This window comes from Oceanicella actignis (assembly GCF_008124525.1).
GTDB classification, from domain to species: domain Bacteria; phylum Pseudomonadota; class Alphaproteobacteria; order Rhodobacterales; family Rhodobacteraceae; genus Oceanicella; species Oceanicella actignis.
The window spans coordinates 53,944-108,901 of sequence record NZ_VNHJ01000008.1 but is presented as its reverse complement, the minus strand read 5'-3'; the positions used below and the strand labels follow the sequence as shown (position 1 = coordinate 108,901).

Annotated in this window: 53 protein-coding genes and 1 riboswitch (2 of these 54 running past the window's edge); of the genes, 36 read left to right on the top strand and 17 right to left on the bottom strand. The window is 71.6% G+C overall.

The window, feature by feature from the left end; all coding sequences use genetic code 11:
• A protein-coding gene (paaZ, locus tag LY05_RS11895; protein ID WP_148923304.1) for a phenylacetic acid degradation bifunctional protein PaaZ crosses the window boundary here: on the bottom strand, positions 1 to 1,827 show its 5' portion. It extends 201 nt beyond the left edge of the window; 1,827 of the gene's 2,028 nt are visible here — the first part of the coding sequence; the start codon lies at positions 1,825 to 1,827; its stop codon lies off the left edge, out of view.
• Positions 1,828 to 1,955: 128 nt separating this feature from the next.
• On the opposite strand from paaZ, the gene paaG reads away from it, so the two are divergent.
• The 6 genes from paaG (at position 1,956) to LY05_RS11865 (ending at position 7,182) form a co-directional block, all read left to right on the top strand.
• A complete protein-coding gene (paaG, locus tag LY05_RS11890; RefSeq protein ID WP_072747732.1) occupies positions 1,956 to 2,750 on the top strand; it encodes a 2-(1,2-epoxy-1,2-dihydrophenyl)acetyl-CoA isomerase PaaG in 795 nt (264 codons plus the stop codon).
• Positions 2,747 to 3,178, top strand: coding sequence for a hydroxyphenylacetyl-CoA thioesterase PaaI (gene paaI, locus LY05_RS11885; protein ID WP_072747731.1), 432 nt, complete (start codon positions 2,747 to 2,749; stop codon positions 3,176 to 3,178). Before paaG ends, paaI begins: the two co-directional genes overlap by 4 nt.
• Positions 3,178 to 4,380, top strand: a complete 1,203-nt coding sequence (pcaF, locus tag LY05_RS11880) for a 3-oxoadipyl-CoA thiolase (protein ID WP_148923303.1) — start codon at positions 3,178 to 3,180, stop codon at positions 4,378 to 4,380. Before paaI ends, pcaF begins: the two co-directional genes overlap by 1 nt.
• Before the next feature lie 69 nt (positions 4,381 to 4,449).
• A complete protein-coding gene (paaK, locus tag LY05_RS11875; RefSeq protein WP_072747729.1) occupies positions 4,450 to 5,760 on the top strand; it encodes a phenylacetate--CoA ligase PaaK in 1,311 nt (436 codons plus the stop codon).
• 3 nt (positions 5,761 to 5,763) lie between these two features.
• Positions 5,764 to 6,363, top strand: a complete 600-nt coding sequence (locus LY05_RS11870) for a TetR/AcrR family transcriptional regulator (RefSeq protein ID WP_148923302.1) — start codon at positions 5,764 to 5,766, stop codon at positions 6,361 to 6,363.
• 156 nt (positions 6,364 to 6,519) lie between these two features.
• Positions 6,520 to 7,182, top strand: a complete 663-nt coding sequence (locus tag LY05_RS11865) for an OmpW/AlkL family protein (RefSeq protein WP_211356326.1) — start codon at positions 6,520 to 6,522, stop codon at positions 7,180 to 7,182.
• A gap of 172 nt (positions 7,183 to 7,354) precedes the next feature.
• On the opposite strand, the gene LY05_RS11860 is transcribed toward LY05_RS11865, so the two are convergent.
• A complete protein-coding gene (locus LY05_RS11860; protein WP_148923301.1) occupies positions 7,355 to 8,314 on the bottom strand; it encodes a 2-hydroxyacid dehydrogenase in 960 nt (319 codons plus the stop codon).
• 7 nt (positions 8,315 to 8,321) lie between these two features.
• Positions 8,322 to 8,777, bottom strand: a complete 456-nt coding sequence (locus LY05_RS11855; RefSeq protein WP_148923300.1) for a GatB/YqeY domain-containing protein — start codon at positions 8,775 to 8,777, stop codon at positions 8,322 to 8,324.
• Positions 8,778 to 8,928: 151 nt separating this feature from the next.
• On the opposite strand from LY05_RS11855, the gene carA reads away from it, so the two are divergent.
• Genes carA through LY05_RS11840 form a run of 3 tightly spaced genes read left to right on the top strand, consistent with a single transcriptional unit; the run spans position 8,929 to position 13,099 of the window.
• On the top strand, positions 8,929 to 10,101 hold the full coding sequence (carA, locus tag LY05_RS11850) for a glutamine-hydrolyzing carbamoyl-phosphate synthase small subunit (protein ID WP_148923299.1): 1,173 nt from the start codon (positions 8,929 to 8,931) through the stop codon (positions 10,099 to 10,101).
• A gap of 60 nt (positions 10,102 to 10,161) precedes the next feature.
• Positions 10,162 to 12,048, top strand: a complete 1,887-nt coding sequence (locus LY05_RS15560) for a glycosyltransferase (protein ID WP_072747724.1) — start codon at positions 10,162 to 10,164, stop codon at positions 12,046 to 12,048.
• Between the two features lie 52 nt (positions 12,049 to 12,100).
• On the top strand, positions 12,101 to 13,099 hold the full coding sequence (locus LY05_RS11840; protein ID WP_170258990.1) for an MBL fold metallo-hydrolase: 999 nt from the start codon (positions 12,101 to 12,103) through the stop codon (positions 13,097 to 13,099).
• A 42-nt stretch (positions 13,100 to 13,141) separates the two neighbouring features.
• Here the strand turns inward: LY05_RS11840 and LY05_RS11835 are convergent, their stop codons facing one another.
• On the bottom strand, positions 13,142 to 14,596 hold the full coding sequence (locus tag LY05_RS11835; RefSeq protein ID WP_083581406.1) for an NAD-dependent succinate-semialdehyde dehydrogenase: 1,455 nt from the start codon (positions 14,594 to 14,596) through the stop codon (positions 13,142 to 13,144).
• A 133-nt stretch (positions 14,597 to 14,729) separates the two neighbouring features.
• Positions 14,730 to 15,365: a hypothetical protein gene (locus tag LY05_RS11830; RefSeq protein ID WP_148923297.1), complete on the bottom strand. Its 636-nt coding sequence runs from the start codon at positions 15,363 to 15,365 to the stop codon at positions 14,730 to 14,732.
• A 201-nt stretch (positions 15,366 to 15,566) separates the two neighbouring features.
• Here LY05_RS11830 and LY05_RS11825 point away from each other — a divergent pair, with 201 nt between their 5' ends.
• Complete coding sequence (locus LY05_RS11825) at positions 15,567 to 16,271, top strand: CoA transferase subunit A (protein WP_072747812.1); 705 nt, start codon at positions 15,567 to 15,569, stop codon at positions 16,269 to 16,271.
• 2 nt (positions 16,272 to 16,273) lie between these two features.
• On the top strand, positions 16,274 to 16,903 hold the full coding sequence (locus LY05_RS11820; RefSeq protein ID WP_072747721.1) for a CoA transferase subunit B: 630 nt from the start codon (positions 16,274 to 16,276) through the stop codon (positions 16,901 to 16,903).
• Between the two features lie 36 nt (positions 16,904 to 16,939).
• Here LY05_RS11820 and LY05_RS11810 read toward each other — a convergent pair whose 3' ends face one another.
• A complete protein-coding gene (locus LY05_RS11810; protein WP_170258989.1) occupies positions 16,940 to 17,689 on the bottom strand; it encodes a lytic transglycosylase domain-containing protein in 750 nt (249 codons plus the stop codon).
• Between the two features lie 174 nt (positions 17,690 to 17,863).
• On the opposite strand from LY05_RS11810, the gene LY05_RS11805 reads away from it, so the two are divergent.
• The 12 genes from LY05_RS11805 (at position 17,864) to LY05_RS11750 (ending at position 28,558) form a co-directional block, all read left to right on the top strand.
• Positions 17,864 to 18,076, top strand: coding sequence for a hypothetical protein (locus tag LY05_RS11805; protein ID WP_148923295.1), 213 nt, complete (start codon positions 17,864 to 17,866; stop codon positions 18,074 to 18,076).
• 202 nt (positions 18,077 to 18,278) lie between these two features.
• On the top strand, positions 18,279 to 18,473 hold the full coding sequence (locus tag LY05_RS11800) for a hypothetical protein (RefSeq protein ID WP_072747718.1): 195 nt from the start codon (positions 18,279 to 18,281) through the stop codon (positions 18,471 to 18,473).
• Between the two features lie 110 nt (positions 18,474 to 18,583).
• The gene (gene cpaB / locus LY05_RS11795) at positions 18,584 to 19,417 is read left to right on the top strand and encodes a Flp pilus assembly protein CpaB (protein ID WP_148923294.1); all 834 of its coding nucleotides are present in this window, start codon (positions 18,584 to 18,586) and stop codon (positions 19,415 to 19,417) included.
• A 176-nt stretch (positions 19,418 to 19,593) separates the two neighbouring features.
• Positions 19,594 to 21,015 carry a type II and III secretion system protein family protein gene (locus LY05_RS11790; protein WP_072747716.1) on the top strand — a complete coding sequence of 474 codons (1,422 nt, stop codon included), beginning with the start codon at positions 19,594 to 19,596 and terminating at the stop codon, positions 21,013 to 21,015.
• Between the two features lie 5 nt (positions 21,016 to 21,020).
• On the top strand, positions 21,021 to 21,659 hold the full coding sequence (locus LY05_RS11785) for an OmpA family protein (protein ID WP_148923293.1): 639 nt from the start codon (positions 21,021 to 21,023) through the stop codon (positions 21,657 to 21,659).
• Between the two features lie 124 nt (positions 21,660 to 21,783).
• Positions 21,784 to 23,004 (top strand): CpaE/TadZ family protein, encoded by a 1,221-nt coding sequence (locus tag LY05_RS11780; protein WP_148923292.1) that lies wholly within the window; start codon positions 21,784 to 21,786, stop codon positions 23,002 to 23,004.
• Between the two features lie 9 nt (positions 23,005 to 23,013).
• Positions 23,014 to 24,423, top strand: coding sequence for a TadA family conjugal transfer-associated ATPase (locus tag LY05_RS11775; RefSeq protein WP_072747713.1), 1,410 nt, complete (start codon positions 23,014 to 23,016; stop codon positions 24,421 to 24,423).
• An 18-nt stretch (positions 24,424 to 24,441) separates the two neighbouring features.
• Positions 24,442 to 25,404, top strand: a complete 963-nt coding sequence (locus LY05_RS11770; RefSeq protein ID WP_072747712.1) for a type II secretion system F family protein — start codon at positions 24,442 to 24,444, stop codon at positions 25,402 to 25,404.
• A 10-nt stretch (positions 25,405 to 25,414) separates the two neighbouring features.
• Positions 25,415 to 26,530, top strand: coding sequence for a type II secretion system F family protein (locus LY05_RS11765; RefSeq protein ID WP_148923291.1), 1,116 nt, complete (start codon positions 25,415 to 25,417; stop codon positions 26,528 to 26,530).
• The gene (locus LY05_RS11760; protein ID WP_072747711.1) at positions 26,527 to 27,102 is read left to right on the top strand and encodes a tetratricopeptide repeat protein; all 576 of its coding nucleotides are present in this window, start codon (positions 26,527 to 26,529) and stop codon (positions 27,100 to 27,102) included. The genes LY05_RS11765 and LY05_RS11760 overlap by 4 nt, the downstream gene beginning before the upstream one ends.
• Positions 27,099 to 27,950: a tetratricopeptide repeat protein gene (locus tag LY05_RS11755; RefSeq protein ID WP_072747710.1), complete on the top strand. Its 852-nt coding sequence runs from the start codon at positions 27,099 to 27,101 to the stop codon at positions 27,948 to 27,950. The genes LY05_RS11760 and LY05_RS11755 overlap by 4 nt, the downstream gene beginning before the upstream one ends.
• A gap of 83 nt (positions 27,951 to 28,033) precedes the next feature.
• The gene (locus tag LY05_RS11750) at positions 28,034 to 28,558 is read left to right on the top strand and encodes a prepilin peptidase (protein WP_148923290.1); all 525 of its coding nucleotides are present in this window, start codon (positions 28,034 to 28,036) and stop codon (positions 28,556 to 28,558) included.
• Between the two features lie 3 nt (positions 28,559 to 28,561).
• Here the strand turns inward: LY05_RS11750 and LY05_RS11745 are convergent, their stop codons facing one another.
• Entirely contained in the window at positions 28,562 to 30,265 is a 1,704-nt protein-coding gene (locus tag LY05_RS11745; RefSeq protein ID WP_148923289.1) for a hypothetical protein, read from the bottom strand.
• A gap of 181 nt (positions 30,266 to 30,446) precedes the next feature.
• Between LY05_RS11745 and LY05_RS11740 the strand changes: the two genes are divergently transcribed.
• Entirely contained in the window at positions 30,447 to 31,751 is a 1,305-nt protein-coding gene (locus tag LY05_RS11740) for an ATP-binding protein (RefSeq protein ID WP_072747707.1), read from the top strand.
• A gap of 9 nt (positions 31,752 to 31,760) precedes the next feature.
• On the opposite strand, the gene LY05_RS11735 is transcribed toward LY05_RS11740, so the two are convergent.
• The 3 genes from LY05_RS11735 to LY05_RS11725 all read right to left on the bottom strand — a co-directional run bounded on the left by LY05_RS11735 (position 31,761) and on the right by LY05_RS11725 (position 35,321).
• Positions 31,761 to 32,969: a serine hydrolase domain-containing protein gene (locus LY05_RS11735; protein ID WP_148923288.1), complete on the bottom strand. Its 1,209-nt coding sequence runs from the start codon at positions 32,967 to 32,969 to the stop codon at positions 31,761 to 31,763.
• Positions 32,970 to 32,995: 26 nt separating this feature from the next.
• Entirely contained in the window at positions 32,996 to 33,775 is a 780-nt protein-coding gene (locus LY05_RS11730; RefSeq protein ID WP_148923287.1) for an alpha/beta fold hydrolase, read from the bottom strand.
• Between the two features lie 64 nt (positions 33,776 to 33,839).
• On the bottom strand, positions 33,840 to 35,321 hold the full coding sequence (locus tag LY05_RS11725) for a GH12 family glycosyl hydrolase domain-containing protein (protein ID WP_170258988.1): 1,482 nt from the start codon (positions 35,319 to 35,321) through the stop codon (positions 33,840 to 33,842).
• Between the two features lie 120 nt (positions 35,322 to 35,441).
• On the opposite strand from LY05_RS11725, the gene cobA reads away from it, so the two are divergent.
• Together cobA and LY05_RS11715 are read left to right on the top strand one after the other, a co-directional pair.
• Complete coding sequence (cobA, locus tag LY05_RS11720) at positions 35,442 to 36,290, top strand: uroporphyrinogen-III C-methyltransferase (RefSeq protein WP_072747703.1); 849 nt, start codon at positions 35,442 to 35,444, stop codon at positions 36,288 to 36,290.
• 58 nt (positions 36,291 to 36,348) lie between these two features.
• A riboswitch (FMN riboswitch) is annotated at positions 36,349 to 36,495 on the top strand.
• A 67-nt stretch (positions 36,496 to 36,562) separates the two neighbouring features.
• On the top strand, positions 36,563 to 37,069 hold the full coding sequence (locus LY05_RS11715) for a 6,7-dimethyl-8-ribityllumazine synthase (protein WP_148923285.1): 507 nt from the start codon (positions 36,563 to 36,565) through the stop codon (positions 37,067 to 37,069).
• Between the two features lie 250 nt (positions 37,070 to 37,319).
• Here LY05_RS11715 and purH read toward each other — a convergent pair whose 3' ends face one another.
• From purH to htpX, 4 genes are all read right to left on the bottom strand, one after another.
• Positions 37,320 to 38,927, bottom strand: a complete 1,608-nt coding sequence (purH, locus tag LY05_RS11710) for a bifunctional phosphoribosylaminoimidazolecarboxamide formyltransferase/IMP cyclohydrolase (RefSeq protein ID WP_148923284.1) — start codon at positions 38,925 to 38,927, stop codon at positions 37,320 to 37,322.
• A gap of 81 nt (positions 38,928 to 39,008) precedes the next feature.
• The gene (locus tag LY05_RS11705; protein ID WP_170258987.1) at positions 39,009 to 40,685 is read right to left on the bottom strand and encodes a heparinase II/III family protein; all 1,677 of its coding nucleotides are present in this window, start codon (positions 40,683 to 40,685) and stop codon (positions 39,009 to 39,011) included.
• A 100-nt stretch (positions 40,686 to 40,785) separates the two neighbouring features.
• Positions 40,786 to 42,288: an RsmB/NOP family class I SAM-dependent RNA methyltransferase gene (locus LY05_RS11700; RefSeq protein WP_249041941.1), complete on the bottom strand. Its 1,503-nt coding sequence runs from the start codon at positions 42,286 to 42,288 to the stop codon at positions 40,786 to 40,788.
• On the bottom strand, positions 42,285 to 43,280 hold the full coding sequence (gene htpX, locus LY05_RS11695; RefSeq protein WP_072747698.1) for a zinc metalloprotease HtpX: 996 nt from the start codon (positions 43,278 to 43,280) through the stop codon (positions 42,285 to 42,287). Before htpX ends, LY05_RS11700 begins: the two co-directional genes overlap by 4 nt.
• 98 nt (positions 43,281 to 43,378) lie before the next feature.
• On the opposite strand from htpX, the gene LY05_RS11690 reads away from it, so the two are divergent.
• Positions 43,379 to 43,570, top strand: a complete 192-nt coding sequence (locus tag LY05_RS11690) for a DUF1674 domain-containing protein (RefSeq protein WP_072747697.1) — start codon at positions 43,379 to 43,381, stop codon at positions 43,568 to 43,570.
• Between the two features lie 19 nt (positions 43,571 to 43,589).
• Here the strand turns inward: LY05_RS11690 and LY05_RS11685 are convergent, their stop codons facing one another.
• Positions 43,590 to 43,967, bottom strand: coding sequence for an ArsR/SmtB family transcription factor (locus LY05_RS11685; RefSeq protein ID WP_148923282.1), 378 nt, complete (start codon positions 43,965 to 43,967; stop codon positions 43,590 to 43,592).
• A 155-nt stretch (positions 43,968 to 44,122) separates the two neighbouring features.
• Positions 44,123 to 45,505, bottom strand: coding sequence for an oxygen-independent coproporphyrinogen III oxidase (gene hemN, locus LY05_RS11680; protein WP_148923281.1), 1,383 nt, complete (start codon positions 45,503 to 45,505; stop codon positions 44,123 to 44,125).
• 121 nt (positions 45,506 to 45,626) lie between these two features.
• Here hemN and fnrL point away from each other — a divergent pair, with 121 nt between their 5' ends.
• The 9 genes from fnrL (at position 45,627) to ccoS (ending at position 54,672) form a co-directional block, all read left to right on the top strand.
• On the top strand, positions 45,627 to 46,376 hold the full coding sequence (gene fnrL, locus LY05_RS11675) for a transcriptional regulator FnrL (protein ID WP_072747694.1): 750 nt from the start codon (positions 45,627 to 45,629) through the stop codon (positions 46,374 to 46,376).
• A 171-nt stretch (positions 46,377 to 46,547) separates the two neighbouring features.
• Complete coding sequence (gene ccoN, locus LY05_RS11670; protein ID WP_370426850.1) at positions 46,548 to 48,089, top strand: cytochrome-c oxidase, cbb3-type subunit I; 1,542 nt, start codon at positions 46,548 to 46,550, stop codon at positions 48,087 to 48,089.
• Between the two features lie 12 nt (positions 48,090 to 48,101).
• On the top strand, positions 48,102 to 48,830 hold the full coding sequence (ccoO, locus tag LY05_RS11665) for a cytochrome-c oxidase, cbb3-type subunit II (RefSeq protein WP_148923280.1): 729 nt from the start codon (positions 48,102 to 48,104) through the stop codon (positions 48,828 to 48,830).
• 10 nt (positions 48,831 to 48,840) lie between these two features.
• Complete coding sequence (locus tag LY05_RS11660; RefSeq protein ID WP_072747691.1) at positions 48,841 to 49,044, top strand: CcoQ/FixQ family Cbb3-type cytochrome c oxidase assembly chaperone; 204 nt, start codon at positions 48,841 to 48,843, stop codon at positions 49,042 to 49,044.
• A 1-nt stretch (position 49,045) separates the two neighbouring features.
• The gene (gene ccoP, locus LY05_RS11655) at positions 49,046 to 49,921 is read left to right on the top strand and encodes a cytochrome-c oxidase, cbb3-type subunit III (RefSeq protein WP_072747690.1); all 876 of its coding nucleotides are present in this window, start codon (positions 49,046 to 49,048) and stop codon (positions 49,919 to 49,921) included.
• Between the two features lie 407 nt (positions 49,922 to 50,328).
• A complete protein-coding gene (gene ccoG, locus LY05_RS11650) occupies positions 50,329 to 51,798 on the top strand; it encodes a cytochrome c oxidase accessory protein CcoG (RefSeq protein WP_148923279.1) in 1,470 nt (489 codons plus the stop codon).
• Positions 51,795 to 52,292: a FixH family protein gene (locus LY05_RS11645; protein WP_148923278.1), complete on the top strand. Its 498-nt coding sequence runs from the start codon at positions 51,795 to 51,797 to the stop codon at positions 52,290 to 52,292. Before ccoG ends, LY05_RS11645 begins: the two co-directional genes overlap by 4 nt.
• Positions 52,289 to 54,520 carry a heavy metal translocating P-type ATPase gene (locus tag LY05_RS11640; protein ID WP_148923277.1) on the top strand — a complete coding sequence of 744 codons (2,232 nt, stop codon included), beginning with the start codon at positions 52,289 to 52,291 and terminating at the stop codon, positions 54,518 to 54,520. Before LY05_RS11645 ends, LY05_RS11640 begins: the two co-directional genes overlap by 4 nt.
• Positions 54,517 to 54,672, top strand: coding sequence for a cbb3-type cytochrome oxidase assembly protein CcoS (gene ccoS / locus LY05_RS11635; protein WP_072747687.1), 156 nt, complete (start codon positions 54,517 to 54,519; stop codon positions 54,670 to 54,672). The genes LY05_RS11640 and ccoS overlap by 4 nt, the downstream gene beginning before the upstream one ends.
• A gap of 13 nt (positions 54,673 to 54,685) precedes the next feature.
• On the opposite strand, the gene LY05_RS11630 is transcribed toward ccoS, so the two are convergent.
• Positions 54,686 to 54,958 carry the final stretch of a CAP domain-containing protein gene (locus tag LY05_RS11630; RefSeq protein WP_148923276.1) on the bottom strand. 1,179 nt of this gene lie beyond the right edge of the window, so only the last 273 of its 1,452 coding nucleotides appear in the window; the start codon falls outside the window, past its right edge — the gene reads right to left on this strand; it ends in the stop codon at positions 54,686 to 54,688.

The window sequence follows — 54,958 nt, the reverse complement described above, 5'->3', positions numbered from 1 at the left end:
CGGTCCGGGGTCGGGCTGCACGAACAGGCCGGCGGCGAAGCTCAGCAGCAGATAGCCATGCGCCACGCGGCCGGGGAAGAAGGGGTTCGCGCGGGCGGCCTCCTCGTCCATGTGGGCGTAGAAGGTGTCGCCGGTGAAGTGGGCGAAGCGCTCGATGTCCTCGAGCGTGATGGTGCGCGCGGGGGTGTGGATGGTCTCGCCGATGCGCAGCTCGCCGAAGCGGCGGGCGAAGGGATGGACGCCGGCGTCGATCTCGGGCGCGCCGCGCACCCACTCGCCGCCGATGGCGGTCAGCATGCGCGGCGAGCCCTGCACCGCGGTGCGCTGCATGTAGTGCATGACGCCGCGCACGCCGCCCAGCTCTTCGCCGCCGCCGGCGCGGCCCGGGCCGCCATGGACCATGTGCGGCAGCGGCGAGCCGTGGCCCGTGCCCTCCTTGCCGATGCCGCGGTCGGCGAAGTAGAGCCGCCCGTGCCACGCGGCCGAGGCCAGCGCCAGGTCGCGCGCAAAGTCGGGATCGTCGGTGAAGACCGACGCGACCAGCGAGCCGCCCCCCCGGTTGGCCAGCGCCGCCGCATGCGCCGCGTCGCGATAGGGCATGAGGGTCGAGACCGGGCCGAAGGCCTCGATTTCATGCGGCGCGCGCGCGCCGTCGGGATCGTCGCAGCGCAGCAGCATGGGCGGCAGGAAGGCGCCCTTGTCGGGGTCGGCGCCCAGAAGCTGGAAGTTCTCGGGATCGCCGAAGATGCGCCGCGCCTCGGCGCCGATGCGCCCGACCGCTTCGAGCACGTCGGCCTTCTGCGCCGCCGAGGCCAGCGCGCCCATGCGCGTCTCGGGCAGCGCGGGATGGCCCACGCGCACCTCGGCCAGCCGCGCGCTCAGCGCCTCGGCCAGCGCGTCCAGATGCGCGGCCGGGGCCAGGATGCGGCGGATGGCGGTGCATTTCTGCCCGGCCTTGACGGTGATCTCCTTGACCGCCTCGCGCACGAACATGTCGAATTCGGGCGTGCCGGGCGCCGCGTCCGGCCCCAGGATCGAGGCGTTGAGGCTGTCCTGCTCGGCCACGAAGCGGGTCGCGTTGTCCAGGATCGCCGGCGCCGCGCGCAGCTTGCGCGCCGTGGCCGCCGAGCCGGTGAAGCTGACCACGTCCTGCGGCCCGACATGCGACAGCAGATCGCCCACGCCGCCGGCGATGAACTGCACGGCGCCTTCGGGCAGGATGCCGCTTTCGACGATCATGCGGAAGGCGGCCTCGGCCAGCCATGCGCCCTGCGTGGCGGGCTTGACGATGGCCGGAACGCCCGCCAGCAGCGTCGGCGCCAGTTTTTCGAGCATGCCCCAGACGGGGAAGTTGAAGGCGTTGATGTGCACAGCCGCGCCTTGCAGCGGGGTGCAGACATGCCGGCCCATGAACGCGCCCGAGCGCGACAGCTGCTCGGTCGGGCCGTCGAGGAAGACATGCGCGTCGGGCATCTCGCGCCGGCCCTTCGAGGCGTAGACGAACAGCGTGCCGATGCCGCCGTCGATGTCGATCAGCGAATCGGCGCGCGTGGCGCCCGTCAGCAGGCTGAGCTCGTAAAGCGGCTCGCGCCGCTCGTGCAGGTGCTGCGCCAGCGCCTTGAGCATGCGCGCGCGTTCGTGAAAGGTCATCTTGCGCAGGGCGGGGCCCCCGACCCGGCGCGCATGTTCGAGCATGGCGGCGAAGTCGAGGCCCTCGGAGCCGGCCTCGGCCACGACCTCGCCGGTGACGGGGGTGCGGATGGGGCGCGCCCCGGCCGGCGCGACCCAGGCGCCCAGGGCGTAGCTGCGCAGCTGCATGACGGACATCTTTTCCTCCCTCGGCCGATGGCGGCGGCGCGGCGCGCCGTCCGGTCGCCAACACTATTGACCGGCCGGTCGGTCTATGCAACGGTTTTCGCGGCCGCCCCAGCGCGGCGCAGGGAGGAGACCGCCGCATGTCCGACACCGTTCTGGCCGAGCGCGCCGAGGGCGTGCTCAAGCTCATGCTCAACCGCCCCGAGCGGCTCAACGCCTTCAACGAGGAAATGCACCTGGCGCTGCGCGCGCGCCTTGACGAAGCCGCCGCCGACGCCTCGGTGCGCGCGGTGCTGCTGACCGGCGCCGGGCGCGGCTTTTGCGCCGGGCAGGATCTGGGCGACCGCGACCCGTCGAAGATGGACGGCCCGCCCGATCTGGGCGAGACGCTCGAGAGCTTCTACAACCCGCTCATCCGCCGCATCCGCGCGCTGGACAAGCCCGTTCTGTGCGCCGTCAACGGCGTGGCGGCGGGGGCGGGGGCCAATGTCGCGCTGGCCTGCGACATCGTGCTGGCGGCGCGCTCGGCCCGGTTCATCCAGTCGTTCTGCAAGCTGGGCCTCGTGCCCGACGCGGGCGGCACCTGGGCGCTGACCCGCCGGCTGGGCGAGGCGCGGGCCAAGGCGCTGGCCATGACGGGCGCGCCGCTCGACGCCGAAACGGCCGAGGCCTGGGGCCTGATCTGGCGCGCCGTGGACGACGACGCGCTGGCCGCCGAGGCCGGCGCGCTGGCCGCGTCGCTGGCGGCGGGGCCGACCTTCGGCCTGGCGCTGACCAAGCGCGCGATCCACGCCGCCGCGGTCAACGACCTTGACGCGCAGCTGGATCTGGAGCGGGATTTCCAGCGCCGGGCGGGGCGTTCGCCCGACTACCGGGAAGGGGTGGCCGCCTTTCTGGAAAAACGTCAGGCCGTCTTCAGCGGGAGAGAGGAATGACCCCTCAGGAAAGGGCGCGCCGAAGCGCCGAGGTGATGTGGGCGCGCGACGCCGCCAGTCAGGAGATGGGCATGCGCATCGAGGATGTGGGGCCCGGAACCGCAACCTTGTCCATGACCGTCGAGCCGCGCCATGCCAACGGGCATGACATCTGCCATGGCGGCTACATCTTCGCGCTGGCCGACAGCGCCTTCGCCTTCGCCTGCAACAGCTACAACAAGCTGGCCGTGGCCCAGCACAACACCATCACCTATCTGCGCCCGGTCCGGGTGGGCGCGCGCATGACCGCCGTCGCGCGCGAGGTTTCGCTGGCCGGGCGCACGGGCGTCTACGACGTCGCCGTCGAGGCCGACGGCAAGGTGGCGGCCCAGTTCCGCGGCGTCTCGCGCGTGGTCGAGGGCGAGCATTTCGCCGAAGGAGAAGAGTGATGACCGAAGCCTTCCTGTGCGAGGCCCTGCGCACCCCCATCGGCCGTTTCGGCGGCGCGCTGGCCACGGTGCGGCCCGACGACATGCTGGCCCATGTGATCGCCGAGCTGATGAAGCGCGCGCCGGGCCTGCCGCCCGAGGCGGTGGACGACGTCATCATGGGCTGCGCCAACCAGGCCGGCGAGGACAACCGCAACGTCGCGCGCATGGCGGCGCTGCTGGCGGGGCTGCCCGAAAGCGTGCCGGGCGTGACCGTCAACCGGCTGTGCGGCTCGGGGCTGGACGCGGTCGGTACGGCCGCGCGCGCCATCCGCTGCGGCGAGGCCGAGGTGATCGTGGCCGGCGGCGTCGAGAGCATGACCCGCGCGCCCTTCGTCATGCCCAAGGCCGAGGCGGCCTTCTCGCGCGAGAACGCGGTTTACGACACCACCATCGGCTGGCGCTTCGTCAACCCGCTGATGAAGGCGCGTCATGGCGTCGATTCCATGCCCGAAACGGCCGAGAACGTGGCCGAGGAATGGAAGATCGGCCGCGAGGACCAGGACGCCTTCGCCCTGCGCTCGCAGCAGCGCGCGGCCCGCGCGCAGGCCAGCGGCCGCCTTGCCAGGGAGATCGTCCCCGTGACCATTCCCCGCCGCAAGGCCGAGCCGCTGGTCTTCGACCGCGACGAGCACCCGCGCGAGACCACGCTCGAGAAGCTGGCCGCGCTGCCGACCCCCTTCCGCAAGGGCGGGACGGTGACGGCGGGCAACGCCTCGGGTGTGAACGACGGCGCGGCGGCGATGATCGTGGCCTCGGCCGCCGCGGTCGAGAAATACGGCCTGACGCCCCGCGCCCGCGTCGTCGGCATGGCCACCGCCGGCGTGCCCCCGCGGGTGATGGGCGTGGGCCCGGCGCCGGCGACGCGCAAGCTGCTCGGGCGCCTTGGGCTGGGCGTGGGCGACGTGGACGTGATCGAGCTGAACGAAGCCTTCGCCGCCCAGGCGCTGGCCGTGCTGCGCGAGCTGGGCCTGCCCGACGACGCCGAGCATGTGAACCCCAATGGCGGCGCCATCGCGCTGGGGCACCCGCTGGGCATGTCCGGGGCGCGCCTCGCGATGACCGCGGCGCTCGAGCTGGTCGAGCGCGACGCGCGCCGGGCGCTGTGCACCATGTGCATCGGCGTCGGGCAGGGAATTGCGCTGATGCTCGAGCGCGCCTGAACGCCGGGCCGCGCGCCGGAACAAGGGGCGCGCGGCCTCAACGACAAGGAACCACCCGAGGAAACGCCCATGAAGGACCTGACGCCCCGGCGCGAGGATCTGGAGCCGATCGAGATCGCCTCGCGCGACGAGATCGCCGCATTGCAGCTCGAGCGCATGAAGCGCACCCTGCGCCGCGCCTATGAAAACGTGCCCTTCTACCGCCGGCGCTTCGACGAGGCGGGCGTGCATCCCGACGACCTCAAGACCCTCTCGGACCTGGCGAAGTTCCCCTTCACCACCAAGCAGGACCTGCGCGACAACTACCCCTTCGGCCTGTTCGCCGTCCCGCGCGAGCAGGTGGCGCGCATCCATGCCTCGTCGGGCACCACGGGCAAGCCGACGGTGGTCGGCTACACGAAGAACGACATCGAGACCTGGGCGACGGTGGTCGCGCGCTCGCTGCGCGCCTCGGGGGTGCGGCCGGGCGACATCGTGCACAACGCCTATGGCTACGGCCTGTTCACCGGCGGGCTTGGCGCGCATTACGGGGCCGAGAAGCTGGGCTGCACGGTGGTCCCCGTCTCGGGCGGCATGACGGCGCGGCAGGTGACGCTGATCCAGGACTTCCGCCCGACCGCGATCATGGTCACGCCCTCGTATTTCCTATCGATCCTGGACGAGTTCCGAAACGCCGGGATCGATCCGCGCTCCTGCTCGCTCGAGGTCGGGATCTTCGGCGCCGAGCCCTGGACCGACGCCATGCGCCGCGAGATGGAAGAGGCCTTCGACATGCACGCGGTCGACATCTACGGCCTGTCCGAGGTCATCGGCCCCGGCGTCGCCAACGAGTGCGTCGAGACCAAGGACGGCCTGCATGTGTGGGAGGACCACTTCTACCCCGAGATCATCAACCCCGAGACCGGCGAACCCGTCCCCGACGGCGAGATGGGCGAGCTGGTCTTCACCTCGCTGACCAAGGAGGCCATGCCCGTCATCCGCTACCGCACGCGCGATCTGACGCGGCTCCTGCCGGGCACGGCGCGCTCGATGCGGCGCATCCAGAAGATCACGGGGCGCTCGGACGACATGATCATCCTGCGCGGCGTCAACGTGTTCCCCAGCCAGATCGAGGAGCAGCTGGTCGAGGCGCCCGGCCTTGCGCCGCACTACCAGATCGAGCTGACGCGCGAGGGGCGGCTGGACCGCATGACCGTTCATGTCGAGGCGTTGCCCGACCACGCCGCCGCCGACGCGCGCGCGGCGGCGGCCAAGGCGCTGGCGGCGCGGATCAAGGGCGTGGTGGGCGTGAGCGCGCGCGTGGTCGTGGCCGATCCGGGCGGGGTCGAGCGCTCGCAGGGCAAGGCGCGCCGCGTGGTCGACCGGCGCCCGAAGGACTGAGCCTTGGCCCGCGCGCGCGCCGCCGATTACGAGGAAAAGCGCGACGCCATCCTGGCGCGGGCGGCGCGCGTCTTCGCCGAGCAGGGATACGAGCGCGCCTCGATGAACCGCGTGGCCGAGGCCTGCGGCGTGTCGAAGGCGCTGCTCTACCACTACCACCCGTCCAAGGAGTCGCTGCTGTTCGACATCATCCACGGCCATCTGCGCAAGCTGGTCGCGGTGATGGAGCAGGCGCCCGACGATCCCGACCCCAAGGCGCGGCTTCTGAACCTGGTCGCGGCGCTGCTCGACGCCTATCGCGACGCGGACGCCGAGCACAAGCTTCAGCTCGAGGCGCTGGGCGCGCTGCCCCCCGAGCGGCAGGAGGAGATCCGCGCCCTGGAGCGGCGGCTGGTCGCGATCATGGCCGAGGCGGTGCGCAAGCTGCATCCCGCCTTGCCGCCCGAGCAGCTCAAGCCCGCGGTGATGAGCCTGTTCGGCATGCTCAACTGGTTCTATCTGTGGTTCCGCGAGGGCGGACCCATGAGCCGGCGCGACTATGCGCGCATGGCGGCGACGATCTTCGCCGACGGCGTCCGGTCGCTGGGCGCGGCGCCCGCCTAGCGGGCGCGATAAGGTTTTGCGGTGAAACCAGATTTTTTCCGCGGACGCGGTCTTTTCTGATCTGGATCAAGGTTGCCGGGCGTCGGCGGGCCTAGCAGTCGGGCGCGCGTCCGATCAGGGACGCTCAAGCGCAGCTTCAAGATGATGGAGAAGACCATGGCGCCCAAGGCTTTCGCCCTCGCCGCTCTTGCCGCTCTCGCCGCCGCGCCCGCCGGGGCAGGCGAGATGTTCGCCGGATCCTATGACGGGGACTGGCTGGTGCGCGTGCGCGGGATCGGCGTGATCCCCAACGAATCGCTCACCGCCGACGGCATTCCCGGCTCGGACGCCAACATCACGACCTCGGTCGTGCCCGAGCTGGACATCACCTATTTCTTCACGCCGAACATCGCCGCCGAGCTGATCCTTGGCACCACGCCCCATGACGTGAGCGGGCGCGGCGCGCTGGCCGGGGCCGACATCGGGTCGGTGTGGCTGCTGCCGCCGACGCTGACCCTTCAGTATCATGTCACGCAGCTGGGCGAGTGGACGGGTTCGGAATCCCTGGCCAAGGTCAAGCCCTATTTCGGCGCGGGCGTGAACTACACGATCTTCTACAACGAGGATGCCGGGCAGTTCAATTCGATCGACTATGACAACGCCTTCGGCGCCGCGCTGCAGGCGGGCGTGGACATGGAGCTGGGCGACGGCTTCTATCTGAACGCCGACGTGAAATACATCTTCCTCGAGACGGACTGGAGCATCAACGACGGCGCGATCACGGGCAGCGTGGACATCAACCCGCTGATCGTGGGCCTCGGTCTGGGCTATCGCTTCTGACGGGGGCCGGCGCGGCGGGGCGTCGAGCCCCGCCGCCCCGGGCCGGACGGCCGGGGCCGCCGGCGGCGCCCGGCGGGCTGGCGTCGGCGCAGGGGGCGGCGCGGTCGGGCGCGCCGGCGCGGGCCTGCTTGCGCGGGGCTGTTTGCGGCCCCGGCGGGGCGCGGTGGCGCGCTCAGACGACTCGGTCGGGCGGCTCGCGCCCCTCGAAGAAGGCGACGAGGTTCTCGAACGCCTTCATGCCCATGGCCTCGCGGGTTTCGCGCGTGGCGCTGCCCAAATGGGGCAGGAGCACCACGTTGTCGAGCGCGCGCAGCGCCTCGGGCACGTTCGGCTCGTCGGCGTAGACGTCCAGACCGGCGCCGGCGATGCGGCGCTGGCGCAAGGCCTCGATCAGCGCCGGCTCGTCCACCACGTCGCCGCGCGCGGTGTTGATGAGGAAGGCCGTCGGCTTCATCAGCGCCAGACGCTCGGCCGAGATCAGGCCGCGGTTCTCCTCGCCGCCGGGGCAATGGATCGAGACGAAGTCGGCCTCGCGCAGCACGTCCTCGACGCTGGGCAGCTGGCGGCAGGGCACGCCCGGCTCGGTCACGCGCGAGCGGTTGTAGTGAACGATGCGCATGCGCAGGCCATGGCAGCAGCGCGCGGCCATCGCCTTGCCGATGCGGCCCATGCCGATGATGCCGAGCGTCTTGCCGGTGACCTGCGTTCCCAAAAGTTGAGTCGGCGCCCAGCCGCGCCAGCCGCCCGAGCGCACCAGGCGCTCGCCCTCGGCCGCGCGGCGCGCGACCATGAGCAGCAGCGTCAGCGCGATGTCGGCGGTGGCGTCGGTCAGGACGCCGGGCGTGTTGGTCACGACGACCCCCGCGGCCTGGGCGGCGCGGATGTCGATATGGTTGTAGCCGACGGCGAAATTGGCCAGCAGGCGCGCGCGCGGCGCATCGCCGATGACCTCGGCGTCGATGCGGTCGCCGACCGTGCACAGGACCGCGTCGGCCTCGCGCATGGCGGCGGCCAGGTCCCGGCGGCTCAGCGGCGCGTCGTCCGGGTTCAGGACGGCGTCGAAACGCTCGGCCAGGCGCGCCTCGACGGCGGCCGGCAGGCGGCGGGTGACGATGACGCGGGGCTTGCTCATGGCCGGCTCAGCGCAGCGCCTCGCGCACGGCGGCGCCGGCCTTGGCGAAGTCCATGCGCCCGGCGTAGCGGGACTTGAGATCCTTCATCACCGCGCCCATGTCGCGGATCGAGCTGGCCTTGGTGCGCGCGATGGCGTCCGAGACGGCGCGCGCGGCCTCTTCCTCGGTCAGCGGGCGGGGAAGGAATTCGCGGATGATGTCGATCTCGGCGCGCTCGCGCTCGGCCAGCTCGAGACGGCCGGCCTCTTCGTAGGCGCGGATGGAATCCTCGCGCTGCTTGATCATCTTGGCCAGGATCTGGGCGATCTCGGCGTCGGGCACGCGCGACTCGCCGTCCTCGGCGGCGCGCGCGGCGATGTCGCGGTCCTTGATGGCGGCCATGATCAGCCGCAGGGTCGAGACCCGGGCCTGGTCCTTGGCCTTCATCGCTTCGGTCAGGGCTTTGGCGATGCGATCGCGCATGGGGTGTCCTGCGTAGCTGCGGTCGGTCCGGCGATTCATACACCAGCCCCGCGCGGCTGGCCACCGGGCGCGGGCGCCGCGGCGGCCTTGACCTTGGACGCGGCCGCATCTAGCTTCCGCGCGACGAAAATCCAAGCTCCGGGGTCCCTTCATGACCGACACCGCCGCCAGCGCGCCCGCGCAAACGCGCCGCGCGCCCGACGCCGCGACCGCCTGCATCGCATTCGCCGACGGTTCGGTGTTCTACGGCCGAGGCTTCGGCGCCGAGGGCGTGGCGGTGGGCGAGCTGGTCTTCAACACCGCCATGACCGGCTATCAGGAGATCATGACCGACCCCTCCTATGCGGGCCAGGTGATCACCTTCACCTTCCCGCATGTGGGCAATGTCGGCGTCAATGACGAGGACGACGAAAGCGCGCAGCCCGCGGCGCTGGGCATGGTGGTCAAGTGGGACCCGACGGCGCCCTCGAACTGGCGCGCGGCGGGGGATCTGCGGCGCTGGCTGGCCGCGCGCGGGCGCATCGGCGTCGGCGGCGTGGACACCCGGCGCCTGACGCGCAAGATCCGGCTGGGCGGCGCGCAGCACGTGGCCATCGCCCATGATCCGCGCGGCGAATTCGACGTGGACGACCTGATCGCCCGCGCGCGCGCGTTCCCGGGGCTCGAGGGCGCGGACCTGGCGCGCGAGGTCACCTGCCGCCAGTCCTATCGCTGGGACGAGATGCGCTGGGCCTGGCCCGGCGGCTTTCCTCGCCGCCAGGGGCCGGGCAAGCGGGTGGTCGCCGTGGACTACGGCGCCAAGCGCAACATCCTGCGTTGCCTGGCCGAGGCCGGGTGCGAGGTGATCGTGCTGCCCGCGACCGCCACGGCCGAAGAGGTGCTGGCGCATGATCCCAAGGGCGTGTTCCTGTCGAACGGTCCCGGCGATCCGGCCGCGACGGGCGAATACGCCGTTCCCATGATCCGCGCCATTCTGGACAGGGGACTGCCGATCTTCGGCATCTGCCTTGGCCACCAGATGCTTGCCCTGGCGCTGGGCGCGCGCACGATCAAGATGAGCCACGGCCATCACGGCGCGAACCATCCGGTCAAGGATCTGGAGACCGGCAAGGTCGAGATCACCTCGATGAACCACGGCTTCGCGGTCGACGCCCAGACCCTGCCCGAGGGCGTGATCGAGACGCATGTCTCGCTTTTCGACGGCTCGAACTGCGGCATCCGCATGCGCGAGCGGCCGGTGTTCTCGGTGCAGCACCACCCCGAGGCCAGCCCCGGCCCGCAGGACAGCTTCTATCTGTTCGAGCGCTTCGCGGCGTCGCTCTGAGGCTGGAAACCTTCCGTTAACCGTCTTGCGCCTAGCCTGCTCTCATCAGGAGTGCAGTTCATGGCGCAAGTCGATCTGGCGAGCACCGAGCGCGCCGCCCCGCCCCGGCTGGGAGAGATCCTGGTCGCGCGCGGGGCGGTTTCGCGCCGCAGGCTGAAGGCCGCGCTGCGGCGCCAGCGCCGGGTGGGCGCGCCGCTGGGCGAGATCCTTTGCGCCTCGGGCGCGGTGCGCCGCGCCGACGTTCTGGCCGCGCTGGCCGAGCAGCGCGCCCGGCCCTTCATTGACCTCGAGGCCCAGCCCCCCGACCCCTCGCTGATGGATGAGGGCGACCTGATCCATTGCCTTCAGCGGCGCGCGCTGCCCTGGCGGCGCGAAGAGGGACGGCTGGTCTTCGCCGCCGCCGACCCGGGCGCGCTGATGGGCGCGGAGCTGTTCCTGCGCAGGGCCTTCCGCGTTCCGCGCCATCTGGACGTCGAGGTCGTCGCCTGCGCGCCCGAGGCGTTCGAGGCGGTTCTGAGCGCCCGCTTCGCCCCCGAGCTGGCCCGCCGCGCGGCCTCGCGCACGCCCGAGCGGCTTTCGGCGCGGGGGCTGACCCGCCCCGGCCCGCGGCTGGCGCTGGGCGCGGCGCTGGCGGGGGCGGCGGCGCTGCTGGCGCTGGCGCCGCAGCTGGCGCTGCCGGCGCTGTTCCTGGCGGCGCTGGCGCTCAACGCGGTGAATGTGGGGCTGCGCCTGGCGGTCATGGCGCTGCCGGCGCGGCGAAGCGTGCTGCCCTGTCCCGCGCCCGCCGAGCCCGAGCCGGGCCCGCCGCCGCGCATCACCCTCATCATCGCCCTCTACCGCGAGCCGCAGGTGGCGGCGCAGCTGATCGAGGGGCTGCGCGCGCTCGATTACCCGCCCGAGCGGCTCGAGGCCATTCTCGCGCTCGAGGAAGGCGACGAGGCCACCCGCGCCGCGATCGAGGCCGCCGACCCGCCGCGCTGGGCGCGCATTCTGGTGACCCCGCCGGGGGGGCCGCGCACCAAGCCGCGCGCGCTCAACCACGCGCTGGACTTCGCCAGCGGCGACATCATCGGCGTCTACGACGCCGAGGACCGGCCCGAGCCGCGCCAGCTGCGCAAGGTGGCGGCGGCCTTCGCCGGCTCGTCGGCCAAGCTGGCCTGCGTGCAGGCGCGCCTCGCCTTCCGCAACGAGGCCGACGGCTGGATACCGCGATGCTTCGCGGTCGAATACGCGACCTGGTTCCACGTCATGCTGCCGGGCATGGCGCAGCTGGGCTTCCCGCTGCCGCTGGGGGGCACCTCGCTGTTCTTCCGCCGCGCCGCGCTCGAGCGCCTCGGGGCGTGGGATGCGCACAACGTCACCGAGGACGCGGATCTGGGCATCCGCCTGGCGCGGGCGGGCTATGTGACGGGCCTGATCGACAGCGAGACCGACGAGGAGGCGACGCGCACCCCCCTTGCGTGGATCCGTCAGCGCTCGCGCTGGCAGAAGGGCTATCTGATGACCTGGCTCACCCACATGCGCGCGCCGCGCCGGCTGTGGCGCGATCTGGGGCCGCGGGGCTTTCTGGGTTTTCAGGCGCTGTTTCTGGGGGCGGCCAGCGCCTTTCTGGCGCAGCCGCTTTTCTGGGCGGTTTGGGTGTGGCCGGCGCTGGCGGGCCCGGTCTTCGACCCCGCCGCGGCGCTGGGCGCGCTGGGCCATGCGCTGGCCGGCGCGCTGTTGATGGGGCAGGCGGTGATGGCGGGGTCGTCGGTGCTGGCGCTGCGGCGCGCGGGGCGGCGCAACCTGATCCCGACCGCGCTCAGCCTGCCCTTCTACTGGCCCATGGGCGTCGCCTCGGCGCTCAAATCCCTGGTCGAGGCCGCCGCCGCGCCCCTTTACTGGGACAAGACCGAGCATGGCCGCCCGCCGCGCCGGGGGCTGTGGAAATTCCCGCGTTCGCGCTAGCTTTCCCCATGGGCGGCCGCTCGGGCCGCGTATGCAAGGGAGAGTGATCGCCATGTCGCAGATGAACGTTTCCGCCCCGAAGGGCGTCGGCCGCCGCGCCGCGCTGTCGGCGCTGGCCGCCGCGCCGGTCGCCGCGGCGCTGACCCTTGGCGCGCCTGCGCCCGCGCGCGCCGCGGCGCCCAAGGCCGGCCCGACGCGCGGGCTCGTCCGGCGCTTCGAGCTGGGCGCGTTCGAGGTCGCCACCCTGTCCGACGGCATGCGCGCGGGCGAGGGGCCGCACCCGATCTTCGGACAGAATGTGAGCGCCGAAGAGGTCGCCGCGCTGCTCGAGGCCAACTTCCTGCCCGCCGGGCGCTTCGTGAACGGGTTCACGCCAACCCTGGTCAACACGGGGGCCGAGCTGATCCTGTTCGACACCGGCCTGGGCGAGGGCGCGCGCCCGGCCATGGGCGGGCTGCGCGCGCGTCTGGCCGAGGCGGGCGTGACCCCCGAGCAGATCGACGTGGTGGTCCTTACGCACATGCATCCCGACCATATCGGCGGGCTGACCGAGAGCGGCGCGCCGGCCTTTCCCAATGCGCGCTATGTGATCGGAGCCGCGGAATACGATTTCTGGACCGCGCCGGGGCGCGATTCCGGGCCGACCGAGCGCGTGGCCCGTCTGGTGCAGGAGAAGGTGGTTCCGCTGGCCGAGCGCGCGCGCTTCGTCAAGCCCGGCGACGCGGTCGCCCCGGGCATCGAGGCGGTGGCCGCCTTCGGCCACACGCCCGGTCACATGGCGTGGCATCTGGAAAGCGAGGGGCGGCGGCTGATGCTGTGCGCCGATGCGTGCAACCACTATGTGGTCTCGCTGCAGCGCCCCGACTGGCACGTGCGCTACGACATGGACAAGGAAGCCGCCGCCGCCACGCGCAAGAGCCTGTTCGGCATGATCGCGGCCGACCGCATTCCCTTCGTCGGCTATCACATGCCCTTCCCGGCCGTCGGTTTCGTCGAGCCGCTGGGCGAAGGGTTCCGCTTCGTGCCCGCGACCTACCAGTTCGACGTCTGAGGTTGCGCCCGCCCCCGATGGGGGCGGGCGCCCGGACGGGGGTCAGATCCCGCCCATCGAGAGGTATTTGATCTCGACGAAATCGTCGATGCCGTATTTCGAGCCCTCGCGCCCCAGGCCCGACTGCTTCATGCCGCCGAAAGGCGCCACGGCGGTCGAGGGCAGGGCGTCGTTGACCCCGACGATGCCGTATTCCAGCCCCTCGGCCACGCGCCAGCAGCGGCCGATGTCGCGCGCGTAGAAATAGGCGGCCAGGCCGAACTCGGTGTCGTTGGCCAGCGCGATGGCCTCGGCCTCGTCCGAGAACGAGAAGACCGGCGCCAGCGGGCCGAAGGTCTCTTCGCGCGCGACCTTCATCTGCGCCGTGGCGCCGTCGATGACGGTGGGTTCGAAGAACAGCCCGCCCAGCGCGTGACGCTTGCCGCCGACCACCAGGCGCCCGCCCTTGGCCAGCGCGTCGGCGATGTGCTCTTCGACCTTGGCCACGGCGGCCTCGTCGATCAGGGGGCCGGTGGTCACGCCTTCCTCCAGCCCGTCGCCCACGCGCAGGGCGCGCACGCGCTCGGCCAGGCGGGCGACGAAGGCCTCGCGCACGCTTTCCTGGACATAGATGCGGTTGGCGCAGATGCAGGTCTGGCCGGCGTTGCGGAACTTCGAGGCCATGGCCCCTTCGACCGCGGCGTCCAGATCGGCGTCGTCGAAGACGATGAAGGGCGCGTTGCCGCCCAGCTCGAGCCCCAGCTTCTTGATGTCATGGGCGCACTGGCGCATGAGCACGCGCCCGACCTCGGTCGAGCCGGTGAAGGTCAGCTTGCGCACCTTCTCGTTGGCGCACATCTCGTTGCCGATGGCCGAGGCGGACGACCCGCAGACGACGTTGAGCACCCCCGGCGGAAAGCCCGCGCGCTCGGCCAGCACGGCGATGGCGATGGCCGACAGGGGCGTCTGCTTGGCCGGCTTGCAGACCACGGTGCAGCCGACGGCCAGGGCCGGGCCGATCTTGCGCGTGATCATGGCGTTGGGGAAGTTCCACGGCGTGATCGCCGCGACCACGCCGATGGGCTGCTTGAGCACGACGATTCGCTTGCCCGGCGCGGCGGGCGGGATCACGTCGCCATAGACGCGCTCGGCCTCGGCGGCGAACCATTTGAGAAAGCTTGCGCCGTAAAGGATCTCGCCGCGCGCCTCGGCCCAGGGCTTGCCCTGCTCGCTGGTCAGGATGGTTGCCAGGTCGTCGGCGTTCTCGACCATCAGGTCGTGCAGCTTCATCAACAGCGCGCCGCGCTCGGAAGCCAGCCTGGCCGCCCAGGGCTTTTGCGCCTCGTAGGCCGCGTCGATGGCGCGGCGGGTCTCCTCCGCGCCCAGATCGGCGCATTCGGCCACGGTCTGGCCGGTGGCGGGGTTGACCACCTTGAACGTCTTGCCGCCGGGACCGTCGGTCCAGACGCCGCCGACATAGGATCTGCCGGTCAGAAGGGTGGGGTCCTTGAGCTTCATTCGCAGCGCCTCCCAGGCTTGCCTTGGCGATCTTCGCCGTCAAGTCATAGCGCCGCGCACGTGGGCCGGCAAACCCCGCGCCGTCGATCGGGGGCGACGGCCGGCCCGGCGGGGGCGCCGGTCCGCGCCGCCCTCAGGCCGCGGCGCGGCGGGCCCTCTGGCGGCGGGCGGCGGCGGCCAGCCCCGCCAGACCCATCGCCAGAAGCCCCAGCGCGCCGGGAACCGGGACCGGGTTCGGCGCAAGATCGGCGAAGCCGCTTGCCACCGCGCCCGTCGGGGCGCTCGTGACCGAAAAGCCCTTGATCGTCGCCGCCAACGGTCCGGCGATGTCGTCGACGGCATGGACCATCCAGCCGAACACGTCGCCCGGCGCGACCGCGAAGCTGATCGGGCCGGCGTCGGTCGCATCCGCCCCGCCAAGGTTGTGCTCGAGATGGTTGAGCGTGATGTAGAAATAGTCCCAGCCGGGCCCCTCGGCGTCGAAGTTTCTCAGATCATACGAGAAATTCACGTAGCCGGCGTCCTGCGACACGGCGGTGAACGAGATCCAGGCCGCTTCGCCGGTCTCGTCGTTGCAGCCGCCGATGTCGACCGACTGCGCGCCGTTGACGACGACGAGGCCCGACGCGCAGCCCAACGCGCCGTATCGGGTCACGGAGAAGTTCGAAAAGGCGTAGTCGCCGGTGAAATCGGTCACGGGCAGGGCGCTGGCGGCCTGGGCGCCAAGCCCCGTCGCGGCGGCAAGGGCGAAAAGAATGGGTCTGATCATCTCGATTCTCCGCATGGCGGGTTTCGCGCGACCCTGGCGGCGCAGGCCGGAAAGGTCGCGCCCTTGTTGACCTTGACCCAGGTTGAAACCAATCCGGTCGTTTCGCGCAACCCGCCGCGCGTTGACTTGCGCGCCCGCCTGTCCGAGAACTTGCCCGCACGGAAGGGGCGGCCGCGGGGCCGCCGCAGTCGGAGGATGGACATGAAGAAGGTCTACGGCTCGGCGCAGGAGGCGCTTGACGGCCTCCTGTTCGACGGAATGACCATCGCGGCGGGCGGATTCGGCCTGTGCGGCATTCCCGAGAACCTGATCGCGGCGATCCGCGACTCGGGCGTCAAGGATCTGACCATCGCCTCGAACAACGCGGGCGTGGATGATTTCGGCCTGGGGCTGCTGCTGCAGACGCGCCAGGTGCGCAAGATGATCTCGTCCTATGTGGGCGAGAACGCCGAGTTCATGCGCCAGTATCTGTCGGGCGAGCTGGAGCTGGAGTTCACGCCCCAGGGCACGCTGGCCGAGCGCATGCGCGCCGGCGGCGCGGGCATTCCGGGCTTCTACACCGCCACGGGGGTGGGCACCGTCATCGCCGAGGGCAAGGAGCACAAGGAGTTCGACGGCAAGACCTACATCCTCGAGCGCGCCATCGTGGCGGACCTGGCCATCGTCAAGGGCTGGAAGGCCGACGAGACCGGCAACATGATCTTCCGCAAGACGGCGCGGAACTTCAACGTGCCGGCGGCGAAATGCGGCCGCATCTGCGTCGCCGAGGTCGAAGAGATCGTGCCCGTCGGCAGCCTCGATCCCGACCACATCCACCTGCCCGGCATCTATGTGCACCGCCTGATCAAGGGCGATCACGAGAAACGCATCGAACAGCGCACCGTGCGCAAGCGCGAGGAGGCCTGAGCATGCCCTGGGACCGCAATCAGATGGCCGCGCGCGCGGCGCGCGAGCTCGAGGACGGCATGTATGTCAATCTGGGCATCGGCATTCCGACGCTGGTGGCCAACTACATTCCCGAGGGCGTGCACGTCACGCTCCAGTCCGAGAACGGCATGCTGGGCATCGGCCCCTTCCCCTACGAGGGCGAAGAGGACCCCGACCTGATCAACGCCGGCAAGCAGACGATCACCGAGCTGCCGCACTCGGCCTATTTCGACAGCGCCGAAAGCTTCGCCATGATCCGCGGCGGCAAGATCGCCATGGCGATCCTGGGCGCGATGGAGGTCAGCGAGACCGGCGATCTGGCGAACTGGATGATCCCCGGCAAGCTGGTCAAGGGGATGGGCGGCGCCATGGACCTGGTGGCCGGCGTCGGGCGCGTGGTGGTGGTGATGGACCACGCCAACAAGCACGGCCAGTCGAAGGTGCTGAAGGAATGCACCCTGCCGCTGACCGGCAAGGGGGTGGTTGACCGGATCATCACCAATCTGGGCGTTCTGGACGTGGTGGAGGGCGGCCTCAAGGTCGTCGAGCTGGCGCCCGGCGTCACCATGGACGAGCTGCGCGCCAACACCGAGGCGACGCTGGTCGAATGACGGCCGCGCCGGCGGCGCGCCGCGCGCCGCCGGCCTTCACGGCGCGGGCGGGCAAGGATCGCGCGGCCCGCGCGGCGGCGCGGCGCACAGCCGCTCGCCAAGGGCCGCGAAGGCGGCCAGGACCTTCGGAACATAAGCGCGGGTCTCGGGCCAGGGCGGTACGCCGCCATGGCTGATCACGGCGTTCTCGCCGGCATTGTAGGCGGCAAGCGCCAGCACCGCGTCCTCGTCGAACATTCGCAGCAGCATGTCCAGATAGGCGGCGCCGCCGGCGATGTTCTGCGCCGGGTCGAGCGGGTCGCGCACGCCGACGCGCCGCGCGGTGGCGGGCATGAGCTGCATCAGCCCGAGGGCGCCGGCGGGGCTGCGCGCATTTTCCCTGCCGCCCGATTCGACGGCGATCATCGCCATCAGCAACGCGCGCGAGACGCGCCGCCGGGCCTCGGCCCGAGTCAGCGCCAGGCCGTGCCGGCGCGCCACGTGCTCGAGGGCCTCGGGCTGGGGCGCGCGCACCGATTCGCGCGCGGACCGGGCCGCGGCCGCGAGCCGGTCGGGGCTTGCGGCCGACAGGCGCGGATCGATCCGGCGCCAGAACTCTTCGACCGCGGCGGGCGCGGCCGCGGGCGGAGTCTCGAAGATGATTCGCCGCCGCGCGCCGGGCGCCGGCGGGCGCACGCGGCGAAACGAGAAGTCCGATTCGAGCGGAGCGCTGCGCACGACCGGCAGGCCGGCCGCCTTCGCCGGCAGGCAGGCGGCGCCCGCGATGGCTGCAAAAAGATGCGCCACTGCAATCATTTGGCGAGCCGCCCGGGGCGTCCACCCCCCGCCGCGCCGCGCGCCTCCGCCCCCGCGCCAGGATCCCGCGCCCATCATCCCGAATTCACGCCTTCCCGTTTGCGGCGAACCTCGCTATTCTGAACGCCAGCGTAACGACGGCGCGGGTTCGGCCGGAGAGTGTCCATGATGATTGTCGATTGCGTGGCGCGCAAGGCGCCAAGGCGGTTCGTCGCATGCGAGAAGGGTGCGGTCACCGTCGATTGGGTTGTTCTGACCGCGATGGTTGTGGTCGCATTCATTTTCGCCGTTGGTCCGGTCTGGCTCGGCTTCGCCGACATCGTGGACGCTTCGGCAAGCGAGGTCAGCGCCTATGGCGCCAGCCTGTTCGGGAACTGAAGATTCGGGCGCGTTCCGCTTCGCCGTCAAGGCGGCATTCATAAACAGGTTCCCAAACGGATGATTCGCGGTTAGGCTTTCGGAGCGCGTCACGGCTGGCCGGGGGGCCGCCGGGGATGCCGCGATGAAGGCGCCCTGCGCCAAGCGTTCAAGTGAACGGCGTTCATGTGGAACGTCGTGGTGTGCATCGGAAGGAAGCAACATGAACTGGATCATTTCGAAGCTCCGTCGCGCCGTGACCGACGAGTCCGGCGCCGTGACCGTGGACTGGGTCGTGCTGACCGCCGCGGTGGTCGTGCTGGCGATCGGCGCCATCAGCGTGCTGGACGGCCAGATCTCGTCGCTGGTCAGCAGCATCTCGACCGAGCTTCAGTACTCGAACGTGACCGGCGGCTGACGCCGTCGCCTCGCGATCCGCGGCAGGGTGACTTGCGCCCCGCCCTGGTGTAAGAACGAAAGCCGCCCGCGCCATCCGCGTCGGGCGGCTTTTCGCGAAGGACGTGACCCATGCGTATGATCGCCATCCTCGTGTTGCTGGCGGGCTTCGCCCTTGCGGGCGGATCGGTCTACTACATGTACGGCATGTTCAAGCAGGCTCAGGCCCAGCTTGCGCAGCAGCCCAAGATCAGGACCATCCCGACGGTCAAGATCGCGGTGGCGGCCAAGGATCTGCGCTATGGCGAGCCGCTGACCGAGAAAAGCGTGCGCATGGTCGAATGGCCCAAGAACGCCGCGCCGGCCAACGGCTTTCAGCGGCTCGAGGACCTGTTCGTCAAGGGCGGCGAGCCGCGCACGGTGCTGCGCCGCATGGAGCCGAACGAGCCGATCCTGAAGTCCAAGGTCACCGGCTTCGGCGAGAAGGCGACCGTCGCCGCGCTGCTCGATCCGGGGATGCGGGCGCACACCTTTCAGGTCAACGCGGTGTCGTCGATCGGCGGCTTCATGCTGCCCGGCACGCGGATCGACGTGATTCTGACCTACAAGGACCGCAACGAGGGCATCAAGACCAAGTATCTGATGCAGAACATCGAGGTGATCGCGGTCGACCAGGACACCGACCGCGACCGAATCGACGCCCGAGTCGCGCGGACGGTGACGGTTCAGGTCACCCCGCGCCAGGTCGAGCAGCTGACCCTGGCGCAGAGCCTTGGCAAGATCACGCTGGCGCTGCGCGGCTTCGGCGCCCAGGACGTCTCGGACGCCGAGGGAATCACGCGCGAAGATCTTCTGGGCGACGAGCCCGAAGCGGTCGCGGACGCGCCGGCCGCGCCCGAGCCCGAGGAGCTGAAGGTCAAGGTGCGTCGCGGCGCCGCGGAGCTGCAAAGCGTGACCGTCGAATGATGGCCGGATTCGCCAAATTCTGAACCTGATCTGAAGAAAATCGGGAAACTTCCCGAGCTTCTCTTCGTAAACCCTTGAATGCTTGTGTTTAACGCAGGCGTTGCTAAAGTCTGCGATGTATCGATGCGTGTGGCGTGATTGTGGTCATGCGCGGGCCTGCCTCTGGGAGAGCGAGTATGAATGTGTTGCGTGCAGCATGTGTGGCGGCGGCCCTGGCCGTCGTCGCGGCGTCGGGCGGAGCCGATGCGCAGTCGTCGGTGTTGAGAGTCGCGCAGGGGGCCGCGTCGCGGGACCTGGCCGTGGATGTGAACCGGGCGGTGGTGCTTGAGGCGGCCGAGCCCTTCGCCGAGGTGTCGGTGGCCAATCCGGGCATCGCCGACGTGGCCGCGCTTTCGAACAGGACGATCTACGTCCTGGGCAAGCAGCCCGGCCGCACCACGCTGACGCTGCTGGGCGCGGGCGGGCGGCTGATCGCCAATCTGACCATCCGCGTCTCGCCCGACCTGGCCGAGCTCAAGACCCGCCTGCGCGAGATCCTGCCCGGCGAGCCCATCGAGGTGCGCGCCGCCAACAACGGGATCGTGCTTTCGGGCACCGTCTCGGGCGTGGCCAAGCTGGCGCGCGCCATGGAGCTGGCCGAGCGCTACGCCCCGGGCCGCGTGTCGAACATGATGAATGTGGGCGGCACGCAGCAGGTCATGCTCAAGGTCCGCTTCGCCGAGGTGCAGCGCAGCGCGTCCAAGGAGCTGGGCTTCAACTGGGCGCTGGGCTTCACCGCCGGCAATTTCGGCCTGAACACGAACACGGGCGACTATATCGGCGGCGTCAACGTCCCCGGCCGTCCGGTGCCCGGCGGGAGCGGCGGCGCGGGCCTGTCCACCTCATACACGCCCTCGGGTTCGCCCGACGGCCTCGTGCGCCTGGGCTTCGCCGCGGGCGGCTTCGTGGCCAACCTGGCCATCGACGCGATGGAATCGAAGGGCCTTGCGCGCACGCTGGCCGAGCCGAACCTTGTGGCCCTGTCGGGCGACAACGCCACCTTCCTGGCGGGCGGCAACTATCCCATCCCCGTGCGCTCGGATGACGGCATCTCGGTCGAATACCGGCCCTTCGGCGTCAGCCTGTCCTTCACGCCCACGGTGGTGGACGACGATCTGATCAATCTCGAGCTCGAGGCCGAATCGAGCGCCATCGACAACAGCATCGTGGTCCAGAGCGCCGGCTTCACCTACAACGGCTTCTCGACCCGCCGCTCGAAGACCACCATCGAGCTGCGCGACGGCGAGAGCTTCGCCATCGCCGGCCTGCTGCAGGACGACTTCATCGACAACGCCAACCAGATCCCGTGGCTGGGCGACGTTCCGGTGCTGGGCACGCTGTTCCGCTCGAGCGACTACCAGCGCCGCCAGACCGAGCTGGTGATCATCGTCACCGCGCATCTCGTCACCCCGACGGCGGGCGAGGCGCTGAGCCTTCCGACCGATCGCATCGCGATCCCCGACGAGTCGGAGCTGTTCCTGTTCGGCAAGCTTGAAGGCCCGGCGGGCGCGGTCGCCGCCGGCGGCTTCGAGGGCGCCTATGGCTATGTGATGGAGTGATGAAGATGACGCGTATTGTCATTGCCGCGGCGCTGGGCGCCGCAACGCTGCTGTCGGCCTGCGCCGACCGTCCCGCCGGTTCGGCCGCCACGGGGGCGTCCTTCGGCTCCGCGACCGCCTCCAACGTCATCGGCCAGGCTGCCTACGCCTATGCCGACCGGCGCCTGGTGGCCATGTCGGACAAGTTCCGCGCCGAGGCACCCGACACCGTGACCTTCGACTTCGACAAGGCGGTTCTGGACGCGGACGCGCGCCGCGCGCTGGACGCGCAGGCGGCGTGGCTCAAGGCGCATCCGAAGGTGCGCATGCGCATCTATGGCCATGCCGACAAGGTCGGCTCCGAGGCCTACAACGACCGCCTCGGCCTGCGCCGCGCTCGCGCGGTGGTGCGCTACCTGGTCTCGAAGGGGGTCGAGCGCAACCGTCTCGACGCGGTCGAAAGCCGCGGCGAGCGCGAGCCCGTCGTCCAGACCGAAGAGCGCGAGCGCCGCAACCGCCGCGCGGTGACCCAGGTGGCCGGGTTCGAGCGCGGCTATGTCGGCGATTCCATGGACGGCAAGCGCGCCCTGCTCGGTTACAAGGAATACACCTTCGACCGCATAGAATTCGCCAAGGCCTCGTCGACCAGCGGCGGCGGCGGGTGACCGGCAGGGCCGGCGCCGCGCCGGCCCGTCCAGTGTTTCGCGCGCGGCGCCCGCCGCGCGCGGTTGAGGTCGGGCGCGCCGCCCGCGGCCGCCGACCGCGCGTCATGAAGCGAAGGCTGTGATCATGCAGTTGCGTCGAATCAAGTCCAGACCCGTCGAGCTTTACGCGGTGGCGGACAATTTCGCGGTCTTCCAGGCCATCGGCGACGAGCTGCGCGGCGAGTTTCCCGACGACGCCTGGGCGCCGATCGGCTATGCCGAGATGCGCAAGCTGGTCGCCGCCGGCGCCCCCGAAACGCTCGAGGCCGTGCTGGTGGGCGTGGACGCCGCGGATGAGGGCCGGGTGAAGGAGATCGCGACGCTGATCGCCGCGGTCAAGGCCTCGGGGCTGCCCGTGATCCTGCTGGCCAAGGACATCGGCCCGGCCTCGATGCACGCGCTGATGCGCGCCGGCGCCGACGACTTCCTGCCCTATCCGACCCCCGAAGGCGCCCTGGCCGAGACCATGGAGCGGCTGCGCAACCGCGACGCCGCGGCCGAGATGGGGCAGGCCAAGGGACGCGGCCGGCGCGGCGTGGTGCTGCCCGTCTATGGGGTTTCGGGCGGGGTGGGCTCGACCACCTTCGCGGTCAACCTCGCCTGGGAGCTGGCGCTCGAGACGCGCAAGGCCAACAAGCGCGTCTGCATCATGGATTTCGACTTCCAATACGGCTCGGTGGCCACCTATCTGGACCTGCCGCGCCTCGAGTCGATCTTCGAGCTGCTGTCCGAGGCCGAGACGATGGACCACGACAGCCTCGCCTCGGCGCTGACCAGCTTCCAGAAGCGGCTGGCGGTGCTGACGGCGCCCATGGACGCGCTTCCGCTGGACATCATCGGCCCCGAGGACGTCAAGAAGCTGCTGTCGCTGGCCACGCACTCATACGATTTCGTCATCGTGGACATGCCCACGACGCTGACCCACTGGACCGAGACGCTGCTGCACGCGGCCGAGCGTTTCTTCGTGTCCATGGAGATCGACATGCGCTCGGCCCAGAACATGCTGCGCTTCCTGCGCACGCTCAAGGCCGAGGATCTGCCGATCGAGAAGCTGGATTTCATCATGAACCGCGCGCCGGGCTTCGCCGACATGTCGGGCAAGGCGCGCGTCAAGCGGATGGCCGAAAGCCTGGGCATCGAATACTCGATCATGCTGCCCGACGGCGGCAAGACGGTGACCCAGGCCTGCGATCACGGCTCGCCGCTCGAGATCTACGCGCGTTCCAATCCGCTGCGCAAGGAGATCCGCCGCGTGGCGCGCACGCTGGCCGAAAGCGTGGCCGCCGCGCAGGCGGCGATCGCGTAAGGAGGCCGCATGTTCAAGCGTTACGCCAAGACCGCTCCGCCGCCGCCCATCGCCCGCAAGACCGAGGAGGAGCCCGGCCGCCTGCGCAAGGCCGCCGCCGCCGCGTCGCCCGACGCCGCCGAGGTGTCGCGCGAGGCCAAGCGTCGCCAGCGCCTTCTGACCATCAAGGTCGATCTGCACCGCCGCCTGCTCGAGACGCTCAACCTGTCGATCATCGACAAGGTGCCCGAGGCCGAGCTGCGCCGCGAGGTCGCCGCCATCGCGCGCGAGGGGCTGCGCGAGATGGGCGTGGTGCTCAGCGCCGCCGAGGCCGAGCAGCTGACCTCGGAGCTGATGGACGAGGTGACGGGCCTCGGTCCGCTCGAGCCGCTGCTCAAGGACGAGACCATCACCGACATTCTCGTCAACGGCCACAAGCAGGTCTTCGTCGAACGTTTCGGCAAGCTTCAGCTGACGGATGTCGAGTTCAAGGACGAAAAGCACCTGCTGCGCGTGATCGACAAGATCGTCTCGGCCGTGGGCCGGCGCGTGGACGAGAGCCAGCCCTGGGTGGACGCGCGCCTGGCCGACGGCAGCCGCGTCAACGCGCTGGTGCCGCCCTGCGCGGTGGACGGGCCGCTGCTGTCGATCCGCAAATTCTCGAAAAAGCCGCTGTCGATCGACAAGCTGATCGCCAACGGCGCCTTCACCGAAGAGATGGCCGCCTATCTGCAGGCCGCCGTGGCCACGCGGCTGAACATCCTGGTGTCGGGCGGCACGGGCTCGGGCAAGACGACCACGCTCAACGCGCTGTCCAGCTTCATCGACAACAACGAGCGCATCGTCACCATCGAGGACACGGCCGAGCTTCAGCTGCAGCAGACCCATGTGGGCCGCATGGAAAGCCGCCCGCCCAACGTCGAGGGCAAGGGCGAGGTCACGCAGCGCGACCTTCTGCGCAACGCCCTGCGCATGCGCCCCGACCGCATCATCGTGGGCGAGACCCGCGGCGCCGAGGTCATGGACATGCTTCAGGCCATGAACACCGGCCATGACGGCTCGATGACCACGATCCACGCGAACAACCCGCGCGACGCCACCGCGCGCGTCGAGAACATGATGCTGATGGCCGGCGTCGAGATCCCGCTGCGGGCGGTGCGCGCGCAGATCGCCTCGGCGATCCACGTCATCGTGCAGGTCTCGCGCCTGTCGGACGGCTCGCGGCGCATGATGTCGATCTCCGAGATCACGGGCATGGAGGGCGACGTCATCGCCATGCAGGAAATCTTCAAGTTCCAGCGCGAGGGCGTGGACGCCGACGGCCGCATCATCGGCCATTTCGTGGCCACCGGCATCCGCTCGGCCTTCGCCGAGCGCTTCAAGCAGTGGGGCTACGACCTGCCCAACGACATCTACAAGCCCAACCGGCGCCTGGGCTGATCGGAGGAGACGCGCCGCATGTCGCTCGAGCCGCTGGTTTTCGCCTTCGTCTTCATCGGGGTCCTCCTGATGGTCGAGGGCCTGTATCTTCTGGCCTTCGGCAAGTCCGTCCGTCAGGCCAAGAAGGTCAACCGGCGCCTTCAGCTGCTCGAGCAGGGGGGCGACCCCGAAGAGGTCCTGACCCAGCTGCGCAAGGAGCGCGAGCAGCACGAGGGGGCCGCGTCGGTTCCGCTGCTGGCGCCGCTGTTCGACTACGCCGCCAAGGCCAACATCGCCTGGTCGCCGGCCATGATCACGCTGATCATGCTGGCGGCGATGGGCCTGTCCTACCTGGCGCTGAGCTGGTTCTCGAGCGCCGCGCAGGCGGTGCGCATTCCGGTGGCGGTCATGATGGGCTACTTCATCATGTTCGTGTGGCTGCGCAACCGCGCCAAGAAGCGCATCGCCCTGTTCGAAGAGCAGCTGCCCGACGCGGTCGAGCTGATGGTGCGTTCGCTGCGCATCGGCCACCCGTTCTCGGCCGCGATCTCGATCGTGGCGCAGGAAATGCCCGACCCCATCGGCACCGAGTTCGGCATCATCGCCGACGAGGCGACCTACGGCATGGACGTGACCGAGTCGCTCGACCGGCTGGCCCAGCGGGTCGAGCTGCAGGACTTGCGCTTCCTGGCGGTGGCGGTGATGATCCAGAGCCAGTCGGGCGGCAACCTGGCCGAGATCCTGGAGGGCCTGTCCAACGTCATCCGCGCGCGCTTCAAGCTGTTCCGCAAGATCAAGGCCATCACCGCCGAGGCGCGCTGGTCCGGCTGGTTCCTGTCGGTCTTCCCGGTGCTGGCGCTGATCGTGGTGCAGCTGGTCAAGCCCGACTACTACGACGGCGTCGTGGACCATCCGCTGTTCGTGCCCGCGACCATCGCGGTGGCCGTCATGCTTGTGCTGAACGTCATCTTCATGCGCATGATGGTCAACATCAAGGTCTAGGGGAGGGCGGATGGCGCGCGTGCGACATGCAAGGTTGATCGCCGCCGCGGCGGCGCTGGCGCTGGGGGCCGCGGGCGCCCTGGCGCAGCAGGCCGCGCCGACGCCCATCGTGCCGGCCAGCGCGCCGGCGGCGGGCGGAGGCTCGATTCCCGACCTCATCATCGCCTTTCTGACGCGCGCCTTCGGCCCCCTCGGCCCGGTCTATGCGCTGGCCGCCCTGGCCGCCTTCCTGATCGCCTCGGCCACGCCGCTCCTGCTGAAGAAGAAGCAGGACCCGATCGAGAAGCTGGGCCGCCCGCACATCAACATGCGCGGGCTCAAGTCGCGCAGCGAGCAGGTGGTCAAGCTGCGCTACGACCAGGGGTCCAGCAAGCTGGACGCCCTGGCCCCGTATCTCGAGCCCAAGGACGAGGCCGAGCTCAGCTCGATCCGGCACACGCTGCTGCAGGCGGGCTATCGCTCGCGCAGCGCGGTGCGCACCTTCTACCTGGCGCGCGGTCTGTTCGCGCTGCTGTTCGTGCTTCTGGCCATCGGCTATCTGAGCCTGCGCAAGGACGGCGTCGAGCCGGCCACCTACCTGATGGTCGCCGGCGGCGCGATGGGGCTGGGCTATCTGGCGCCGTCCTACTGGGTGACGCGGCGCAAGCAGCAGCGCCAGGAAGAGATCAGCAACGGCTTTCCCGACGCGCTCGACCTGATGCTGATCTGCGTCGAGGCGGGTCAGTCGCTGGACCAGGCGCTGATGCGCGTCTCGAAGGAGATCAAGCACGCCCATGGTTCGCTGGCCGAAGAGTTCGAGATCATCTCGAGCGAGATGCGCGCGGGCAAGGACCGCGCGACGGTGCTGCGCGACTTCGCCAAGCGCACGGGCGTGAACGACGTGTCCAGCTTCGTGACCGTTCTGGTGCAGTCTGCCACCTTCGGCACCTCGGTCGCCGAGGCGCTGCGGGTCTATGCGGCCGAGATGCGCGACAAGCGCCTGATGCGGGCCGAGGAGAAGGCCAACGTTCTGCCCACCAAGCTGACGCTGGGGACCATGATGTTCACGGTGCCGCCGCTGATGCTGATCCTGATCGGCCCGTCGCTGGTCGACATCGTCAACGCGCTGACCGGGTTCGGCCGATGACGCGGGCGGCGCGCGCGCTGTGCGCGGCGCTGGCCGCCGCGGCCTTGGCGGGCTGCGCGCCCGCCCCCGGCCCGACGGCGCGCGCCGCCGCCTCGCCGGCCATCCCGCCCCAGGGCGTCGGCGCGGCCGAGCATGGCCTGCGCCTGCTGGCCGAGGGGCAGGCGGAACCGGCGCTCAAGGCCTTTCGCCTGGCCATGGCGCAAGAGGGGGCGACCCCTCGCGTCCTGGCCGGGCTGGGCGTGGCGACCTTGCGGCTTGGGCGCGTGCGTCAGGCGCGCCGCATCTTCGCGCGGGGGGTCGAGCTTTACCCGGACGATGCGATGCTGCGCAACAATCTGGGCGCGACGCTGTTCGATCTGGGCGACTATGCCGGCGCCCGCCGCCAGTTCGAGGCCGCCTTCGCCCTGACCGACGGCGCGCGCGGCGACATCGCGGCGAACGCGGCCATCGCCATGCAGGCCGAACAGGCGCGCCTTGCCGGCGCCGAGCCGCCCGAGCGGCGCGAATACGACGTCGTGCCCCTTGGCGGGGGCCTTTACATCATGACCCGCGAAGGAGAGCTTCCCTCATGATCGCCCGCAGCGCAGCGCGCGGACTTGCCGCCTTCGTCCTGCTCGGCCTTCTCTCGGCTTGCGCCCAGCAGGGGGCGCAGGACGCGAAGACCGCAAGGCTCGACACGAACCCGATCGACAATCTGAACCTGAACGACATCATGCTCACGGTCGCGGATGCCGAGGATGCGGTCGAGTATTTCCGCAAGACCCTGGCCCAGAACCCCGACCGCGAGGATCTTCAGCGCGGCTACGCCTATGCGCTGATGCGCGCGCGCAAGTATCCCGAGGCGCGTCTCGCCTTCCGCGCGCTGATCGAGGCGGGGCGCGCGCAGCCGGCCGACCGGGTCGAATACGCCCATGCGCTGGCCCGGCTCGAACAGTGGGACGACGTGGCCGCGCAGCTGGCGCTCTTGCCCGAGGGCTTCGTTTCGGCGCGGCGCCTGATGCTCGAGGCCCTTCTGGCCGATCATCGCCGCGACTGGGCGGCCGCGGACGCCGCCTATGAGCGCGCGCGCCAGATGGCGGCCCAGCCCGCGCCGGTCTACAACAACTGGGGCGTGTCGAAGATGGCACGCGGCGATTTCGCCGGCGCCGAAGAGGCGTTCGAAAAGGCGCTGACCTATGATCCGTCGCTGTTCAGCGCCAAGAACAATCTGGCGCTGACCTACGGGCTGCAGCGCCGCTACCGCCTGCCCCTGGTGTCCATGACCGATGAGGAGCGCGCGATCCTCAAGCACAATCTGGGCCTTCTGGCCCTGCGTCAGGGCGACAAGGCGGTGGCGCGCGGCCTGTTCGCCGAGGCGGTCGAGGCCCATCCGCGTCATTTCGAGGCGGCGGCGGCCAAGCTTGCCGCGCTTGACGAGTAGCGTGATGCGGGGGGCGCGGCGCTGCGCGGCCGCCGCGCCCGGCCCCGCCGGCGTCATGGCCGCGCAGGAGCGTTCGCCGCGTGATGACCCTGCCTTCCCTCGACGCGCCCGAGGCGGCGCTGCTCCCCGTCCTCGGCCCGCTCATGCTGGCGGCGATGTGGTGGGATCTGCGGCGGATGCGCATTCCCAACTGGCTGACCGGGGCGACGGCGGCGCTGTTCGCGCCTTTCGCGTTCTGGGCGCTGGGCGCGGACGAGGTCCAGGCGCGCGCGCTGGGCGCGCTGGCGGTGCTGGCGGCGTGCTATGCGTTCTTCTTCTTCGGACGCATGGGCGGCGGCGACGCCAAGCTGCTGGCGGCCTGCGCGTTGTTCGTGCGGCCCGAGGACGCGGCCGGCGCGCTGTTCCTGCTGGCGTTCTGGCTGGGAGTGGGCCTGGCGGCGCTGATGGCGGCGCGCGCGGCGCTCGGGGGGCGCGCGCGCGGCTGGAAGGCGCTGCGCCGCGGCGCGCATTTCCCCATGGGCGTTTCGATCGGCGCGGCGATGATCAGCTATCTGATCCTGCGCGCGCGCGCGCCCGACGTGCCGGCGCCCTTCTGGCTCTGGGGTTAGCGGTCACGGAACGACTCGTTCGAAGATCGTCCAGTGCGGCAGGTCCAGCGCCGGGCGAAGGGGGATGCCCGCGGCAGCGATCTCGTCGATGATGCGGTTGCGGGCCTTGGGCGCGGCCGGACAGGTTGAGACGGCCAGAAGGTCCATGGTCTCGAGCGCCGGTCCCAGCGGCGCATAGGCCCAGAGCTGGGCGCCCTTTTGCGGCGGCGCGCCGGCCGCCCACCAGACCGGGTTGATCAGATCGGCGGTCAGCACCGTGCGCCCGCGCAGCGCGGGTTGGGACGCGATCGCCGCGCCGGCCATGCTCACGAGCCGCTCGAAGCCGCGCGACGCCGAGCAGGCGTCGAAGCGGCGCCCGGCCAGGCTGCGCGGGCCCTCGTCCGCGTCCTCGGCGGCGTCGTCGCCCGCCCCGCCTTGCCTCGGCCGGGGGGGCTCGAGCATGATCTGTCCGCGGATCTCGCCGCGGGCGTCCTCGAAGAAGATGCCCGGCGCGCCGGCGTCGGCGAACAGCGCGGCGTGGCGTTCCTCGGTCACGGCCCAGCCGCTGAACAGGCTGCGCTGGAAGGCCAGCAGGGTCGGGGCCTGCGTCGCCACGATCCACAGCGCCAGCGCCCGCATCGCCGTCGGGGCCGGGGCGCCAAAGAAGCGCGCGCCCGGCCTCGACCTGTGCGCCGCCGCCGCCAGGACCGGCGCGGCGACCAGCGCGCCCATCATGGCGTTGCCGAAATTCTGCCAGGCGATCAGCACGATGGACAGGGACGCCGCCGCCATCATCAGCGCCTCGCGCCGCAGGCCGCACAGCTGCAGCGCGCGCGCCGCGGCCACCAGCGCCAGCGTGACCGGCGCGCCGGCGGGGGTGGTGGCCAGCTGCAGCGGCCCCATGCCCGGCGCCGGGCGCACGTCCGAGCGCGCCGCGCTCCACAGATCGCCCGCATAGCCCAGGGCGGCCTGCAACGCCATGCCCCACCCCGCCGAGGCGACGAAGATCGCCGCGGCGGCCGCAAGCCCGACGCCCATCGCCCAGCCCAGCGCCCGCCAGCGCCCCCAAAGCGCGGCCCACATGAGCGCCGCGGGCGCAAGGAAGGCAAGGTAGGTGACCTTGAGCGTCAGCAGGGCGGCGCCGGCCAGGCCCAGCGCCGCCCCGTCCCCAAGGTCAAGGCCCCGGCCACGGCGCGGCGTCAGCAGCAGGATCGGCGCGGTCGCCAGGAACAGCGCCCAGGCCCAGCGGTTGTAGTGCATGGCCATGGTCGGCGCGTAGGCCGTCGCCGACCATGCCGCCGCCGTGGCGAACAGCATCGCCGCCGCGCCCAGCCAGAACGCGGACGCCACGCTCAGCCGCGTGCGCGCCAGCCACAGGATGAAGGGGATGATCGCGGCGGCGGCCGTCGCCTGCCCGAACGCCAGCGCGCGCGCGGGCGGCGCGTCCCACACGGCGATGGGCAGAAAGCCGAGCGGGCCGAGCGGGGTCGAGAAATCGACGTTCGGAATCTGCCCCAGCCGGATCCGCGTCAGCCCGTCGAGAAGATGCAGCATGTCGCCCCCAAGCTGCTGCACCGCCAACTGTCCGGGCAGCGCCAGCGCGGCCGCCATCAAGGCCCCCGCCGCGCCCAGCCCCAGCGCCAGCCCCGCCAGCGCGGCCGCGCCGGGCGGCGGGTCGTCGGGCGCGGCGTCGCGGGCGGCAACGGGGGGGACGCGGGGATCGGTCATCGGGCGGCTCCGGGCAGTGAACGCGAACGGCCCCGTGATAGCAGATTTCGCCGCGCGGGCGCGCGATTTCGCATGTCGATGACGCTTGCGCAGCCGCGCCGCTTCCGGTTGACTCGGAGCGCGCGGAGCTTTCCCCCTCGCGCGCAAGAGTTCCGCTTTGCAATCGGGAAACGGGTGCGTCATGACCGTGCAGACCAGCGATTTCGCCTTCTCGCCCGCGGCGCCGGCCACCATCGAGGAAACCGGGCTGAGCCGCGAATTCCTCGTCGATCTGTGCCTCAAGGTCATCTATCGGCGCGGTCTGACCACCATGACCGACGTGTGCAAGGCGGTGCGCCTGCCCGGCGTGGTCATGTCCGAGCTGTTCCAGACCATGCGCGACGATCGCCTTCTGGCGACGCTTGGCCAGCTGGGCGGGAACATGCGCTCGGAAATGCGCTACGAGCTGACGGACAAGGGCCGCTCCTGGGCGGTCGAATCGCTGGCGCGTCAGGACTATGCGGGGCCTTGCCCGGTGACGCTCGAAAGCTTTCGCCGCGCGGTGGCGGCGCAGTCGGTCAAGTCGCGCCGCATCTCGAAGGAGCGGCTCGAGCAGAGCTTCGGCGACCTGGTCCTGCCCGAGGGGCTGCTCGGCCGGCTCGGACCGGCGGTGAATTCGGGCCGCTCGATCCTGCTCTACGGCCCGCCCGGCAACGGCAAGTCCAGCTACGCCCACGCCCTTGCGCGCGCCATGGAGGGCGACATCCTGGTGCCCTACGCGATCTATGTCGACGGCGACATCATCCTCTACTTCGACCCGAACGTGCACCGCCCGCTGGACGATCCGGACGACATCCGCCTCGAGGACATCTACGGCTCGGACGCGCCGGACCTGCGGTTCATCGAGTGCGTGCGCCCCACCGTGGTCACCGGCGCCGAGCTGACCGTCGACATGCTGGACCTGCGCTACAACCCCGCCAGCCGCACCTATCAGGCGCCGCTGCACATGAAGGCGTCGAACGGCGTGTTCATCGTCGATGACCTGGGCCGCCAGCGCGAGACGCCGCAGCAGCTCATCAACCGTCTGATCGTGCCGATGGAAGAGGGGGTGGACTACCTGTCGCTGATCTCGGGGCTGAGCTTCCAGGTGCCGTTCGACACGCTGATGATCTTCTCGACCAACATCGCGCCGACGCAGCTGGTCGACGGCGCGGGCCTGCGGCGCATCTACTACAAGATCCTGGTCGACCGCCCCAAGCGCGAGGAGTTCGTGAAGATCTTTCTGCGCCAGTGCCGCCGCTACGGCGTCGCGCCCGACGAGGCTGCGCTCAACCACATCATCAACGAGCTCTACGGCAACAGCGACATCACCTATTCCGCCTATCACGCGCCCTATCTGATCGACCAGACGCTGGCCGCGTGCGACTATCACGGCGAGCCGCGGGCGCTGAAGATCCCCTATCTGGACGAGGCGTGGGACAATCTCTACGTCGACGAAAGCGTCTGACCGCCGCGGTCAGCGCAGCGCGGCGGTCACGGCGCGGAAGAAGGCGGCGGCCTCGTAATTCGCGCGCCGGTCCTCCTTCATGAAGTTGCGGTCGGCCGAGGTCTTGACGATCACCACCCGCTCGGGCCGGTTGACGTAGATCCACTGGCCGTAGACGCCGCGCGCGACCATCTCGCCCGGCGCGGCGTCGGGGGGAATCCACCAGTGCAGGCCATAGCCGTAGCGCTCGGTCGAGCCCGGGGCGGGCGGCGGCGCGCTGGGCCGGCCCATCGCGTCGATCCATTCGGCGGGCACGATCCGGCGCCCGTTCCACGCGCCGCCCTCGGCGATCAGAAGGCCGAAGCGCGCATAGTCGCGCGCGCGCGCGTTCAGCCCGCCCAGCGCGAAGGCCGCGCCGTGCCCGTCGGTGACGAAGCGCGCCTCGGCCTCGGCGCCCATCGGGCCCCACAGCTTTTCGGACAGGTATTGCGGCAGGCTGCGCCCGGTGGCGCCGCGCAGCGCCATCGCCAGCGCATGGGTGTCCACCGAGACGTAGCGGAAGTTCTCGCCCGCCGGCGCGACGCGCCTTTCCTGGCCGGCGGCGAACGCGTCCATCGAGCCGCCCAGCGCCAGCGTGCGCCCCATCTTGTTGATGTCCGAGTTGAAGTCGGCGTAGTTCTCGTCGAAATCGACGCCCGAGGACATGTGCAGCAGGTCGCGGATGCTCACGCCCCCGTAGGCGCCCTGCGCCAGGGCGGGGGCGTATTTGTCGGCCGGATCGTCGATCGAATCGATCGCCCCCTCGGCCAGCGCCACGCCGATCAGCGTCGCGGTCACCGACTTGGCCATGGACCACGAGATGCGCAGGTTCTCTGGGCGCGTGCCGAGCCGGTAGCTTTCATGCGCGATGCGCCCGTCCTTGAGCACGATCAGCGCCGTGGTCGCCGAGCGCGTCAGGTAGTCCTCGACGCGCTCCTCGCCCCAGTCATGGCGGAAGGTCTGGGGCAGGGGCCGCGGATCGGCCGGCAGCGGCCGCACCGGACCGTCGCCGCGCGGGACCGGCACGGTCCAGAACAGCCGGTCCATGTGCATGAAGTTGTCGACGATCCGGTCCTCGGCGAACAGCGTGTTGACGCGGTAAAGGCGCGCCAGCTCGTCGCGCTTCCACACCAGCGCCGCGCCGGCCAGCGCCGCCGCGGCCAGCGCGACGCGCCCGATCAGCTTCCATTTGACGCGCATGCGATCGCTCCCTTCCTTCGACGCGCTCAGGCTGCGAGGAAAGCGGCGACCTCGTCAAGGAACTCTTGGGGCTTTTCGGCATGAAGCCAGTGCCCCGCCCCGGGGATGGCGGCGAAGCGCGCCTGCGGGAACAGGGCGCGGATGCGCGCGCGCCCGGCCTCGGTCACATAGTCCGAGCGCTCGCCCGACACGAACAGCGCCGGGCCGTCGAAGCGGCGCGCGTCCAGCGCCTCGGGCCAGTCCATGATGTCGGGCAGGGCGCGCTCGAGCGCCTCGAGGTTGAGCTTCCAGCGCGCGCCGTCGGGGCCTGCGGCCAGGCTTTGCAGCAGGAAGGCGCGCATGGCGCGGTCCTCGAGCCGCTCGGCCAGCTGCGCGTCGGCCTCGGCGCGCCGGCGCACGCGCGACAGGTCCACGGCGCGCATGGCCTCGATGTAATGCGCGTGCGAATGGCCGTAGCGCACGGGCGCGATGTCGGCCACGACCAGCCGGCGCACCAGTTCCGGCCGCAGCAGCGCCAGGGCCATGGCCGCCTTGCCGCCCATCGAATGGCCCAGCACGTCGGCCGGCGCGCCCAGCGTCTCGATGGAGTCGGCCAGGTCCTGCGCCATGTCCTGATAGGTTTGCGTGGGCGCGCGGGGGCTGTCGCCGTGATTGCGCATGTCGACCGCCGCCACGCGCCGGCCCTGCGCCAGCCTGCGCGCCAGGGTGTTCCAGTTGCGGGCCGACCCGAACAGCCCGTGGGCGATGAGCAGCGGCGGGCGCGTCGCGCGGTCTTCGGGTTCCGCGATCAGGGCGTTGAGCTGCATGGCCTCCTCCGGTTGCGCGGCCAGCTTTACCCGCCGCCCCGGCGCGCTTCAACCGCGGCGGGGGTCAGAGCATGAAGTGCCCCGCATGCAGCGCGTCGACGTCCACATGCTCGAAGATCGCCGTCCAGTCGCCGATGGTGAGCGTCGCGCCCTCGGGGCCGTCCTGCACGGTCGGCGTCTCGGTCAGGCCGAAGGCGCGCAGGATCAGGCGGTCTTCGCTCGGGTCGAAGTCGAGAATGCGGTCGCTCCCGTCGCCCGGCGCGAAGATGAACGCATCGGCCCCGGCGCCGCCGGACAGAAGGTCGTCGCCCGCGCCGCCGCGCAGCCGGTCGGCCCCGGCCCCGCCCGAGAGGCGATCGTTTCCGTCGCCGCCGTCCAGCGCGTCGGCCCCGGCGCCGCCGGACAGCAGATCGTCGCCCGCGCCGCCCAGCAGCGCGTCGGCGCCCGCCTGGCCCATGAGCGCGTCGGCGCCGTCTGCGCCTTGCAGCGAATCCTTGCCCGCGCCGCCGCGCAGAACGTCGTCGCCGGCGCCGCCATGGATGCGGTCGCGGCCCGGGCCGCCCAGCAGCGCGTCGTCATCCGCGCCCCCGGCCAGGTGGTCGTCGCCGCCGTCGCCGCTCAGGCGGTCGCGCCCCGCGCCGCCCTCCAGCCGGTCGGCGCCGCGCCCGCCCTCGAGCCGGTCGTCGCCCGCGCCGCCGCGCAGAAGGTCCGCGCCGTCGCCGCCGATCAGGCGGTCGTCGCCGCCGCGCCCGGCCATCACGTCGCCATGCGCGCCGCCCTCGAGCAGATCGGCGCCCGCCCCGCCCCGGATCGGCTCGGGCGCCGGCGCGGCCTCGAGCGTCAGGTCGAATTCCGAGATCTCGAGCCAGCCCTGACCGCCCGTGATCTCGGCGCCCAGCTCCACATCCATCAGCCACAGATCGCCGTCCAGAACCCCGCCCGCGATCAGGTGATCGAGCGCGGCGCCGATGTCCACGCGGCCGGCCTTGACCGGCTCTTGCGTCAGGAAGGCGGCGTAGGTCCAGTCATGCGGGTCGTCCGCGTCCTCGGGGCGGATCGAGAGCAGATAGCTGGCCCCGTCCAGCTCCGAGCTTCCGGCCGCCCCGCCCGCGGGCGAAAAGGCGGCGGGCTTGAGCCAGATCATCACCTCATGCGTGATGGCGCCGGCGCCCGACAGCGGATCGGACGAGATCCAGAGGTCGAGCGCGACGTTGAAGCCGCCTTCGTCTCCGCCCCAGTCCAGCGCGTAGTCGAGCGTCAGCGATTCGACGGCCTCGAGCCGCACCGGCATGCCGGCACCCCCCTCCTGCGCGCGGTTGAAGGGGCGCTGGCCCGCGAACACGGCCGGAAAGGCCATGACGCGGCGCGGATCGGCCTCGGGCCAGCTCCAGTCGAAGCGCACCCCGTCGGCCAGCGAGTCGCCATGGCGCACGGTCTGGACGTAGTCCGTCCCGTTGACCAGCGCGCCGCGCCCCCATGTGTTGTTGATCACGGCCGCATCGTCCAGCGCAGCCCATGCGCCGTCCGCGGCAAGCATGCGTTCCATGCCGGCCCCACCCATGTTTCCCATTCACCCGCGCCCAGCATCGCGCGAAGGGCTGGCCAAACCGTTAAGGGCGGGCGATGCGCGCTTTTCAACGCCGCCCCCGCGCCCTAGAAGACGGGCATGAGCACGACCATGACCCTTCCCGACGGCGTCGATTGGCCCGAGTTCCAGCCCGGCTGGGTGTGGCTGGTGGGCGCCGGGCCCGGCGATCCGGGGCTGTTGACGCTGCATGCCGTCAACGCCCTTCGTCAGGCCGACGTGATCGTTCACGACGCGCTGGTCGATCCGCGCATCCTCGCCTGGGCGCGCCCGGACGCCGAGCTGCTGTTCGCGGGCAAGCGGGGGGGCAAGCCCTCGCCCCGCCAGAAGGACATCTCGCTGACGCTGGTCGAGCTGGCCCGGCGCGGGCTGCGCGTGCTGCGGCTCAAGGGCGGCGATCCCTTCGTCTTCGGCCGCGGCGGCGAAGAGGGGCAGACGCTGGTCCAGCATGGCGTGCCGCTGCGCGTGGTGCCCGGAATCACGGCCGGGATCGGCGGGCTGGCCTATGCGGGCATTCCCGCCACGCATCGCGACGTGAACCAGTCGATCACCTTCCTGACCGGCCACGACCAGACCGGCGAGGCCCCCGGGGCCCTCGACTGGGACGCGATCGCGCGCGGCAGCCAGGTCATCGTCATGTATATGGCGATGAAGCATCTGGACCGCATCGCCCGGCGGCTGATCGCCGCCGGCCGCGACCCGGACGAGCCGGTGGCGATCGTCACCCGGGCCACCCTTCCCGACCAGTTCGTGCTGGAGACGCGCCTGGCGCGCGCGGCGGAAGACGCCCGCGCCGCCGGCGTCGAGCCGCCCGCCATCGTCTGCGTGGGCCGCGTCGTGCTGCTGCGCCAGGCGCTGGAATGGGCCGAGGGCGTTGCGCCGCGCAATCTCGACCCGCTGGGGCTGGGGCGCCCGGTCGAAGAGCGCTGAGCCGCTTGACCCCGAGCCGTCCGGCCTGCAGCATGCCCCCGCCCCGCCGACCGGCGGGGCGTGTTCTCGGGGCGGGGTGGAAGTCCCCACCGGCGGTGATGGTCCGATGGGGGCCGAGCCCGCGAGCGCCTTCCTCGGAAGGGTCGAGCAGAGTCCGGTGAGATCCCGGCGCCGACGGTCACAGTCCGGATGAAAGAGAACGGGAGGGGCTCGGCCGCGGCCGGGCCTGGCTCGTCGTCCCGATCCGCAACGTCTCTCGAGGAGGAGAGGAAATGGATCGGACCCAAACCCAAACCCAAACCCAAACTCAAACGCATGTCCCGCGCCCCGGCGCGCCCTCGGTCGCCTTCGTGCGCGCCCGCTGGCACGCCGACGTCGTGGATCGCTGCCTGGAGGGCTTCGAGCAGGAGCTGTCCCGCCTGACCGGCGGCGCGGCGCGCCTGCGGGTGCTGGACGTGCCCGGCGCGTTCGAGATCCCGCTGGCCGCCCGCCGGCTGGCGCAAGGCGGGGGCGTGGACGCCGTGGTCGGCTGCGCCTTCGTGGTCGACGGGGGCATCTATCGCCACGAATTCGTCGCCCAGACGGTGGTCGGTGCGTTGATGGACGTGCAATTGCAGACCGACGTGCCGGTGCTGTCGGCCGTGCTGACGCCGCACAACTTTCAGCCGACCGAAGCGCATCTGGCCTTCTTCCGCGAGCATTTCGCGCTGAAGGGGCGCGAGGCGGCGCAAGCCTGCGTGCAGGTGCTGGCGGCGCATGAGTCGGCGCGGGCGGCCTGAGCGCGCCCGCCCCGCCGCCCCCCCTGCCGCCCGCGGGATCGACCGGGGAAGGGGCGGGGCCGAAAGGCCCGTCCGGGGGCCGTGCGCCGGCCCGTCGGGCTGGCCGGGGCGATCGGGGCGGCTTGTCGGGCCAGCCGCCCGGAGACCGCCCCGGGCGGCGGCCCCGCCTCGCCCGGGGGCGGGCCTGGATGGCCGGCGGCGCGACCCGCCCCCGGCCCCCGGGCCAACCCGCCGGGCCGCGCCGCCGCGCTCAGTGGCGGAAGTGGCGCATGCCGGTGAAGACCATGGCCAGACCGGCCTTGTCGGCGGCGTCGATCACCTCTTGATCGCGCATCGAGCCGCCGGGCTGGATCACCGCCGTGGCCCCGGCCTCGGCGGCGGCCAGCAGGCCGTCGGGGAAGGGGAAGAAGGCGTCCGAAGCCACCACCGATCCCACCGCCGGGCTTTGCTCGAGCCCCAGCGCCGCGGCCATGTCCTGCGCCTTGCGCGCGGCGATGCGGGTGCTGTCCACGCGGCTCATCTGCCCGGCGCCGATGCCCACCGTCGCGCCGTCGCGCGCGTAGACGATGGCGTTCGACTTGACGTGCTTGGCCACGCGCCAGGCGAACATCAGATCGTCCAGCTCGGCCTGGGTCGGCGCGCGCCGCGTGACCACGCGCAGATCCTGCGCGCGCACGCGGCCATTGTCGCGGTCCTGCACCAGGAACCCGCCCGAGACCTGACGCCACACGCGCCCCGGCGCCGTCGGGTCGGGCAGGGCGTCGGTCACCAGCAGGCGCAGGTTCTTCTTCGCGGCGAAGATCGCGCGCGCGTCCTCGTCGGCGCCGGGAGCGATGACCACTTCGGTGAAGATGCGCGCGATCTCTTCGGCCGTGGCGCCGTCGAGCGGCATGTTCAGCGCCACGATGCCGCCGAAGGCCGAGGTGCGGTCGCAGTCATGCGCCCGCCGGTAGGCTTCGGTCAGCGTGCGCCCGCGCGCGACGCCGCAGGGGTTGGCGTGCTTGACGATCACGCAGGCCGGCCCCTCGGCGGGGTCGAATTCGGCGGCCAGCTCGAAGGCGGCGTCGGTGTCGTTGATGTTGTTGTAGCTCAGCTCCTTGCCCTGAAGCTGGCGCGCGGTGGCGACGCCGGGGCGGTCCGAGCCGTCAAGGTAGAAGGCCGCCGACTGGTGCGGGTTCTCGCCATAGCGCAGGGTCTGCGCCAGGCGCCCGGCCACGGCGCGACGGCGCGGGGCGGTCTGGGCGAAGGCGTCGGCCATCCACGCCGACACGGCCGCGTCATAGGCGGCGGTGCGCGCATAGGCGGTGGCCGCCAGCATGCGGCGGAAGCCGAGCGTCACCGCGCCGTCATGCGCCTCGAGCTCGGCCAGCAGCGGCGCGTAGTCCTCGGGATCGACCGCCACCGCCACATGGGCGTGGTTCTTGGCCGCGGCGCGGATCATGGCCGGGCCGCCGATGTCGATGTTCTCGATGCAGGCGTCCATGTCCGCCCCCGAGGCGACAGTGCGCTCGAAGGGGTAGAGGTTGACCACCAAGAGGTCGATGGGCGCGATGCCATGCGCGCGCATGGCCTCCTGATGCGCGGGGTCGTCGCGCAGGGCCAGAAGGGCGCCGTGGACCATGGGATGCAGGGTCTTGACGCGGCCGTCCATCATCTCGGGAAAGCCGGTCAGCTCGGCCACGTCGCGCACGCTCAGCCCCGCCTCGCGCAGGGCGCGGGCGGTGCCGCCGGTCGAGATCAGCTCGACCCCGCGCGCGGCAAGCGCCCGGGCAAGGTCGATGAGGCCGGTCTTGTCGGACACCGACAGAAGGGCGCGGCGGATGGGAACAAGGGCGTCGCGGTCTTCGCTGGCGGTCATGGGCGGTCGTTCTCCTGGGCGGCGGCGCGCGCCGCGTTTCGTGGATCGGGGGCGCGGGGCGCCCGCCGCGGGCCCGACGGCTCAGGCGACCGGCCGCAGATGCGGCCGCGGCGGGTCCGCCCGCCGGAAGGCCCAGGTGACGCGCCCCCAATACTCCTTGACGCGGCCGTTGACCACGATCTGTTTCGTCGCGCGCGGCGCGCCGCCGTCGGGCGGAATCCACGGCGCCTCCTCGATGGCGATGCGTCCGCCCTCCTGCACGAAGGTCCATGCCGCATCGGGCAGCGTCAGCGTCGCGCGCAGGCCGCGCGGGTCCGGCTCGACCTCGACCTCGGGGTGGAGCGTGAAACGCACCGCAAAGGCCACGCCCAGGCTGCGCGAGCCCTCGACCACCGCGTCGAAGCGCCGCCGCGCCCGCGCGGTGGGCGCGGACAGCGTGTCCTCGCCGCGAAAGTCGCGCCCGTCGGGGGCCAGGAACAGCCGCCGCTCGTGCAAGAGGCCGTGCGTGGGCGCGTAGCCGTCATGGCTGCACATCAGCCACTCGCCCGCCGCGTCGTCGGCCGTTTCGGCCGCGACGGCGCCGGGAACATGGGCGAAGGGGCGCGGCGCGGGGCCGCGCGCGCGCGCGCCGACGCGCGACGAGGACGCGCGCTCGAGCGACAGCGTGGAATGGGCGGCGGTGGCGCGGCAGCGCTCGGCCCATTGGGGGTCGATCAGATGGCCCGGCCCCGGCGCGACGATCAGCGGCCGGCCGGCGCAGCTCAGCTCGAAGCCCAGCGTCGAGGCCTGCGCCCAGCGCGTGCGCGGCGGCGCGGCCGCGTCCACGATCGCCACGGTGCGCCCGGCGGCCATGCGGTGAAAGCCCATGGCCTGGTCGGCGCGCGGCGCGCCGCGCACATTGGCCTGCGTCAGCGCGTGGTCGGCCCTTCCGGGCGCCCCGGCCCCGCCGCCGTGAAAGCGCGCCAGCGATCCATCGGACAGGCGCAGCGCGCGCAACGCCGGCGCCGCGCGGCGCAGGGCGTCGAGATGGCGCGGGTCGGGCTCGACGCCCGCGGCCTCGAGCGTGCGGGCCGCCGTGGCCAGCGTCTCGAGCGCCTCGCACAGCTCTTCGGGATTGCGCGAGGGCAGGCCGCCGTCGCCGTCAAGCTCGCGCTCGGCGATCAGCCCAAGGCGCGTCGTCAGGCGCGGCAGGCGCGGACGCAGCGCGTCCAGCGCCAGCGCCGCGTAGAGCGCGCCCGTCGCGGCCTCGATGCGGCCAAGCCCCGGCTCGGCGCGCCGCCATGCGCGCTCGAGATGCCGGGCGTGGAGCGCACAGCTGCGCATGAAGCGGCGCGTCAGGTCGGGCTCGGCGCCGTGCAGGATCAGCGGCGCGTGCAGCAGCCATTGCCTCAGCCGCCGCCCGGCGGTCTCGGGGCGCCAGCCGGGGCCGGCGCCGTCGCCGTATTGGGCGATCCAGCCGAAGGTCCAGGATTGCGCCGCGCGCCGGGCCTCGCGCGTGGCGGCGGCGGCCAGGTCGTCGAGCCAGGCGAAGCCGTGCAGCGCCTGCTCGAAGGCCTCGGTGGGCGCGATCAGCCGCCACGGGCCGACGCCGGGGGCGACGATCTCGCGCCCGGCAAGGCGGTAGCGGCCGGCCAGCAGCGCGTGCGCGGCCTCGGCGTCGCCGATCCAGCGCGGTTCGGGCTGGAAGACGATGGTCTTCGGCGCCGGCCCCAGGGCCGCCAAGGTCAGATCGATGCGACGTCGAAGGTCGTTCAGCACGCGGACCCGTCCCTTTTCACGCGCGCCGCGGGCGCGGCGGGCCGTGCGCGGCGCCCGCCCGGCGCAGTCGGCGGCACGATAGAATCGGCGACGCGCCCTGTCACGCCCGCTTGACGAAGCCGGCGGCGAAAAACCCATCCATTCCGCCATGTTCGCCCGGCGCCCGGTCGGGATCTGCGCGGGGATCTGCGTCGGGCCCGGCCTCGGGCGACCAGTCCGGGCGCACGCGCAGATCGCCCGCGGCATCGCGCCAGAAATCCGGTCCGCCAAGCGCGCGCGGGCTCCATTCGAGCGGCGCCGCGTCCGGGGTGCGGGCGCGAAAGGCCGCCGCCCGGCGCTCGCCTTCCTCGGGCAGCAGCGAGCAGGTCGCGAAGACCAGCCGCCCGCCCGGCCGCAGCCAGCCCCAGGCCCGGTCGAGCAGCGCGTCCTGCATGGCGGTCAGCGCGGGCAGGTCCGGGCCCTCGGGCAGCAGCCTGGGCAGGTCGGGATGGCGGCGTATCGTGCCGGTGGCCGAGCAGGGAGCGTCGAGCAGGATGGCGTCGAAGGGCGCGTCGGGCGTCCATTCGAGCGCGTCCGCGGCCACGACGCGGGCCGAAAGGCCCGTGCGCGCCAGGTTCTGCGCCAGCCGCTCGAGCCTTGCGGCCGAGGCGTCGAGCGCGGTCACCTTTGCGCCGGCCGCGGCCATCTGCATGGTCTTGCCGCCGGGGGCGGCGCACATGTCCAGCACGCGCTCGCCCGCTTGGGGCGCGAGGATGCGCGCGGGCAGCGCGGCGGCGGCGTCCTGGACCCACCATTCGCCCTCGGCGAAGCCCGGCAGCGCCGAGATCTGCGCCCGCCGCGCAAGGCGCAGCGTTCCGCAGGGCAGCAGCCGCGCATCCAGCGCGCGGGCAAGGGCCTCGGCGCGGGCGCCGTCCCGGGGCGTCAGATCCAGCGGCGCCGCGCGCAGATGGGCCTCGGCCATGCGGCGCGCCGCCCCCGCCCCATAGGCCGAGCTCAGCCGCCCCCACAGCCAGCCGGGCGTGTTCGTGCGCGCGGCATCCAGCGAGGCCCAGATCGGCCCGCCCTCGGCGGCCATGCGGCGGGCGACGGCGTTGACCAGACCGCTGAACCGCTCGGCGCCGCGCAGGGCGCGCAGCGCCGCCACGGCGCCGTCCACCGCCGCATGTGCGGGCGCGCCCAGCGCGTGCAGCTCGACCGCGGCAAGGCGCAGCGCCGCCAGCGCCTGCGCCGGCGGGCGGCGGCGGGCGAAGCGCCGGATCAGCGCGTCGGCCTGGCCCAGGTGGCGCAGCGTGGCGGCGGCCAGCGCGCCGGCGCGCGCGCGCTCTTCGGGCGGCAGGTCGGCGGGCGCGCGCTCGATCAGCTCGGACAGCATGCGCCGCTGCTCGACCACGCCCAGGATCAGCCGCAGCGCCTCGCGCCGGGCGCCCTGGCCCGCGCCGACCGCAGAGGCGGAGTCAGGGCCGGATTCGGGAGCGGAGCCGGGATCCGATCCGGGGGCGGAGCGGGCCTTGGCGCCGCGGGCGCCGGCGCCCGCCTTGGCGGCCGGGCGGGCGGTTGCGCGCCGGCGGCGTCCGGGCGTGCGGGGGGCGGAAGAGTCGCTCAAGACCAGGGTCCTTTTCTGAAACCGCGCATGATGCGCCGGCGGCCCGCGCGGGGCACGCGCGTGACGGCGGGCGCGTCGGCGTCCGAGGGGCGGGCGCGCGCGACGGCGCCCGGGCCGCCGGCCGCGCCCGCGGGTCGGGCCGGGGCGCGCCCCATCTCGCGCGCCAGCGCCTCGAGCGCGGCGATGCGGCTTTCGACCGGCGGATGCGTCGCGAACAGGTTGTCCATGCCGCGGCCCGACAGCGGGTTGACGATGAAGAGCGGCGCGGTGGCGGGGTCGCGCTCGGCCGGTTCGTTGACGCGCCGCCCGGCCTCGGCCGCGATGCGCCGCAGCGCCGAGGCCAGCGCCAGCGGATCGCCGCAGATCATCGCGCCCTCGCGGTCGGCGGCGTATTCGCGCGTGCGCGAGATCATCATCTGGATCAGCATCGCGGCGAAGGGCGCCAGAATGGCCGCCGCCAGCGCCCCGATCAGCCCCAGCGGCCCGCGATCGCGGCCGCCGCCGAAGAACATGCCGAACTGCGCCAGCATCGCGATCGCGCCGCCCACCGTCGCGGCCACGGTCATGGTCAGCGTGTCGCGGTTCTTCACATGCGCCAGCTCATGCGCGATCACGCCGGCCAGCTCGTCGCGCGAGAGCGTGCGCAGAAGGCCCGTGGTGACCGCCACCGCCGCATGGGCCGGGTCGCGCCCGGTGGCGAAGGCGTTGGGCTGGTCCTCGTCGATCAGATAGACGCGCGGGGCGGGCAGGCCGGCGCGCCGCGCCAGGGCCTGGGTCAGGGCGACGAGGCCCGGGGCGTTCGCCTCGGTCGCCGGGCGCGCGCGATACCAGCGCAGCACCGCCTTGTCGGAATTCCACCACGCCCAAAGATTGGTCGCGGCGGCGAAGATCAGCGCCATGACCATGCCCGCGCCGCCCCCCAGCAGCCAGCCGACCGCCATGAACAGGGCGGTCAGCGCGGCCAGCAGCATCATGGTGCGCATCGTGTTCATCGCGTGCTCCTGCTTCGCGTCGGGTTTGCCTTGGGCGGCCGGGCGCGCTAGCTGTCGGGCGGCGCCCGATGCGCCGCACGCATCGTCGGAGATTACATATGTCGGATCGCGAGCAATCGAAAGAAGCGCGCCGCAAGGCCGCCGCGGCCCGCGCGCTGGCCGAGGCCGAAGAGCGCCGCGCCAAGGCGCGCGAGAAGGCCGCCCTGCCGCCCGAGCTGGGCGGGCGCGACGGCCCCGAGCCCACGCGCTATGGCGATTGGGAGAAGAAGGGCCTGGCGATCGACTTCTGAGCGCCGCGTCCTGCGCGGATCAGCCGCGCGGGGCCGCATCGCGGTCGGCGCAGAACAGATCGTGCAGCGTCTGCACCATCACGCGCACCCGTCCGTCGGCCAGGCTGTAGATCAGGTTCTTGCCCTCGCGCCGGTTCTCGACCAGCCCTTCCATGCGCAGCCGCGCCAGCTGCTGCGAGACCGCCGCCTGGCGCGCGCCCAGCAGGCGTTCGAGCTCGGTCACCGTGCGCTCGCGCTCGACCAGCAGGCACAGGATCATCAGCCGCCCGTCATGGGCCAGCGCCTTGAGAAAGGCGGTCGCCTCGCCCGCATGCGCGGCCATCTGCGCCATCTCGTCCGAAAGCGGCGCGTCCAGGTCGGTTTCGATGTCGGCGCGCTCAGCGCGTCCCAGATGCATGGCGCCTCTGTCCTGCTTTCCCTCGCGGCTCTTCCCGCGGCCGCGACGCCGGCGCGACGGCCGCGCGCGGTTTGCACCCTCGCGCGGCCGCCTGCATTCGTCGGGCGCATGGTAGCGTCGTGGCGGCTTTTGGCAAGCGGCCGGGGCGTCGCAGGTCAGACCACCTGGCTGTGACGCGCGGCGCCCAGCTCCAGATAGGCGTCGAAGGCGGCGGCGGCCAGGCGCGCGAAGGGGCGGCTTTCGGGCGGCAGTTCGAACGATTCGGGCCCCGTCTGGCGCAGCCGCCCGGCCAGCGCCGAGGCCGGCTCGCCGCCCGTTCCGGCGATCAGCGCGCGGGCGATGGCCAGGCAGGGCTCGGCGAAATCGCCGAAGCGCGCGCGAAGCTCGGCGCCGTCGAAGCGGAAGTCGCACATGATGCGCTCGATCGCATGGGCGCGCACCCGGTCGTCGAGGCTGAGCGCGCGCCCGCGCGCCACCGCCAGCGCGCCCGCCCCGATCCGGTTCTGATACTCGGAGGTCGCCGCCGCGTTCTGCCAGTAGCCCTGCGGCGCGCGCGAGATCGCCGACGCCCCCATGCCGATCAGCGTCGGGTGCGGATCGTCGGTGTAGCCCTGGAAATTGCGCCGCAGCCGCCCCTCGCGCGCCGCGCGCGCAAGGCCGTCTTCGGGCAGGGCGAAATGGTCGATGCCCACCGCCTCGTAGCCCGCCGCGGTCAGCAGCTCGGCCGCAAGGGCGGCCTGGGCCATGCGCTCGGCCGGGCCGGGCAGGGCCTCGGCGGGAATGGCGCGCTGGCGCCGGGCCATCCAGGGCACATGCGCATAGCCGTAAAGCGCCACGCGGTCGGGGCGCAGGGCGATCAGCCGCTCGAGCGTCGCGCGCAGGCTGGATTCGGTCTGGAAGGGCAGGCCGTAAAGCGCGTCGATGTTCACGCCGCGCACCCCCCGCGCGCGCAGGCCCTCGATGACGTCGCGCGTCATCTCCCAGCCCTGCATGCGGTTGATGGCCTTCTGCACGACGGGGTCGAAATCCTGCACGCCGATCGAGGCGCGGTTGAGCCCGATTCGCGCGAAGGCGTCGAGGCGCTCGGGCGTCATGTCGCGCGGGTCGATCTCGACCGCGATCTCGGCGTCGTCGGTCAGCTCGAAGGCCGCGCGCAGCGCGGCGGCCAGCGATTCGATCTCGTCCGGCGTCAGCACGGTGGGCGAGCCGCCGCCCCAATGCATCCGCGCCGCCCGCAGCCGCCCCGGCGCAAGGCGCGCCAGATGCGCCGCCTCGGCGGTCAGGTGCTCCAGATACCGGGCGACGGGGGCGTGGCGCGTCGCCCCTTGCGTGCGACACGCGCAGAACCAGCACAGCGTGTCGCAAAAGGGGATGTGCAGGTAAAGCGAGACCGGCTCGTCCGGCAGCGCGGCCAGCCAGCGCGCGGCGTCCTGCGGGCCCACGGCGTCGGTGAAATGCGGCGCGGTGGGGTAGCTGGTGTAGCGCGGCGCGCGGCGCGACAGGGCGCGCAGGGCGTCGCTCGAGCTGTTCGGTTCCATGGGCGCCTCGCCGGCCGGGGTTGCGGAAGGATCCTGCGCGCTTTATGCCGCGCCCGGCTATCGGTCATTGACCTAGGTCAACTGCCGGGCGATCCTTGCGCCGCAAGAACGGAGGCGACCCATGAAGCCCGCGACCACTCTCAGGCCCGAGCGCGAGCGCTGCGCCGACTGCCTGATCCGTCACCGGGCGGTATGCTCCCATTGCGGGCCGGCCGAGCTGGAATTCCTGGACGCGATCAAGAGCTACCGCACCTTCAAGCCCGGCGAGGAGATCACCGCCATGGGCCAGGAGACCGATTTCCTGGGGTCGGTGGTCAATGGCGTGGTCAGCCTGTCGCGCATCCTGGCGGACGGGCGCCGGCAGATGGTGGGGCTTCTGTTTCCGTCCGACTTCATCGGCCGGCCCATGCGCGCGCAGGCGCCCTTCGACGCCATCGCCGTGACCGACGTCAAGCTGTGCATCTTCTCGCGCCCGCGCTTCGAGGCGCTGCTGCGCGACACGCCGTCGCTTGAAAGCCGCCTGCTCGAGATGACGCTGGACGAGCTGGACGCCGCGCGCGACTGGATGGTGCTTCTGGGCCGCAAGACCGCGCGCGAGAAGATGGCCTCGTTCTTTCTGCTGGTCGCGCGGCGCCTTGCGGCCGTGGCCCGCGCCGAGCTGCGCGACGGGGTCGAGCTGGAGCTGCCGCTGACGCGCGAGGACATGGCCGATTTCCTCGGCCTGACCATCGAGACGGTCAGCCGCCAGATCAGCGCCCTGCGCAAGGCCGGCGCCATCGAGCTGACCGACGCGCGGCACATGCGCATTCCCGACATCGCCGCGCTGGCCGAGATCGCGGGCGACGACGACGACGGCGGCATGATCGACTGACGCCCGCGCGGCGAAGGCTTGGTTGACATGGATCAAGGCCGCGCCCGGCCGGGCGGGGCATAGCGTCGCGCAAGCGTGCGCGCCTTCGGCGTGCGGCGCGAGATTCGGACGGAGGGAAAGTTGGCATCTGCGGCGAAACTGATCGTCCTGGGCTTCATCGCGGCCTTCGCGATGCTCGGGGCGTCCTGGGGGCGGGACCTGGCCTACCAGGTTCACATGCTCATCATTCTGGCCGTCTCGGCCGGTCTGTTCATCTGGGTTCTGCGCGGCATCGGCGAGGAAAAGCCCGCCCCCGCGCAGAACGAATACATGGACGACGTGGTGCGCGCGGGCGTCATCGCGACCGCCTTCTGGGGCGTGGTGGGCTTCGCGGCGGGCGTGTTCATCGCCTTCCAGCTGGCCTATCCGGCGCTGAACCTCGATCTGCCCTACACGGCGTTCAGCCGCCTGCGGCCGCTGCACACCTCGGCGGTGATCTTCGCCTTCGGCGGCAACGCGCTGATCGCGACGTCCTTCTATGTGGTGCAGCGCACCTCGGCCGCGCGGCTGTGGGGCGGGAACCTGGCCTGGTTCGTGTTCTGGGGCTACCAGCTGTTCATCGTCCTGGCCGCCACCGGCTATGTGCTGGGCGGCACCCAGTCGCGCGAATACGCCGAGCCCGAATGGTATCTGGACCTTTGGCTGACGGTCGTGTGGGTCGCCTATCTGGCGGTCTTCATGGGCACGATCATCAAGCGCAAGGAGCCGCACATCTACGTCGCCAACTGGTTCTTCCTGGCCTTCATCGTCACCGTGGCGATGCTGCACGTGGTCAACAACCTGGCCGTGCCGGTGTCGATCTGGGGTTCGAAGAGCTATTCGCTGTTCTCGGGCGTGCAGGACGCGCTGACGCAGTGGTGGTACGGCCACAACGCGGTGGGCTTCTTCCTGACGGCCGGCTTCCTGGGCATGATGTATTACTTCGTGCCCAAGCAGGCCGAGCGCCCGGTCTATTCATACAAGCTGTCGATCATCCACTTCTGGGCGCTGATCTTCCTCTACATCTGGGCCGGCCCGCACCACCTGCACTACACCGCGCTGCCCGACTGGGCGCAGACGCTGGGCATGGTGTTCTCGGTCATGCTGTGGATGCCCTCCTGGGGCGGCATGATCAACGGCCTGATGACCCTGTCGGGCGCCTGGGACAAGCTGCGCACCGACCCGGTTCTGCGCATGCTGGTGGTATCGGTGGGCTTCTACGGCATGTCCACCTTCGAGGGGCCGATGATGTCGATCAAGGCGGTCAACTCGCTCAGCCACTACACCGACTGGACCATCGGCCACGTCCATTCCGGCGCGCTGGGCTGGAACGGCATGATCACCTTCGGCGCGCTCTACTTCCTGACGCCGCGCCTGTGGGGCCGCAAGCAGCTCTACTCGCTGTCGCTGGTCAGCTGGCACTTCTGGCTCGCCACCATCGGCATCGTGCTCTACGCGGCCTCGATGTGGGTGTCGGGCATCACGCAGGGCCTGATGTGGCGCGAGTATGACAGCCTGGGCTTCTTGGTGAACTCGTTCGCCGACACGGTGGCCGTGCTGCACCCCTACTACGTGATCCGCGCCCTCGGCGGGCTGCTGTTCCTGACCGGATCGCTGATCATGGTCTACAACCTGTGGATGACCGTCCGCGTCGGCGAGCCCAAGGCCGCCCCCGCCGCGGTCCCGGCCCAGTAAGGAGGAGACGGGATGAGCCTTCTCGACAAGCACGCCAAGCTCGAGCGCAACGCGACGCTTCTGCTGGCCGCCTCCTTCGTCGTGGTCACCATCGGCGGCATCGTCGAAATCGCGCCGCTGTTCTATCTCGAGAACACGGTCGAGAAAGTGGAGGGGGTGCGCCCCTACACGCCGCTCGAGCTGGCGGGGCGCGACATCTACGTCCGCGAGGGGTGCTATGTGTGCCACTCGCAGATGATCCGCCCCATGCGCGACGAGGTCGAGCGCTACGGCCACTACTCGCTGGCGGCCGAAAGCCAGTACGACCACCCCTTCCAGTGGGGCTCGAAGCGCACCGGGCCCGACCTGGCGCGAGTGGGCGGGCGCTATTCGGACCAGTGGCACGTGGATCACATGCAGGACCCGCGCGCCCTGGTGCCCGAGTCGATCATGCCGGCCTATCCGCACCTGATCGAGACGACGCTGGATTTCGAGCACATCGCCGACCACCTGGCGACGAACCGCGTCGTCGGCGTGCCCTACACGGACGAGATGATCGCCAACGCCAAGGCCGACCTGGTGGCGCAGACCAACCCGGATTCGGACGGCGTGGACGGGCTGCTCGAGCGTTACCCGAACGCGAATGTGCGCAACTTCGACGGCCGGCGCGAGATCACCGAGCTCGACGCGCTGATCGCCTATCTCCAGGTCCTGGGCACGATGGTCGATTTCTCGACCTACCAGGCCGAAGCCAGCCGCTGAGGAGGGGCGCATGGACACCTACACCCTGCTCAGGCAGTTCGCCGACAGCTGGATGCTGCTGGTCATGACCCTGCTGTTCGTCGGCATCGTGGCCTTCGCGCTGCGGCCGGGCTCGCGGGCGCTGCATCGAGAGATCGCGAACATTCCGCTGCGCAACGACGACGCGCCGATGCCCGCCGACGGGGCGGCGCCCTCCGTCAAGAAGGGGAACTGAGATGGCGGACAAGCACGAGAAAGAGATCGACGAGCTCTCGGGCGTCGACACCACCGGCCATGAATGGGACGGGATCAAGGAGCTCAACAACCCGCTGCCCAAATGGTGGCTGTGGACCTTCTACGGCACGGTGATCTGGGCGCTGCTCTACACCATCGCCTACCCGTCCTGGCCGCTGATCGACAAGGCCTTCGGGGGCGTTCTGGGCTACTCGAGCCGCGCCCAGGTCGAGCAGGAGCTGGCCCGCCACGCCGAGGCGCAGAAGCCCTGGCTGGACCGGATCGCGGCGCTGGATCTGCCCGAGATCGCCTCGGACGCCGAGCTGGCCCAGTTCGCCAACGCCGGCGGCGCCGCCATCTTCCGCACCTATTGCAGCCAGTGCCACGGCGCCGGCGCGCAGGGGGCCAAGGGCTATCCGAACCTGAACGACGACGACTGGCTCTGGGGCGGCGATCTCGAGGCGATCCACTACACGATCAACCACGGCGTGCGCGCCCCCGAGGACGAGGACACCCGCGACTCGGTCATGCCCGCCTTCGGCGACGGCACGCTGGACAAGGCGCAGATCGCCCAGGTGATCGAGTATGTGCGCCAGATCTCGGGGCAGGAGCATGACGCGGACCTGGCCGCCGCCGGCGCCGAGGTCTTCGCCGACAACTGCGCCGCCTGCCATGGCGAGGACGGGAAGGGCAACCGCGACATCGGCGCGCCGAACCTGACGGACCATATCTGGCTCTATGGCGGCGACCGGCAGGCCCTGCTCGAAACCCTCCTCAAGGGCCGCGCCGGCATGATGCCGGCCTGGGGCAAGCGCCTGACCGACGCGCAGGTCAAGCAGGTGGCCCTCTACGTTCACCAGCTGGGCGGCGGCGAGTAACGCGCCGGCGCCTGCGGCGGGCCCGTCCGGCGGCGACGCCGGGCGGGCCTGCGTCTTTTTCGGGGGTGCGTTTTTCTGGGGCGCGGCGAAAACGCGCGGCCCACAAGGCCGAGGCTTGGTCGCGCAGGCGGGCGGCGGCTTTTGGCGCACGGCAACCGCGCGCCCCAGGCCCGGCCGCGCAGGCGGGGGCGCGGATGCGCGGGGCCGGAACGCGCCGGGCGTCCTCTGCGGCGGTTCGGCGCGCCGGGGCTGCGGCGAAAATGCGCGCCCCTTCGACAAGCGCGCGCCAAGGCCCATATTCCGGCCAGGGAGCGCCGCGCGACCGTTTCAGCTTGATCCTGATCAATGCGCCCTCCGCCCTCCGGCTCCACAAGCGGGCCAACCCGATCACCAACGGAAACCCGATCATGAGCGTCAACGACACCGATGGCAGCGGCGGCAGCCTTTACGCGGGCCGGATCCCCATCTTCCCGCGCCGCGTGAAGGGATTCTACCGCTCGCTCAAATGGTGGATCATGGGCATCGCCCTGGGCATCTACTACGTCACGCCCTGGATCCGCTGGGACCGCGGCCCCGAGATGCCCGATCAGGCGGTGCTGGTCGATCTGGCGCACCGGCGCTTCTTCTTCTTCTGGATCGAGATCTGGCCGCAGCAGTTCTACTACGTCGCCGGGCTGCTGATCATGGCGGGGATCGGGCTGTTCCTGTTCACCTCGGTGGCGGGGCGCGTGTGGTGCGGCTACGCCTGCCCGCAGACGGTGTGGACCGACCTGTTCATCATGGTCGAACGCTGGATCGAGGGCGACCGCAACGCGCGCATCAAGCTGGTCAAGCAGCCCTGGAACGCGCGCAAGATCCGCCTGCGCCTGACCAAGTGGACGGTCTGGCTGCTGATCGCCCTGGCCACGGGCGGCGCGTGGGTGTTCTACTTCGCCGACGCGCCCACCCTTGCGCGCGACCTGATCAGCGGTCAGGCGCATCCGATCGCCTACACGACGATGGCGATCCTGACCTTCACCACCTTCTTCTTCGGCGGATTCGCCCGCGAACAGATCTGCATCTACGCCTGCCCCTGGCCGCGCATCCAGGCGGCCATGATGGACGAGAACACCCTGACGGTGACCTACAAGTATTGGCGGGGCGAGCCGCGCGGCAAGCACCGCAAGCGCGAGGGGGCCGAGAAGCTGGGCGACTGCATCGACTGCGGCGCCTGCGTGGCGGTGTGCCCCATGGGGATCGACATCCGCAACGGCCCGCAGCTCGAATGCATCACCTGCGCGCTGTGCATCGACGCCTGCGACGAGGTCATGGCCCGCATCGGCAAGCCCCGCGGCCTGATCGACTACTGCACCCTGGCCGACGAGATCGAGGAGCGCGAGGGCCGACCCCACGCCAAGCCCATGTGGCGGCGCATCATCCGCCCGCGCGTGGTGGTGTATTTCACCCTCTGGGCCGGCATCGGCCTGGCGATGCTGGTGTCGCTCTTCATGCGCGACAGCATCGATCTGAACGTCGCGCGCGACCGCAACCCGACCTATGTCATGCTGTCCGACGGCGCGGTGCGCAACGGCTACACGATCAAGGTGTCGAACCAGAATCACGAAACGCGCACCTTCCGTCTGTCCTTCCATGCCGAAGATCCGGCGCATCCGGGCCGCCCCTATCCGCTCGAGGCGCGCATCCAGGGCAGCGACACGCTGACCTTCGACGTTCCCGCGGACAAGAAGCGCAGCCTGCGCATGTTCCTGACCACCTTGCCTTTCGCGGTGATCCGGCCCAGCGTGGACGTCGAGATCTGGGTCGAGGACCTCACGACTCACGAACGCGCCAAGGCCGAAACCAAGTTCCTCGGCCCGAAGCTGGAGCAGCTGCCATGAACGGACGCGACGCCCCCCCGCGCGGCGGGCGCCCGCTGACGGGGCGCAAGGTGCTGGCGATCTTCGTCGGCGCCTTCGCCGTGATCATCGGCGTCAACGTCTACATGATGACCCGCGCCATCGAGGGCTTTCCCGGCCTTGTGGTCGACAGCCCCTGGGTGGCGGGCCAGAACTTCGAAGCCCGCCGCGCCGCGCAAGAGGCGCTGGGCTGGCGCGCCGAGACGTCCTGGCGCGACGGCGCGCTGCTTGTGCGCATGCGCGGGGCCGACGGCGCGCCGGTGGCGGGGCTGAACGTGCAGGCGCGGGTCGGTCGCCCGGCCACCAACGCCGAGGACCGGGTGCTGGACCTGGCCGAGACCGCCGAGGGCTACCGCGCCGAACTGCCCCTGGCGCCGGGCGCCTGGCGCGTCGAGGTGCACGCGCGCGGCGCGGCCGAGGCCGATTACCGCGCCACGGCGCAGATCCTCGTGCCGATCGCCGAGGGCGCGCGATGAGCATGGCCGCCGACGCGCCGCCCCCCGCCGCGGGGGCCTGCTGCCCGACCGGCGCGGCGGTGACGGCGGCGGGGACGGCGGGGCTCGAGCGCTGGGCGCGGCAGGTGGCGCCGGGGCGCATGCGCATCGAGCTCATGACCCCCGAGGCCCATTGCGCCGCCTGCATCGCCACCATCGAGCGCGGCCTGAACGCCTCGCCGGGCGTGCTGTCGGCGCGGCTCAACCTGTCCTCGCGACGGGTGACGGTCGAATACGACCCCGCGCGCACGGGCCCTCAGGGGCTGGTCGAGGCGCTGGCGGGTCTGGGCTATCAGGCGCGCCCCTTCGACGCCGACGCGCTGCGCGCCATCGACCGCGACGAAGAGGGGCGCGAGCTGCTGGCCCGTCTTGCGGTGGCGGGCTTTGCGGCGATGAACGTGATGCTGCTGTCCGTCTCGGTTTGGTCGGGCGCGGCCGACGCGACGCGCGATCTGCTGCACTGGATCTCGGGGCTGATCGCGCTGCCCGCCGCCGCCTTCGCCGGCGCGCCCTTCTACCGCTCGGCCTGGAGCGCGCTGCGCGCCGGGCGCATCAACATGGACGTGCCGATCTCGCTGGCCGTGATCCTGGCCGCCGGGATCAGCCTTTACGAGACCGCGCGCTCGGGCGAGCACGCCTATTTCGACGCGGCGGTGTCGCTGCTCTTCTTCCTGCTGCTGGGCCGCTACCTCGACCACCGCACGCGGCGCGCGGCGCGCATGGCGGCGGCCCAGCTGGCGGGGCTTCAGGCGCGCTCGGCGGTGCTGATCGAGAATGGCGAGCGGCGCGTGATCCCGGTGGACGATCTGCGCCCCGGCGACGTAGTCGAGATCCCGCCGGGCGAGCGCGCGCCCGCCGACGGCGAGGTGCTCGAAGGGCTGTCCGACGTGGACCGCTCGATGCTGACGGGCGAAAGCGCGCCCGAGCCGCTGGGGCCGGGGGCCGAGATCCACGCCGGCATGATCAACCTTTCCGCGCCCTTGCGCATGCGCGTGACGGCGGTGGGCGACCAGACGCTTCTGGCCGGCATCGCGCGCATGATCGAGGCGGCCGAGCGCGCGCGCACCCGCTTCACCCGCTGGGCGGACGCGGCGGCGCGCATCTATGCGCCGCTTGTGCATCTGGCGGCGCTGGCGGCGCTGATCGGCTGGCTGGCGGCGGGGGCCGAGCTGCGCCAGGCGGTGATGATCGCGGCGGCGGTGCTCATCATCACCTGTCCGTGCGCGCTGGGCCTTGCGGTGCCGGCGGTGCATGCGGCGGCGGGCGGGGCGCTGTTCCGGTCGGGCGTGTTCCTCAAGGACGGGGCCGCGCTCGAGACGCTGTCGCGCGTGGACATGGCCGTGTTCGACAAGACCGGCACGCTGACCCTGGGCGCGCCGCGGCTGGTCGACGGCCCCGAGGACCCGCATCAGTGGGCCGCCGCGCTGGCGGCGGCGCAGTCGAGCCGCCACCCCTTCGCCCGCGCGCTGGCCGAGGCGGCGCGCGCGCGCGCCGTCGCGCCCGCCGCGGCCGAGGAGCTGCGCGAGGTTCCGGGCTGCGGCGTCGAGGGGCGCGTGGGCGGGCGCATCGCGCGCCTTGGCCGCGCCGACTGGTGCGGCGGCGCCGAGCCCGAGGGCGCCGAGACCTCTTCCGTCTGGCTGCGCCTGGGCGATGAGGCGCCGGTGCGCTTTGCGCTGGAAGATCCGCTGCGCGAGGATGCGGCCGAGGTGGTCGCCGAGCTGCGGCGCATGGGCCTCGAGGTGCGGCTGTTGTCGGGCGACGCGCCGGGCCCGGTGCGGCGCGCGGCGCGCGGCGCCGGGATCGACGCGTTCGAGGCGGGCATGACCCCGGCCGACAAGCTGGCGCGCCTCGAGGCCTGGCGCGCCGAGGGGCGGCGGGTGCTGATGGTGGGCGACGGCATCAACGACGCGCCGGCCCTGGCGGCGGCCGCGGCGTCGATGTCGCCGGCCGAGGCCGCCGACGTCAGCCGCGCCGCGGCGGGTCTGGTATTCGCGGGGGCGCGGCTGGCGCCGGTGACGCGGGCGCTGCGCGTGGCGCGCGCGGCGCGGCGGCGCGCGATCGAGAACTTCGCGCTGGCCGCCGTCTACAACATGATCGCGGCGCCGGCGGCGATGATGGGGTTGGTCACCCCCCTTGTCGCGGCGCTGGCGATGTCGTCCTCGTCCATCGTGGTGACGCTGAACGCCTTGCGGCTGAGGAACGCGCGATGACGGTGCTGCTGGTGCTGATCCCGATTTCGACGGCGCTGGGCTTTGCGGGCCTGTGCGCCTTTCTGTGGAGCTTGCGCGCGGACCAGTATCGCGACCTGGAAGGCGACGCGGCGCGCATCCTGTTCGACGAGGACGACAAGCCGCGTTCGTGATCGCGGCGCGCGCTCAGAACAGGAAGTCGTCCGCGCTCAGCAGTCCGGCCGCGCCGGCGACCGTGACCTCGACGTCGGCGAAGGCGAACACCGCGTCGGCGCCGGCGTCGCGGATGCTCAGGTCCGCCGGCGAAATTCCCGCTTGGCTCAGGTCGAACGCGTCGCCCGGGCCGAAATCGAGCACCAGGTCGCGCCCGTCGCCCGGAGCGAAGACGAAGCGGTCGGCGCCCGCGCCGCCGCGCAGCCTGTCCTGGCCGGGGCCGCCGCGCAGCGTGTCGGCGCCGCC

Bases quoted from the DNA above. Each gene is read 5' to 3' on its own strand.
- paaG (WP_072747732.1), top strand. From the start codon at position 1,956: ATGTCCGACACCGTTCTGGCCGAGCGCGCCGAGGGCGTGCTCAAGCTC.
- paaI (WP_072747731.1), top strand. From the start codon at position 2,747: ATGACCCCTCAGGAAAGGGCGCGCCGAAGCGCCGAGGTGATGTGGGCG.
- pcaF (WP_148923303.1), top strand. From the start codon at position 3,178: ATGACCGAAGCCTTCCTGTGCGAGGCCCTGCGCACCCCCATCGGCCGT.
- paaK (WP_072747729.1), top strand. From the start codon at position 4,450: ATGAAGGACCTGACGCCCCGGCGCGAGGATCTGGAGCCGATCGAGATC.
- LY05_RS11865 (WP_211356326.1), top strand. From the start codon at position 6,520: ATGGCGCCCAAGGCTTTCGCCCTCGCCGCTCTTGCCGCTCTCGCCGCC.
- LY05_RS11860 (WP_148923301.1), bottom strand. From the start codon at position 8,314: ATGAGCAAGCCCCGCGTCATCGTCACCCGCCGCCTGCCGGCCGCCGTC.
- LY05_RS11855 (WP_148923300.1), bottom strand. From the start codon at position 8,777: ATGCGCGATCGCATCGCCAAAGCCCTGACCGAAGCGATGAAGGCCAAG.
- carA (WP_148923299.1), top strand. From the start codon at position 8,929: ATGACCGACACCGCCGCCAGCGCGCCCGCGCAAACGCGCCGCGCGCCC.
- LY05_RS15560 (WP_072747724.1), top strand. From the start codon at position 10,162: ATGGCGCAAGTCGATCTGGCGAGCACCGAGCGCGCCGCCCCGCCCCGG.
- LY05_RS11840 (WP_170258990.1), top strand. From the start codon at position 12,101: ATGTCGCAGATGAACGTTTCCGCCCCGAAGGGCGTCGGCCGCCGCGCC.
- LY05_RS11835 (WP_083581406.1), bottom strand. From the start codon at position 14,596: ATGAAGCTCAAGGACCCCACCCTTCTGACCGGCAGATCCTATGTCGGC.
- LY05_RS11830 (WP_148923297.1), bottom strand. From the start codon at position 15,365: ATGATCAGACCCATTCTTTTCGCCCTTGCCGCCGCGACGGGGCTTGGC.
- LY05_RS11825 (WP_072747812.1), top strand. From the start codon at position 15,567: ATGAAGAAGGTCTACGGCTCGGCGCAGGAGGCGCTTGACGGCCTCCTG.
- LY05_RS11820 (WP_072747721.1), top strand. From the start codon at position 16,274: ATGCCCTGGGACCGCAATCAGATGGCCGCGCGCGCGGCGCGCGAGCTC.
- LY05_RS11805 (WP_148923295.1), top strand. From the start codon at position 17,864: ATGATGATTGTCGATTGCGTGGCGCGCAAGGCGCCAAGGCGGTTCGTC.
- LY05_RS11800 (WP_072747718.1), top strand. From the start codon at position 18,279: ATGAACTGGATCATTTCGAAGCTCCGTCGCGCCGTGACCGACGAGTCC.
- cpaB (WP_148923294.1), top strand. From the start codon at position 18,584: ATGCGTATGATCGCCATCCTCGTGTTGCTGGCGGGCTTCGCCCTTGCG.
- LY05_RS11790 (WP_072747716.1), top strand. From the start codon at position 19,594: ATGAATGTGTTGCGTGCAGCATGTGTGGCGGCGGCCCTGGCCGTCGTC.
- LY05_RS11785 (WP_148923293.1), top strand. From the start codon at position 21,021: ATGACGCGTATTGTCATTGCCGCGGCGCTGGGCGCCGCAACGCTGCTG.
- LY05_RS11780 (WP_148923292.1), top strand. From the start codon at position 21,784: ATGCAGTTGCGTCGAATCAAGTCCAGACCCGTCGAGCTTTACGCGGTG.
- LY05_RS11775 (WP_072747713.1), top strand. From the start codon at position 23,014: ATGTTCAAGCGTTACGCCAAGACCGCTCCGCCGCCGCCCATCGCCCGC.
- LY05_RS11770 (WP_072747712.1), top strand. From the start codon at position 24,442: ATGTCGCTCGAGCCGCTGGTTTTCGCCTTCGTCTTCATCGGGGTCCTC.
- LY05_RS11765 (WP_148923291.1), top strand. From the start codon at position 25,415: ATGGCGCGCGTGCGACATGCAAGGTTGATCGCCGCCGCGGCGGCGCTG.
- LY05_RS11760 (WP_072747711.1), top strand. From the start codon at position 26,527: ATGACGCGGGCGGCGCGCGCGCTGTGCGCGGCGCTGGCCGCCGCGGCC.
- LY05_RS11755 (WP_072747710.1), top strand. From the start codon at position 27,099: ATGATCGCCCGCAGCGCAGCGCGCGGACTTGCCGCCTTCGTCCTGCTC.
- LY05_RS11750 (WP_148923290.1), top strand. From the start codon at position 28,034: ATGACCCTGCCTTCCCTCGACGCGCCCGAGGCGGCGCTGCTCCCCGTC.
- LY05_RS11745 (WP_148923289.1), bottom strand. From the start codon at position 30,265: ATGACCGATCCCCGCGTCCCCCCCGTTGCCGCCCGCGACGCCGCGCCC.
- LY05_RS11740 (WP_072747707.1), top strand. From the start codon at position 30,447: ATGACCGTGCAGACCAGCGATTTCGCCTTCTCGCCCGCGGCGCCGGCC.
- LY05_RS11735 (WP_148923288.1), bottom strand. From the start codon at position 32,969: ATGCGCGTCAAATGGAAGCTGATCGGGCGCGTCGCGCTGGCCGCGGCG.
- LY05_RS11730 (WP_148923287.1), bottom strand. From the start codon at position 33,775: ATGCAGCTCAACGCCCTGATCGCGGAACCCGAAGACCGCGCGACGCGC.
- LY05_RS11725 (WP_170258988.1), bottom strand. From the start codon at position 35,321: ATGGAACGCATGCTTGCCGCGGACGGCGCATGGGCTGCGCTGGACGAT.
- cobA (WP_072747703.1), top strand. From the start codon at position 35,442: ATGAGCACGACCATGACCCTTCCCGACGGCGTCGATTGGCCCGAGTTC.
- LY05_RS11715 (WP_148923285.1), top strand. From the start codon at position 36,563: ATGGATCGGACCCAAACCCAAACCCAAACCCAAACTCAAACGCATGTC.
- purH (WP_148923284.1), bottom strand. From the start codon at position 38,927: ATGACCGCCAGCGAAGACCGCGACGCCCTTGTTCCCATCCGCCGCGCC.
- htpX (WP_072747698.1), bottom strand. From the start codon at position 43,280: ATGAACACGATGCGCACCATGATGCTGCTGGCCGCGCTGACCGCCCTG.
- LY05_RS11690 (WP_072747697.1), top strand. From the start codon at position 43,379: ATGTCGGATCGCGAGCAATCGAAAGAAGCGCGCCGCAAGGCCGCCGCG.
- LY05_RS11685 (WP_148923282.1), bottom strand. From the start codon at position 43,967: ATGCATCTGGGACGCGCTGAGCGCGCCGACATCGAAACCGACCTGGAC.
- hemN (WP_148923281.1), bottom strand. From the start codon at position 45,505: ATGGAACCGAACAGCTCGAGCGACGCCCTGCGCGCCCTGTCGCGCCGC.
- fnrL (WP_072747694.1), top strand. From the start codon at position 45,627: ATGAAGCCCGCGACCACTCTCAGGCCCGAGCGCGAGCGCTGCGCCGAC.
- ccoN (WP_370426850.1), top strand. From the start codon at position 46,548: ATGCTCGGGGCGTCCTGGGGGCGGGACCTGGCCTACCAGGTTCACATG.
- ccoO (WP_148923280.1), top strand. From the start codon at position 48,102: ATGAGCCTTCTCGACAAGCACGCCAAGCTCGAGCGCAACGCGACGCTT.
- LY05_RS11660 (WP_072747691.1), top strand. From the start codon at position 48,841: ATGGACACCTACACCCTGCTCAGGCAGTTCGCCGACAGCTGGATGCTG.
- ccoP (WP_072747690.1), top strand. From the start codon at position 49,046: ATGGCGGACAAGCACGAGAAAGAGATCGACGAGCTCTCGGGCGTCGAC.
- ccoG (WP_148923279.1), top strand. From the start codon at position 50,329: ATGAGCGTCAACGACACCGATGGCAGCGGCGGCAGCCTTTACGCGGGC.
- LY05_RS11645 (WP_148923278.1), top strand. From the start codon at position 51,795: ATGAACGGACGCGACGCCCCCCCGCGCGGCGGGCGCCCGCTGACGGGG.
- LY05_RS11640 (WP_148923277.1), top strand. From the start codon at position 52,289: ATGAGCATGGCCGCCGACGCGCCGCCCCCCGCCGCGGGGGCCTGCTGC.
- ccoS (WP_072747687.1), top strand. From the start codon at position 54,517: ATGACGGTGCTGCTGGTGCTGATCCCGATTTCGACGGCGCTGGGCTTT.